A 54,154-nucleotide genomic window follows, 5' to 3' on the forward strand; every position below is an offset into this window, starting at 1 on the left:
CTTTTAATAAGCCACATTCAACTAGAATCCATAAACCACAAATCAGAGAAATGGATGCAACGAACATTTGCGGTGTCGACGGCTCTTGTGCAACAGGGCTAGTCATTGGCGTAGCGATTCGTCCGATAATCAGCGGAATATTCAGTGCTAGCCAATAGATTGATTTGTTGCGGTCATGCCAACGCTTGGTGGTGATCGCCAAATCAGGGATTAACAAAATCACCAAGAAAATAGGGAGAAGTAAATAGGAGAAAGTAGGAAATAGCTTACTGATTCCAGCACCAAAACCTAGAATAGAGACATAGTAAATGACGTTCCAAATCCAGTAGGTTTTACGGTTTATACGTCCTTGAAAAGAAAACAGTAACTCTTTAGTCGACATCAAATTTTACCCCAAAATAGAAAGGTTATAGATTAGCCGAGTCGATATGGTTTGGAAAGTACACCTGCAGTGTAAGCGCCAACAGCGGCGTTACAACAAGCAGAGCGAGGCTAAGCTGAAGCAACGACAAACACTCGATAAGGCCTATTAGCTTTCAGTTTCCTTGTACCTCACGATGCGTAACCCTACTCGTTATTCTCAAGAAACTCTGTTCAACCTAATTCACTACCTTCTGGAAACTGTCTACATCCATGTCTCGGATGTTGACCGTTAAGCTGTGCACGTGACTGGCTTGCTCTTGAAGAGTCGCCATCAAGGCTCGTGACAGTTCTCGCTTCTGCTCTTGGGAACGGCCAGATAACAAATCAAAGTTGATATGGATAAAGTCGAGGCTATCGCCCTCTTCCCCAATTAACCAATTGTGGCACCGGAGCGTTCTAGATTTCACTGACGCGAGTTCAAAAAGACCACTCTCTAACGCCGTTTTATGTAAATCCTCCAGCAATCCCTGAACATTGACGCGTTCTTCCACCGAGTTTGAATACTCTAAAACGAGATTTGGCATTTTGATTCCTTTCTACAACAATTAATTCCAGCGCGTAGTAATACCAATCTCAGCAGCAATTTCCGAGGAATGAACTATCATTCTGTCTACGTGATCACCAATCGATTGCTTTTGACAAAAAGAACAGGATCGCTGCTTGGTCGAATCAGTAAAGAAAGCCGGACAAGACATGACGCCAATCATGATCTGTTCACATTATTCTGTTATATTCCTACGTAGATTTTTTACATTAATTGACTATTTACATTAAAGATAAGGGAGATATTCCTATGCGTCGTCCTGTAGTGATGGGTAACTGGAAACTAAACGGCAGCAAAGCAATGGTAACTGAGCTGCTAACTGGTCTTAACGCTGAGCTTGAAGGCGTTGAAGGTGTTGACGTAGCAGTCGCTCCACCAGCACTTTACATCGACCTAGCAGAGCGCGTAATCGCTGAAGGCGGTAACAAGATCATCCTAGGTGCTCAAAACACTGATCTAAACAACAGCGGTGCGTTCACTGGCGATATGTCTCCAGAAATGCTGAAAGATTTCGGTGCTACTCACATCATCATCGGTCACTCAGAGCGTCGTGAATACCACAACGAATCTGACGAGTTTATCGCTAAGAAATTCAACTTCCTAAAAGAAAACGGCCTAACACCTGTTTTCTGTATCGGTGAATCTGAAGCGCAAAACGAAGCTGGCGAAACTGAAGCTGTATGTGCACGTCAAATCAACGCAGTTATCGACACTTACGGTGTTGAAGCTCTAAACGGCGCAATCATCGCTTACGAACCAATCTGGGCTATCGGTACTGGTAAAGCAGCAACAGCTGAAGATGCACAACGCATCCACGCTTCTATCCGCGCACTAATCGCAGCGAAAGACGAAGCAGTTGCAGCACAAGTAATCATCCAATACGGTGGTTCTGTTAAACCAGAAAACGCTGAAGCTTACTTCTCACAACCAGACATCGACGGTGCTCTAGTTGGCGGCGCTTCTCTAGACGCTAAGAGCTTCGCAGCAATCGCTAAAGCAGCGGCTAAAGCAAAAGCTTAATCTCGTTTTTCCTGAGAGTAGAATAACAAAGGGATGCATCATGCATCCCTTTTTGTTTGCGTGTTATCCACTCGGAGTACACCGATAGGAAGTTCTGAATTATGCTGGCTCAGCAATTTTCACGGTTGGTTTTTTCGCGAGCTCCGCACTGGAATCCTTCTTATAAAGGTTCTCGTAGCAGTAATTTGTTGCTTCAATGTAGCCTTCTACACTACCGCAATCAAAGCGCTGACCTTTAAATTTGTATGCCAAAACACAACCAGATTGAGCTTGTTGCATCAGCGCATCGGTGATTTGAATCTCGCCACCTTTGCCCGGCTCTGTATTTTCAATCAGCTCAAAGATATCAGGGGTCAGAATGTAGCGACCAATAATCGCTAGATTGCTAGGTGCAGTACCTGGCTCTGGCTTTTCAACCATGTTATCAATGCGGAAGATATCATCTTTAATCATCTCGCCAGCAATCACACCGTATTTATGCGTTTCTGATTCCGGCACTTCTTGTACCGCAACGATTGAACAGCGGAACTGTTTGTACAGCTCAACCATTTGCGCTAGAACGCCTTTGTCCTCATTCACACAAAGGTCATCCGCAAGCACTACAGCAAACGGTTCATCACCGACCAATTCACGTCCCGTAAGAATAGCGTGACCTAAGCCTTTCATTTCACGCTGACGGATGTAAGTGTAACTCGCAGAATCAATCAAAGAACGAATATCATCAAGCAGCGCTTCTTTACTTGTACCGCTAATTTGATGCTCTAGCTCGTAGTTTTTATCAAAGTGATCCATTAACGAGTGCTTACCACGACCAGTGACGATGCACATACCGTCCATACCGGCTTCAATAGCTTCTTCAACACCGTATTCAATCAATGGCTTGTTCACCACTGGCATCATTTCTTTCGGCATCGACTTAGTTGCAGGAAGAAAACGTGTACCGTAACCCGCAGCAGGGAATAAACATTTTTTAATCATAAACCATTACCAACTAAAAAAAGGCTCCTCTGAGGGAGCCTGTTATATTATTTTGAATATAAAGACGAATTAATCGCTACCAAACAGGTCACGGGTGTAAACTTTATCAGCCACATCAGCAAGTTCCTCAACCATGCGGTTAGAAACAATGACATCTGACATTTGTTTGAACTCTTCAATATCGCGGATAACGGCAGAGTGGAAGAACTCATCTTCCTTAAGTACTGGCTCATACACCACGACTTCGATACCTTTTGCCTTAATACGCTTCATAATGCCTTGAATAGACGAAGCGCGGAAATTGTCTGAGCCAGCCTTCATAATTAAGCGGTAAATGCCCACAACTTTTGGTTCTCGCTTGAGAATAGACTCTGCGACAAAATCTTTACGAGTGCGGTTCGCATCAACGATTGCACCAATAATGTTATTAGGAACTTCTTGGTAGTTTGCTAACAATTGCTTTGTATCTTTTGGTAAGCAGTAACCACCATAACCGAATGACGGATTGTTGTAGTGATTGCCAATACGAGGGTCTAAGCCTACACCTTCAATAATTTGGCGCGCATCAAGGTTATGTGCTTCAGCATAAGAATCCAGTTCATTGAAGTAAGCCACGCGCATCGCAAGATATGTGTTTGAGAACAACTTAACCGCTTCGGCTTCTGTAGAGTCAGTAAACAAAACCGAGATGTCTTCTTTTACCGCACCTTCAACTAAAAGATTAGCGAACTTCTCTGCACGTTCGCTACGCTCACCAACGATAATGCGAGACGGGTGTAGGTTATCGTAAAGAGCTTTACCTTCACGAAGAAACTCTGGAGAGAACATAACATTCTGACAACCGAGCTCCTCTTTAATACGCGCAGTATAACCCACAGGTACAGTCGACTTAATCACCATAACCGCATCTGGATTAATTGCCATCACATCTTTAATCACTGCTTCAACTGAAGAAGTATTAAAGTAGTTCGTTTGAGGGTCATAATCCGTTGGTGTGGCAATAACAACAAACTCTGCGCCTTTGTAAGCCAGCTCTTTATCTAGCGTCGCGACAAAGTTGAGCTCTTTGTTTGCAAGAAAATGTTCGATTTCCGCATCAACAATTGGAGACTTCTTGTCGTTCAACAAGTCCACTTTTTCTTGGATAATATCAACCGCCACAACCTCATGGTTTTGTGACAATAACATGGCATTGGACAAACCGACGTAGCCCGTGCCTGCTACAGCAATTTTCATTTTTATTTCCTATTATTTAACTGACGCTAGCATATCAAAACACCTGCACTCTCGGTAGAGTACAGTGATTAACTCAAAGCCTAACTAGCAACACAACTTAATTCAATTGAGTACCCAAGTAACGCAAATAAGCGTTGCGGATACGCAGCTTGTTCTGCTCAAAGTACTCTTGACCATAACGGCCTCGGTTAAAGTAGCGACGAAGCATACTATTATCCATTACGAGTTCATCACCCAGGCCTGCCGCTAAATGGTTAGCATCATTACCAACCCGTGTCGTAACGTTGAAATCATAAGCCTCGTTACCACGAACTTGTATCACTCCCGGCGACATATCGCGCCATGGCGTTAATGGCAGTTTTACTGACACAGTGACAAACTGCTCTTCGTCTGTATCATTAAACTTTGTCACCTGATAACTTGCTGATACTTCTATATCTTCAAACCAATGTGAGGTCGTGAATTTTGCGCCGACATCCCCCTTCCAAAACTCGCCAGCAGTTGCATTAAACTGCCAATCCCACTCCGGCATAGAGAATGTATAACGAGTTAAAAAGGTTTGTCGGTCTGGATTCGCATAACCATTTTTGTCTTTTTCGTCTTGATGTTGGAAGTAGCTCATCTCTAGCCCCAACTCATGGTTGCCCGATTGAGAGAACCAAGCTGATTCGCTGCGCGCACCGATATAATCCGACTTAACCAAGCCTAGAGAGACCTGGTTAGCAATATCGACATATGGTAAACGGAAGAACTGATGCACCATTGCACGCTCAATCTCGTTCTCGTACGCGCTGTCTTCGAAATACCCACCTTCTTCAAAATCGTCACTTTCTGCTAAAGGTAAAATATGACGAACATCAATTGCCGCGCCAGACCATAGGTAGGTGTATAAGTTGCTAGACATGGCAAAAGAGTAATCATACACACCGTACTCGGTTGCAAAACCATGCCTTACCATAGGAGAAAGCACGATCTGCGAATCTAAAGTGCCTGAATTAACTCGCTCCGTTTTCCAATCAACCATGTCTAATCTTTCCGGTAAATCGCGCGTGATAAACTGAATGTCATCACAAGCTGCGCTACCATTGACAAAACTTTGGTAACAGTTAGCGTCAGACAAAACGCTGACCACTGGTTTTTGGTTGGCAAGCATCACAAGTTCAAATTGATCCGATGCAGCACCTATATCTTGCGCCGCATTTTGACCTAAATGGCTCGAAACAATACCCAGAGCGACACCTAGTCCGTCAACTTGATTATGGTTGTAGCGACGGTTTTCTAAAGCGACTACAACTTTGTCATTTGATACGCCCACTTGAACATTAACGAAGCCTTCATTTTTTAACGCACTAACCAAAGAGGAAATTGACGCTTGTTGCGCTTTGTTTTGCTCAACGACTAAACGATCCATTAACGTCATATTATTCTTCGCGTAGTCGCGAGAGCGAGAGTATTCCGTTATCAATGGCATCGAGAGTGCAGCACTCCAAACGCTTGAACCATCCGATTCATGACCAGAATAAATCTGGTAGCTTAATGAGGCAGTTATATCATTAGGCAGTAAATTATCGGGAGTAAACACTTTTATAGAAGAGTTGAATTCTACTGAATCGTACTCTCCTACTAGTTGAACAAAGTCAAAAGGTTGGTATTCAAAGCCACCAAAAGGGCCATCTAGAACACCCATCAAACGCTCTTCTGACTGACCGAAACCAGCAGAAACCCTTAAGGGAAGTGCATTAAACGTATAATCAGCGACGGCAAAATTAGTCATGAGCTTAGTTGCAGCACCACCGACATCTTGCATACCTAAAGCAAAATCTAAGTTCTCATTCCCCCAAAAATTGGGAACCTGATACTTCAGTGATAGTGATAAATCTCGAATACCGCCACAGCCTGTTTTAAAACAGTTCGAGTTATAATCATAAGTAACGATACTACCGTGAGCCTCTAACCCTTCAATGAGGCCGAAAGATACTTTGATAGAATCTAAACCTTGCACCTCGTCAAGCCAAGGGCGCCCTTGGGCAAAAGATACACCAAAGTTGCCATACTCTTTCACTTGAGCATTAGGTGTAAAAGTCAAGCCGGTAAAGCTCTGATTGGAGGGGAAGCGCTCTAATTGTTCAGTTGCCTTTGCTATCCCCACATAAAAAGGCAATGAACATGCCACAGCCCTCACAGTTATCATTTTTATCATTGGTCATGCCACTACTGAAGTTTAAAATACTTATTTTTCATTAACTTTACATTTGCATCAAGTTTCATTTTAATTAATGCGCTGTCTAACCAAAGCTAGCAACCAAGCTTGATATAAAAACTTCCACACAAATAGCCTCGAAAGAGACATATTTGCCTAGTAAACATAGCTCTTCCAATACACATATTGCTACATTATTTTATGCTGAGAGCGGCTTTGATGTTCGCTCACAGTGAACTGAGTGCGTTAGATCAGATGATATGGAGCAAACTCAAGTGATATCGATGTCATGCTAACCTATCTTTACTAGATCAGTTAGAATTTCAATTCGGCGCCTCATCACAAATTACGAACTTTCTTCTCACTCCATCTCCATTGAGGATGCTAAATAAGTATGTGAATACCTCATTTTTCGTAACACCGCTTAAGACTTGAAGGTTCAATTTGTTGGGAGCAGCACGGGTTCTAATGCACGGACGACGTTCACATCGTTGCAAATAAAGTAGTTCGAACGTTTCGCCAAAGCCTTGCCCTCTGCGATGAAGATGTATTTCTCACGGCCAGCGTTGGCATCAGTATCTATCCGCACTACGGCGGCAACAAAGAGGCTCTATTAAAAATGCCGATACCGCGATGTAGCAAGCGAAGAAAGCGAGACGGAACCGTTATGAGTTCTATACCTCGTCCCTCAACCAAGCACTGCAACAACGGACACTTTCATCACAACTTCGCTACTCTTTGCGTCGTGATGAGTTTAAGCTGGTTTCCCCCGAGTTCGACGTTAAAACCGAGCGATAGCTCGCATGTGAGGCTCTCCTCGGTTGACACCATCAGAACCTAATCAAGCAATGTCACCCGATATTTTCATCCCGATTGCGGAGCGTTCCGATCTGGTTCGACAAGGCAGTTCTGTTCTCCACCAAGCGTTTACGGACACTGCGTATAGCCTTGAGGTCTTGTTGCTCAACAGACTTAACAGGAACAAAATGAATATCAGGCCTAGAAAATGCTTCGTAAATTGCTCTCGCATCATTAGCATCGTTCTTTTGCCGCCCAACAAATGGCTTTACATGCTGAGCTGGGATAAGAGCTACGCTATGTCCAAGCTCTTGAAATATTCTGCCCCAATGATGCGAAGTTGCGCATGATTCCATCGCAATAGCCGTTTTCTCTGGTAATTGCCGGACTGTATCAAGAAGCTTGTCACGCTTTACCTTTCGGTTTGACAAGATTTGTCCATCAGAACTCAACACGCATACTTGAAAGAGGTTTTTGGCTATATCGATACCGACAACTTTAATAGACATGATGATTACTCCTGCTCTTACTGGTTGCACCATTAGTTTGATACAACGGTGCTAGAAGGGAGGTGCGTCCATCACATCAAAGCCTTAGGTTATCGCCACTGTTCGCTTTACTGTCCCCCTGACGATATTCATTACCATCCTGGGTAAACAGAGGGGGATCTTGACAAGTTGTTGCTACAGTCTTCGTCACGACAAACTTAATTAGCCCGCATTTCCTGTACCGTCGATCGATAGTGAGCGCAATGTGCAGTTCCCATACGCTGATGTTTCAAGGGATATTGGCGCCAAAGTCCGGTTCCCGTATCGCCCCCTTTTCCGAGGATAGAGTTCTCACACGACGTTTTGCCACAGATCGCCAGCAAAAAATACGAGCAAAATATCAACAATGTATACGTTAACCCTAATAAAGAGTGAAATTTGGTAGAGACGAATACCTCTAGAGAGTGAAAGTCCGCCCTATTTTTGGGTTCAGTTTGTCAGACCGCAGAGTCAGGCCTTATTTTGGGTTCGGTTTGCCAAAACGCAAAGTCAGCCCCTATTTTGGGTTCACCTTGCCACCGATGCGATGAGGTCGGCACGTGCTCAGGCTAAGATCAGGGATGGCCTGGGCTCAGAGGCGATGGGCACCGATTGTGCCGTTATTGGGAGTGAACTAAAAAATATCTGCCTTGCTCCTGCGATGAAGTTCAATATCAACGATCTCCTCAGGATCAATTCTGACTCAACACTCAAGCCCCGCCGCGTATTGTGCATACAAAATATCCGCGAAATCCGCTTCGGTTAATACACCAAGCAAAAGATCTCTGACGGCATCAGCAAGTAAGGCGTTGTCGATGACAATTTCAAACTCATTAAGTGATAAGTATTCAAGCGCGACCATCAGCCCCGTGCGTTTATTTGCATCAGGTAGGGCGTGAGCGATGGCAATACTTGCCGCATACTTTGATGCAATATCAAAGACATCTTCCAGACCATCATACGCGATCGCATTGTCAATTCGACCCAATGCACCTTGCAGCTTTGGTATATCCACCTCTCCCTGCATACCTGGCTCAGTCGCTAAAATAAACGAATTTATTTCAATCACTCGCTCGAATGGAAAACAGATGATATCCATCACATATCCGCTAATTTCGTGAATGTCTTACGATGCGTTCTTAGCGCTAACTTGGCTTCAGAACGCACAATTTGACGCCCCTGCATCCCACTCAAGTCTAACTGCTTGGTCGCTTTTACTTTCGGTCTTTTTACCTGTGGCACTCCATAGGCTGACAAGTCTTTGCTCATGAAACCTTCTCTCCATACGACTTCTATCTCTTCATTATACTACCGTTTTTCCTTCGATGCCCTAAGGCTTTTTAACCCTACTTAACCATCGCCAAGATAGCATGGTATAAAAAATCACCTGAGACAGTTGATCGAAAGGATCACGAAAATGAGACGTTTTCGATCAAATTAAAATCTATAGAAACAGGAACTTAAATTAAAATAAAAAGAGTGCCGCCTATTGGGCCAGAAGCCCTGTCATCACTGGGCCGCTACTTCGCGCGGCGCTCAGGCCAGAGCGGCTACCCGCCATGAGACACTCACCGGCCTTCGCCGCGCACATTGAGACAGTATTACCTTGTCGCCACCCAATGCATTCGCTTGTCTCATGCGCCCCGTCTGCCGAGATCGCTTGGCTGGTTTGACGCGTTGGCTTACGCCAGTAGGGCAGCACGGCGGGATCATGGCGAGCCAACCTCTGCTACCTCGGCCCGTCTGCCCTTCCCTCCATTCCTCACGCTAACACAAGAAAACCCCAGCATGGCGGCTGGGGTTTTGACGGTGACGGGAATGACCCTACTTTTTTTTACCACACCTTGACTGAGCTGCTGTGGCGACAATGGCACCCTTTTCTGGTTCCGTTATAAAACCATCCGCGGCAAAACTATTCGCGGTCTGAGCCACGGTTGACACGTATTGGCCATGATTTTTCCATTTATCATCACATTGCACCAATTGCTCAATCGCACATCCATCACCATTCACGACCGAGCCGAGTGGCGTATTGGGACATTGGTCTTGATCATTCAGAATACCATCTGAATCAAAATCGTTCGTCATGGTGATCATAAAGGACGCAAAGTCCAGTTCGCCTGTTTCTGTGTCATTTCCAAGCCACCCCGTAGCGGTAGGAATAAAGTCATGTTGTAGAGAGCGCCCCGCACTCACATAATAAATGCCCGCCTCTGTCGGTGCAAAAGACTCAAAAGTGAAATGCCCAGAAGGAGCGCCTTGCCTTGTAGAAATTGGGCTACCCACTGTCCGCGTCTGACCAGACCACAAGCCTAAATTGACCGGAGTCGCGCCATTTTCTGCGGCTGGATCGTACCACGCTACGTACAGTTGAATGATACAAGCCGGGCAGTATGACGTGTCTGTCACTCCCCCCATTTCATAATCGCCTTCAAACGTTATGGCGCTACAGGTTCAATGATCGCCGTATATCCATCCACAATACCATTGTCAGTCGCCGTCACTTGTGGATTAGTGAAGACAACCGCATTGTGTAATAAAATGTTGTAAGTGACGTCATCAGACACATCAATCGCTTCTGCGACATTTACATCCACTTATCGTCTACAAAGCCATGGCGAATTTGATTTATCCTACACTTACAGCGCCTTAAATTTTTCTACCATATCCTTATCAATCTCCTTGATTAGATTAGGTGACAAGCCCAGATGTTTGGCCTCATGACTAAACGAGCGTGTTGTTTCAAATATTTCCTCAGCCATAACCATAATCGCTTTCTTTGAAGACAACCCCGACTGAGCAGCTAACTGGTCTAGTGCGCTCTTTGGCGTTCGGCCATTACCACCAAATGCCGTCATATGCTCTTTGTAAGGGTTAGGGCTGTAAACAATGTCGTAGAAAGGCGATAGCGTCCAGTTATCGGCGTCACTGGCAAGGAAACTGAAGTTCTTACTGTGATCATCTTGATTAACCGTTAGGTAATTAAATATGCAGCGCTTAATGAGCTTCTGAGACTCAGTGACACTACACATGATGCGCGTAGCTTTAACTAAATCCACATAGTCCAAAGAAGGCTCTCGAAACGGTGCATCTAACAACCCACACGCAGAAATCATATGGATTCGACCGCCTTGCTCGGTGCAATCAAATCGTTCCTGCTCTAGCCAAAATCGTCCATTACCCGCATCAATTAAATCAAAGTCAGGAACCTCAATGCCGACATTACGGGCCATCTGCATGTAGCAATATTCGACTAATGATTCAGAGTGCTTCAAGTCAAACTTTTCAGATGTCAGCTTTACGATAAGCTTTGTTCCTAGTGCGTCATCTAATGTTGAATATTGCCCATTCGATAAACGTGTAACGTTCATCTTGGGCCTAGCACCACCCGATCCTCCAGTATTCATCAAGTACTCGAGCAAAGCAGACTCGGTGCCTTCAAACTCTTCAATCGCAGCTCGGCCAAGGGTAATGATATCAATTGACTCCTTAGGCTCATCAAGTAAATCTAATTCAGGCTCATAACTCAACGCCCCCATACATCTGTCACCTAGGTAAGCCAAACGCTCTAGGGCGGTAACTTCCTTTGGGTTATGATCGTTCTGTCTAAATACACGATCCATGAGATAAAGACCCCAACCATCAGGGAGACTATCTCCAAAAACCCCATGAATGCCGTAATGCGGTTCTCTAGGCGCAACTTGCAGGCTTGTATCAGCCTTTAAATTGAACGGAGCCAGAGAGGTTGAGTGAGCGCCTAAATAAGCCTCATCAAATTGAAAGAAGCTTTGCTTACTATTTTCAACGAGCTTGCCGACAAGTACCTTTTCACCTGTGCTAAGCGTTCGTTTTACGGTTAGGGCTGATTTAAGCACGTCGAAGCACATCCTCTATTGATTTAAATTCAGGCTCAGACGACTTTGTCAGCTCTTTCACTTTTTTCAAGTCACCGACTGTCTCATACAGCATGAGGAACTGACGCAATGAGATGTTGCCAGATGACTCAAACTTTCGGATCGTTGCGTAAGGCACGCCAGAGAGATCGGCCATCTTCTGAACACTGAGTTTATCTTTTTTCCGAGCGGACTTGATAAACTCTTTGAGATCCATTTGCAAATCATAAGCGGTATAAAGAGATAACATACATGCCTCGTAAGTTGCTACCATGATATCGATTATAGCACCAATTATGGTTTTATTGCTATTATTGTAGCAAATATAAGGTAATAATAATCATTGCTTCATTAAAACGAATGACGTAAAAAACCATCACCGTGACGGTGATGTTATTATTACTATAATGACAAATTAACGAGTTTTATGGTATAATTTGCTATCATAATAGCAGATTAAAAAAGCAAGGCTGACATCCTTCATGTATACGCGCTAGGAATGTAACCTTAAGTTAAGTTGAAATGCCGCCTTATAAATTAATCTTTTAACTCACTGTTTTTAATAATAAAATCTACATCTCCCTACGTTTTTTGTAATGAGTTAGGCTTAAGGCATTGATTTTATTGGCAGTAAAAAAGGGGAACCGGCTGAATCAGATCCCCCGTAACTTATCAGCCTACTAAGAGCAGAGTTACACTTTTGGGGATTCATAACATCACAATGTCGGTGAAATCGTCAATCGTAATGCCTTTGTGATCTTATGTTCATCGCGAGAGTACAGCGAAAAAGTTCGCAAGCACATAGGTGTTGATTACGCTTGATACTCTTTCATTGTTTCAACTAAGTTATCCAATGAAAATCCACGATATTCAACGTCATAACCTTTTAGATTTAACTTTTTCAAAAGGCAGTGGGACTTCTCTATTAATTTGACCTCACTGTAACGTTTTTGCTGTCTCTTTACTTCGGCAATGAGTATTTTCTTATCTAAGTCATTAATAGCCACTATATCGATCTCATTGTGACCTTTTGCATCCCAGTATCCACCAATCTTTCCGAATTGCTTTGATTCAACCAATATCGCGACGAACAGGCTCTCTAATTCCAGACCAGAGTAAACGGTGAAATCTCGTTCAATATATCTTCGGATGTATTCGTAGTTCTCCATCTCAACAGCACTTTTGTTGGCATGGATGAATCGAAACCAGAAGTTTAGAAACGGATCGGAAATGGAGTAACGAATATCTCGTGAGTTCTCTTTAGAGCTAATCGGGCGCTTTTTGGTAATAACATCAAAAACTTCATCAAGCTTTTCCAGATGAACACCGACACTCATATCTAAGAAGTTTTCAATTCGAGCACGGCTTGTATTGCCTTTTGATATCGCACCAAGAATATCGAAGTAAACTCGATGTTCTGAGCCAAAATCTTCAACGAGTCGATGAGTTCCTTCTTTTATTAGTGGTGAAAATTCGGAGATTACCCCCTCAAATAGGTCATCGTTCTCAGCAGAGAATCGGGTTAACCACTCAAGGTATTTTGGTATCCCGCCAGATAGGCACCACCATCGAAGCATGTTTTCAGCATCAAATTGATCGTGATCTTTCATTACCTCGGCAAGATAAGAGGGTTGCAAAGGTTGAATTTTAAAGAATCTATCATCACGATTGAATAGAGGTTCGTCTTTGCCTTTGAAAATCTTCGTCATCATGCTGTAGAGGGAGCCACAGCACACTAGGTGCATCATCGAGTCTCTCTTGTTTGCATCCCATAAATTTTGAATATCGGAGAATAGAGCAGGGTTGACGATGTCGATATCTTGAAACTCGTCAATGATGATTGTCAGAGGTTTTTGCTTTGTATAATCCAACAAGAACTCAATGATATCTCGCAGTGATTGGGGCTGGAAAAACTTAACACCGAGCTCACTATTGATGATTTCTGCGAATTCAGCTACTAAGGAGCGTTCACTCTTTCGACTTATGAAAAGGTAAAGGAATTTGGTATTTTCTTGGTGAAAAGCTTCGTTTAAAAGACGGGTTTTACCTACGCGTCTTCTCCCAACCATTACGCTAAGTTGCCCCTTTGTTTCTACTATCTGCTCAGAAACAGTTTGTAGAGCTTTTAATTCCTTCTGACGGTTATAAAATTTTTTCATTGCTTTCTACTTTTGCTTTCACGTATTAGCAATAGAATAGATCATGAGGTATTTAGTGTAAATTGGGTTACTGTAAAAAAAGTTACAGTAAATTTTTTTACAGTAACCAAAAAGCCATGAAGCGGTCTTCAGGCATTAAGGATTGTTGATTTTACTAGCTGTCAATCTGGAATGTTGATTCCGCTAGCTTTGAATCCGATGTTCTACTGCTTGAATCGCCACCGACTCACACGACAAATATAGAACTACACCCTTATTAAATAATAACCATATCCAATCATTAGAAAAAATGGCCAATTATGGCAAGAGAAGTGTGTACTGCATAAATATTAGGCTAACAACTTTTGAGGCAAATCCGAGCTAGCAGACTCTAATGAACACGCCGACGGACAGAAAAAAGCCCCGCATTAGCGAGGCTCGATGATGTTTATCTGTAGTACTGGTGACGCCTTTTTGAATTATGCTTCCAGCACTTCGCAACGTCATATACGCATGCTGGATAATCATCCCAAGGGTCGGCTAGTGCTTTTCCTCTAGCTGCTCTCAGTTTTATTGGGTACCCTCGACACTCGATTTCATGGAGGAAAAAGTAACTCTTTTCCTGCTTGGTTGAAAAGTGCTTATGAGTCCCACTACGTACACGAGGATACACATCCCACAAATAATGCCCATACTCCTTGTCTCGGCTTCGGTACTGTTGCTTTAGTTTTTTCATTTACCCTCCAGGTTTACGTTACCTAGAAGGGATCCTTTGCAAAGTAGTTCATCTTAAAACCTATCAACTTCGTCTGTTGTGACCGATTTCCGTTAACCTTTTCTTGCTTAAAGCATACACAGCGATACGATATTTGGATTACTTCTATACCCGTTCAACTTGAAGATGCAGGTTTCAACAACTGAAAATTATCCGTAATTCCGGACGTCAGTGAAACTGTGTCATAGCCCGCTTAAGTGGTGAGCGACGCTACCACAAACCCTAATTTTTGCACCGTAAACACAAAAGCCAAATCAAGCCAAAACCGCCGAGCGTTGCGAATCCGTCTTAAAGCATTTGATGTGTTAAGCGACATATGTAACTGAATTTTCTTCACACCAATCTTTCAGAGCTTGTTTTGTGGCTAAACTTTGAAACTGATACCACTGCTCTGTTGCGCCAATTTGTTCTAAACGATGCTTAAATTTAGCAAAAGCACCTTTTCGGCTGAAGTAATCAGATATCAAATCGTATTCACTTGGCAACTCTCGGGAAACAAATTCGAGAACGGTTCTTCGACCTAAACCTAAATCACACTTACTCGGAATACAAAGGTAATGATCTGAGTCCTCGATATCGTCAGGTACAACCTCATCTACGCCATCACCAATGTAGTGAATTTGCCCAGACTGCGTATTCAAATACGCCTCAGCACCAAAACTCAAATCCCCAGAAACAAACTCCATTGCCATTTCCAAGTCATTAAGATCTACCGGCATATTGACCTCCATTTCTTCCTGACACATAGACGCGTTAAGTGATGAGATGGTCTCCCCCTACCACTTCACATGGTCATAAGCCATGCTTGGAGTGTTCAGGTCCTGCAGCAAAAGGAGAAGACCATGACTCATGCATAAAATCATCGGCATCGACTTAGCAAAAAAATATTTTCTTCCTTGTTGAAATAAACCATAAAGACAAGAGTCACAACGGTTACGATGCCCACACCCATATAGGCAATGCTCACAAGATGTCGTTCACACCATCCAACGTAGGCAGGCCCCTATTTCCACTATTACTCATACCACTTCCCCTCCTCGCTGACTCTCATCACGTGCAACGGCGACCGATCTCAGCTCCCAAATGGTGGCCTCCTGGTGATCTCTCGATGATTCTAAAGTCCCCACCAAAGAAAAGCGCCAGGCCCACCTTTTTTGCCACAACCTCTCAATATTGAAGCCACTTTTGCTCACATATGAGATCAATCGCACATTACCTGTACAATTATTCTCCATTCCTCCCTTGACGAAAAACCCACCAATGCGCCTATAATAAAACCCAACATATTGGGCACGAAACACAAATGACACACCATATATAGAATTAAACAGTCCTCTAAACATACCAGTGGCCCAAAAGCACCGCGTGACGATGTGAGACGCTTTCTCCTCCTTTTGGACTCTGGACGCAACAGGCTTGGTATTGGACAACAAGAGGCAATCGATGAGAGACTCAGAGCAACGAAGAAAAGCGGAGCGAAAACGAAATGCAGGAGGGGTCGCCCCGAATGCGAAACGTCACGCCTTAAAGCTGCTGGCCGCCATTATACGTCTCAAGCAGCGATTCTCCGTTCAGGTTGCCCCCCACCTTGATGCCAACCTGACCAATACCGAGAAAATCTCTCCGCTGGACAGGGCGCTGCTGCTCTTTCTCTACCTGTGGCTGATCAATCGCTTGCCTCATTGCCACTCGATTGAAGATATCCCCGATCTTCGCTTAGTCAGTGGCCGTGACGATTGCGACGCGTATCGCCTGAGAAAAATACGAAAAACCGCGCCCAGCTGGGTAGAATACGCGATGCCCCATCGCACACCGCAAGGCACCGAATGGCGCTGGCAGCCCATCCCAAACGGTCTCAATCACTGGTTCGTGGGTGCCCTCGCCCACACCAAGGCGAACAGCCAGGCGTGGCACATGAGTGAGGATGAAAAACGCGCGTTCTTGAGATTTCTTCAGACAAAATGGCGCACGCCCGTTGCCTTAAAGGGGTACGACATGATGCGGCGCGATCATTTTTATCACTATATTGACTCAATGCTGCATCGCGATCCGCACGTGTCTGTGTGCACCAAATACAGCGCACTTCAGGACAAGTCGCCGCATCATAATAGCGCGCCCGCTTATCAGAGCAGTAATACCAACGCCGTTCGGTATGAGCTTTTTCATGCCCAAGGTCGCTATCTTTCTCGGCTGCACCAAGCCATGCCGAGTGACTTACTGGCGCTGTTTTGCGCGCCCGAACCCGTCACCGGCAACGATGCGCCGCTGTTCAAAGCCCAGTCATCGGTTCCGGCCTATTTGGCCACGCCCGGAGAGATTGTTGCCTTTCGCTACGCGATCACTGATTCGACGCGCGAGTATCTTCCGATACCGGCTCAGCCGATTGGATCGACTCGACAGCTTTTGGTTAATGACGTTCGCCAATTTTTCGCCCGACTTGCCAACAAAGGCCGAGCACTGGAGAAAAAAAGACACACCACTGCCTCACTGCGTGAGCTTCACAACTTCCGCGCTTATGAACTGGCGCTGCTACTGATCGCGCTCACGGGGACTCGGCCCACCCACGCGATTTCGCTTGAGAAAGCGCTGTGTTTTGATCGGCGTTCAGCGCTGGTGTTCGATAAAGGCATTTATCGAACCTTGTATTTATGCCCCGCCTTTGAACGTACCCTCCGTCGCTATCTCAGCCTGCAGCGCCAGCTGGCCGACATGACAGGGGTTGCGTTAGAGAGCCCCTACCTTTGGTTTACCGTGACCGAGGCGATGAGTATTGCGCACCTCAATGCCCAATCACTTCGCCAGTTTATGAGTTCAACGTGGCAGAGCGTGAACCCGAGCGAGCGTGTCGATCCTTATCAGCTTCGCCATTTTTTTGCCCAGCATGCACTGAACTCGCTTGATCCTGTGTTAACCGCCGGAGACATCGATAGGCTCATGGGGCATGCAAATTTCGGCGAGCAGCTCGGCAGCGATGTGCTGTTTCCCGCCAAGCAGCGCAAGCTGCATCGCTTTCTCGATAAGCTACCCGATTTTTTGCACCTATCTGAGCCGATGGAGGAGTACGATGTCACACACCACGCTGCGCGCTGACGCGATTGCCGAGTTCCATGATAATTTGGGGCTGCCATGCGCCGCAAAAGCGGATCTTTGCTGGGTATGTGAACAGATTGAAGCGTTTGAATTACCCACGCGTGCGCTCAGCGTGCCGCAGCTTAACGCTCTCAATACTCGTATCCGTCAATTTGTCACCGGTCGTCAGCGCCACCTCAAGGCAGCGCTCGATCAAACCCTGCATTATCTCAAAGAGCGTTGTGAGTGGGAGCTACCGGCCGTACAAACGCCCGTCTTTAAGGATACCCAGCAGCAATGGCTGCTCTCCATTCTCAAACAAAGCGCGGCCGCCAGTTCGCTCCTGCACGCCTATCACGCGCAGCGAGCCTCTTTTGTGCGTGAGCGCTGGGAGGAAATGGGCTGGCTTTTGCTGGTGCTTAACATTGAGGTGGCGCCACTGCCCCTACGATATTGGCAGCGCATCTTAACCTCTCCCGAGTCCATTGAATGGTTTGAAGGTCGCATGACACTCACCGTGGAACACACGCAAGCACTGGCCAACTTTACCAGCAAAGAGCAACCGAGCTTTACGCGCTATCCACTGAGCCTCTTTGCCTACAAAGTCTTACAATCCTTTTATCTTCACCCTCCCTGTAAACACCTTACGACGACAAGACTCACGCGTGCACTCAATGCCTGGTGCGAAGGCGTGCCCTATTGCATGCCGCCAAGATTAGACCAAGACTGGCATAAACTCTTTCAGGCCATCTGGTATCACCATCACGCCCTTCCCGTGCCTCTTTTGCGTGATTTTAGCGATCCTGAGCGTCACGTCGCGACACTTGAGTGTGCGCATCAAAGGCAGGCACGTGCGTCCACGAAGTCCTCAACGCTGTCGCCCAGCGCGCGGGTTTCCCTCCTATCAACGCCTTCAGAGGGCAAAGCCAGCTCCCCCGCTTCCGCTTCCCGTTCATGGCCACACAAAACGCTTATTCGTTCCTTAAAGCCGCAAAGCAAGAAAAACCGATTGCCGCCCACACTGGGCAGTGACAATGTCCTACCATGGTTTTTTTATCATTTTGCGGACTCACTGCATCGTGAAGGCGGCGTCATCAAAAAGACGCTTGGGGCCGACACCATCGACCGTTATACCAATTTTTATTCGCAGCTTTCGCCTTTGTCACTCAAAGACGCCAGCGATCCTGAAGCACTGCCTCGCTGGGCTCGTGATCAGTTTGAACGGATAACGGACAAGACGACCCCTTGGCATCTCTTCAATTTTTTGCGTTTCATGACACACATTGAGCTCACCGATCACCTTGATCTATCGCAGTTTGAGCGCCCGACACTGCCAAGCCAAGTCGACCCTTTTCGCCTCAGTGCCCAAGAGGTGCACGACGTGGCTATGGCGCTGCTCCGTGACGATCAAAGCGGCGCTCTTGATGGCCTGTTTTCCGCCACTGCCGTTTTACTGGGTTACTATGCGATGCTGCGACGGGGAGAAATGCTGAGACTTCGCCTTGGTGACATCAGCTATCATGAGCATGACAAACAGCGCTTTGAGCTCATCATAACTCGCACCAAGGAAGGGGCACCCAAAGGCAATAAAACGCGCATCACGCATGCCTACCTACCTGAGGTCTGTGCCAAACTGATACGCGCCGTCATTAAGCTCAAAGCGCAGTGCCCTCCCGACACGCCGCTGCTCGGTTATGTGGGGGAAAGCTTCGCGCAGCGAGATCACTATTACCTTTACCCTGTCAGCCAGAGGCTTAAAGCGCACTTTGGCCCACAGATCCGTTTTCATCATTTAAGGCACAGCGGCGCCGAGCTTCTCTACCTGCAAGGGCTGCATCTTGCCTACCAACGAAGCAGCGAGCACCTTCAAGGCATTCTTGAATCCACCACGCTGAGCCTGCTCACCCCACAGGCATGCCAGGCCCGCTTCGATTTTTGGCTGGAGGGACGCGCCTTTGATGACGTCAATGATGGCATTTTACTGGACGTTATTGGCGATGAAATCGGTCATACTTACTACAGCACGACTCGAAAGCACTACCTGCATGACATGGTCAAGGTGGGGCTGCTCATCTATCCCTACAGGCGAGTGTATCACCGTGATGAACTTCGCTATCTGCTCGGCATGTCACCGAGTTCTAACGATATCTCGCGCGTATTGAATGCGCTCGAGCCCAATTACGCGCTGATGAGCAATGAGCAAAAAAAGCGGTGTTCGCTCTCGCTGCGTGACGCGCAGCTCATTACGCTGGTTTGTGACTCGACGACGCGCCAGGCCAAAGCCCTTAGCCAGGACATCACCACTTATCGCAGGGCGGCGTTACCTAATCCGCCGTGCTGGGATGAGAATACGCTGATCAAAGCGTGGCTCAGCACACTTGATGCGCAATCCCACGCCCTTACCCCGTTTTCACCCTTCACCAAGCGTTCGCTCTCGTTACGTCCAGGACAACCGGTCGCGTTCCTCACGCTCAGTGAGCAATGGCTCGCGATGGCGCGAGGTGACGTGTTTCGATTTGACCGCAAAGCCAGAACGCAGCTTCGTGCTCTGGGCCGCGCCACGGTAGGCGCGACAAAAGTGCAAGATGGTCAAGCGTATTTGACGCTGTCCTTTGACTGTCGCTGCAATGACAAAACGCGCAAAGCCTACCAGGCCTTGTTCCATCACGGCCCACTTCAGCACTGCAACGCCGAGCTCACGCTGTATCAAAATCGCAAACAAAAAGCACGCAGCCCGAAGCTGGACAAGCTCAACGCTGAGTTTGCGCGTCCACACGATCGCGTCAAACGTCTCATCGTGCCGGCCGGCGATACTCGTCTGGTTATTACGGTTCACACACGTGTACCAGCGCAGGACTTACAAGACTCACTGCAAACCTATTTCGATCACCTCACGCATAACAAACAAAAGGATGCCGTCTATGCCTAGTTTATCTATCGACCCAAAGCACCATGATAATCTCCAGCATCTCCTTGCTCCCATAGCCAAAAGCGACTCTACGGCTCTGCTCACGTTTATTATTGATAAAACTCATGCCTATGTGATCGGTGGCCTTCTCGATGCGCTTCAATACATCACCCTGCCGATAGAGCGCGACTGGAAACTCAAACCTGGCCAATGGAGCCTCAATGCCAGCAGCTTTAAAGAATACTGGGCATTGCAAAGTCCGCTACGAGCGCAAAAGCAGACCATTACGATACAGTTAAACTACGATCAATATCGCACCCTGCCGCAAATAGACACCCTGACCGAACGAAAATCGCGGCTGTATATTCAGTCGATTGACGCGTTAGATGCGCACCTTACCTTTTTTGCGCGTCATCACGATACCTTTTTTAAGCCAATTCAAGAGTCCAGCGGTCATCGTGAGCCCACCCGTGAGATATTAAACACGCTCGATGTCGCTGACACTTATCGACCATTTGATGCGTATGAGCTAGAAAAGGGGAAATCCAGCATTCGTATTGAGCGTGGTGGCAACATCCACTCGTATGCGCTGCCCGAGGAATTTGTGCCAAATTGTAACTTACTGCTCAACAAAGAAAGCGTGGATACGCTAAGACACCTGTGCGAAACCACGGACTCTGACGAGATCCAGATCTATACCGATGACGAGTGTGCCCTCTTCTCCGATGGTCAGCGCTGCTTCAGCAGTTCACTCAAGTCGCTACGCGAGTATCAAAAAAAGCAAGAGGTCGCGTATCAAACCGAGTTTCGTCTCGTAGTCGACATCCACCGGTTTAAAGAAGAAATCGATAGCTACCGCGCCATGGCTTTAGTGAAACAAGCCAATGAAGCGCTGCTTCTGGTGAGTCGAGATCGTGTGATGCTCGCCGGCCTGACGCTGGAGACCGGCGAAAATGCCTTTCTCAATGTCAAAGACATCAAACACAAACACGACATGGTGCATCGCATCAATTTAAGTGAGCTGGCGAAAGTGCGGATAACGGACATCACGTCGGCTAAGCAGATCAAACTTGCGCTACTCAAAAATGCGAGCGAAGGCGTGTATAAGCTTGGCTTTTATAATGATGTGAAAGGCGAGCACCCTTACGCGTACGTCGATGATGTCGCCCCCGCGCCCGATAAGCTCTCACTGGCCCTAGACGCCAAAAACAAACTCGAGGCGCAGCTCGAAGGCAAAGTGGATGATGAAACGGCTCAGATTGACATGGTTGGCTATGACGACATTTAACATTTGTCGCAAAAGCACTGGACAAATATCCAGCACCTGATATGGTAGTTGATGAGATTTTCACCAATAGTGGCTAAAAACGCACTACTCGAAAATCAGATAAGCAGTTGGGATAGGAAGGCGGCAACCTCCCTACCCCGTACCGGCTGCGAGGACGTTTAAACCCACCCCAGCCGATGGCACGATTCTAACGAATTCCATCGGTCAGGGACAGATCTATTTATGGATCCCACACTGATGGAGGCCACCATGGCGCACATTCGTATTCGCCCCAACGGGCGTATTCAATTCGATCTGCATATATACGGTCGCCGCTTTCGTGAAGGCACGAAGCTAATGGCGACACCAAAAAACCTCAGTCAAGCCAAAGCCCTTCTCAAGCAGATGAATGCTGAGATTGACCTCAACACCTTCCAGTACCGCGACTATTTCCCCGACAGCAAAAAAGTGCCAATCTTTGAAACGCTGCAGCGAGAGAAACACCCCGACCGTCTCTATCCGTTTTTCGATGATTTTGCCAATCAATGGTTTGACCGCCAAAAAGGCAAATGGAAAAGCAGCTATCAAAATACGGTGCGCAACACCCTAGACCGTTATCTGATTCCCGCCTTTGGTAATACGCTCATTAATGAAGTGACGTTAGCCAATGTGGAATTTTTTCGTGAAACTCTCATCAACCACCTGGACGACAAGGGCAATCGCAAGCTCTCAAATAAACGTATCAACGGCATCTTTTGGCCGCTGGTCTCCATTTTAGGCCTCGCCGCAGATGAGCATCAATTTACCTACCCGCTTCGCCGCTATAAAACGCTCAAAGAAGAAAAAGCCGATTCTCACCCGATGACCATACAGGAGGTTCAGCATTTTCTGGTGACAGTACCTGTAGAATGGCGCGACTATTTTATTGTCCGTTTCTGGACCGGGATCCGCAGCTGTGAAATTCATGGCCTGCACTGGGAGCACATCGACTTTGACCACCGCCTCATTCGTGTTCGTCAGAACCTGGTCAATGGCGAACTGGGCGAAGTCAAAACCCCGAAATCACGCCGAGAGCTTAAAATGTGTGACACCCTATTGGAGGTATTCACCCGTCTAAAAGCGCAAAAAACGGATGACTCCCCCTTTGTGTTCACACACCAAGGAAAACCGCTCGACACCCACTTCGTGAGCAAAAGCCTTTGGTACCCGACGCTCGAAAAAGCCGGGCTTAGACGCCGACGTCCCTATGAAACCAGACATACCGCCGCCGTGCTTCATATCGCCGCACACGAAAACCCGCTTTATATCTCTCACATGCTTGGCCACAGCGATACACGCTTATTATTCAAAGTGTATGCGCCCTATGTCGCCAATGCATCAAGAAGCGATGGCAGTGCGTTTAATGAATTGATGAAGAAGGAGGGTTTTCTATGAATGATGGCCTCTCATTTGAAGCGCAATGGGATAAACTCAATACTTTGCTTGATTTTCAACACGCTCACGACAATACGCTGATCATCATGGCATTAGGTGGGTTATCTCAGGATGTACAGCGGATTTGGTGGCAGTACGAAGCGCCTTTTGATTTACACCCTTCGGCGCTTTTACAAGACAGCCTGTCGCTTTATGCTCAGCGCAGCTGGCAACAATACCGAAACGATACCGCTCTATTTCACGCGCTCAATGACCACGTGACCGCGTGTTTTAGCTCTCAGAGCCATTACTATTTTGATCTTGAGTTACACCACCGCTATCCCGATTTGCCGTTGATTAAGTTTTGGCTTGCGTCGGCGTCATGCTGCTGCCGAGAATATCCAGTCAATCAGGGAGATTTGTGGCTACAACACCTTCGCTTGACTCAAGCCATGAGCCTCGCGATGGAGCAAAAGACATACTGTCCTGAACGACTCGTCGGATATGGCGAACAATGTGTCATCGTCATGGATGTTGAAACTCGGTGGGTGGTGATTTGCAGTGAGAAATCATTTTTACCCTTCAAGGCATTGGGATATCAATTTTGGCATTGTTGGTATCCTTCATAAAACTGAAGTGATATTGATATCCAAAGGTGTATAAATTAAGTACTTACTGGTGAACACTTACCCCTAAATAACCAAAAGCCCCAACCGCTATATCACGGTTGGGGCTCTGTCACTATTGGGGAGAAAACAATAACCTCAGAAAAGTGTCTCTACATTGTCTCACTGCAGAGACAGCATCCAAGGTAACGTTCTGTTAATGAAAGATAAAAAAGGATCACCAACGATCATTACCAAGGGTTTTGACTATTGGGAAAACACTTAAAAAGCCATCCAGACGTCTAAATCAACAGATAAAAAATCCACTTTAAAAATGACCAATCGTGACGTATAACAGTCAAAAAACTGAGTTCGAATGATGCATTTTTGCATCATTTTGAACGATGATTTTGTCGAATTTTTAGCAAAAACAAAGAACGATCGTAGCCAAAAAAACCGACCACACCGCGATGATTGACTCAACGCTTGGTTAAGTCCGTGCGCTTTCAAAACCGCCCTATTGACCAGAGTCAGCCCAAGCTATCGAATCACCGCATGAATAACCATCCAACCACCGCAATTCTGCCAGCAAATCATCGATGCGAAAGGGACCCTCTCAGCTAGCTAAGTGGAAAAGAGAAAAAATGGAAAATAATTGCGCAAACACTGGACAAGTGATCAGTATGCACTATAGTAGTAGAGGATATTTTGACCAATAGGTAAGCTTTTCAAGCCTATTGGCGAAAGACAATACGCAGTTGGGATAGGAAGGGTGCAACCTTCCTACCCCGTACCGGCTGCACCCTGTTTAACGAGACCCAGCCGATGACAAGATTCTAGCGAATTTCATCGGTCAGGGACAGATCTATTTACGATCTGAGAACCGATGGAGGCCATACTATGGCTCATATTCGCATTCGTCCAAATGGACGCATCCAGTTCGATCTTCACCTTTACGGCCAGCGCTTTCGCGAGGGCACCAAGCTTGAAGCCACTCCGAAAAACCTCAAACAAGCCAAAACAAAACTGGCAAAAATCAACGCTGAGATCACCTTAGGCACCTTTCAATATCGCCAGCACTTTCCCCACAGCAAAAAAGTCCCCGTTTTTGAAGCACTCGAACGTGAGCAGCATCCCGATCACCGCTACCCTTTTTTTAACGAGTACGCCAATGAGTGGTTTGAACGCCAAAAAGCCAAATGGAAATCCAGCTACCAACAGACCGTATGGCTTAACCTCAAGCGCTATTTGCTCCCCGAGTTTGGCAATACGCTCCTTGGTGAGCTGACATTAGCGGACGTCGAACACTATCGAAACCGTCTTATCGAACAAACCAAGCCCGACGGTCAGCGTAGGCTGTCGAATCACCGCATCAACAACATCTTATGGCCACTGGTGGCGATCCTAAGCCTTGGCGCGGACGAGTATGAATTCAATTATCCGCTACGCCGCTATAAAGCCCTTCGAGAAACACGAGCCGATTCCAACCCACTGAGCGCCGAAGAGCTCAAACGATTTTTTCAGGCACTCGATCCCGACTGGCACGATTACTTCTTGGTGCGATTTTACACTGGCTTACGCAGCTGTGAACTGCATGGCCTTCACGATGAACACTTGGATTTTGAGCACCGTCTAATACGAGTCAGACAGAACTACGTCAATGGCGAGTTAGGGGATCTCAAAACCACAGGCTCAAGACGCGATCTGAAAATGAATGAAGCGGTATTTGAGGCGCTAAAACGAACCGTCGCTCGTAAGACCATCAATACACCCTTTGTGTTTACCAACCCAGATGGCGCGCCGCTCGATACACATTACGTGAGCAAAAAACTCTGGTACCCGACGTTAGAAAAAGCCCAATTATCTCGCCGTCGTCCCTATGAAACGCGACATACTGCCGCGGTATTGCACATCGCGGCGCATGAAAATCCGCTTTATATCTCTCACATGCTCGGCCACAGCACGACCAAGTTATTATTTGAAGTCTATGCGCCTTATGTAGCCAATGCTTCACGCCAAGATGGCAACGCCTTTAACGCACTAATGAAGGAGAATCTATTATGAATATTTTCACCTTCCGTCAGCCTGAGGACTTTTTCGTCGCGACAGGTGACCAACGCCAACTGGCGGCGTTTGCGTTAGGCGCAGCACACCCAAGCGTTCATGCTGTACTGACTCAATTAGACGCTGTGCAAATCAGTCAAACAGCGAGCCTCGAACAGTTAACGTGGATAGCCCACACCTTGTTCGAGCAGCACCGCTCTAAGCCTGGCATAACAAAGACGCTTGAGGATTATCAAGCCCACTTGCAGAGTGATGACTCTCGTCAACTCAATGACGTCACTCATCATGAACACTACGCCATTTTACCACTCCTCAAATGGTATCAGGCCACACTCGATGAGTCGTATGATGTGGACATCTTATGGTCGCGTCACCTAGCACGCTGCCAAACCCTGTGTTTTGCCTTATATTGGAAACAACATTGTCCTCAAGCCTGCATTGCCTACAATCAGCTTGAACTCAGCCTCTACGATCCCGAACTCAATCAATCTCACTACTACACTGACACCGCCACTGAGTTTGAATTTAATTGTGGCACCTTACATTGTGAAGTAGGCGCATTTCCTTGGTCGAATGTGGTGAACCATGTCGGTTAACTTGCCATACTTCATTCATTGACCTATGAAAAAAAGCCGCTAGATATCCCTCTAGCGGCCTGAAGCAACCCAGTGGCTTTACCCCTTCATTAACGATTCAAGATCCTCTTTAATCGCATCTTGTAGTCCTATGATGTGAACGATTCACAACGAAAGGAGCGAGATTGCGCAAGCATCATGTTCAGACAGATACATTTCACTCCACTAGATTCTGTACAAACACACAATACAGACATACAATATTAAGTACATAATTAAGTACTCGAGGGTATTATGAAAACAAGTACCATTTATGCTGAAAAAGCCGTGTCATCAAGCGAAGCTAGAAAGCACTTTAAAGATTGCTTATCTGGGGATCCTGTCGTGATTTTGTCGAACAATGAACCGGCTGGTTATATGATGAGCGCCTCTTTTTTTGAAGGGCTGATAAAAGCTTTAGAGGATAAGAATGCTGGCTCTGTTTCATCATTTAGACCAATGAGTGCTCGCTTAGAGGTCATTACTCACCTGAACGCTCAAGCGTTAACAGAACTTGATGAGAAGACTTTGGGTGAGTTTCAAGAGTGAGAACGTCATTAGATATTCGAGTTTTTAAGCATAAGATCTTAATTGATGCACTGACTGAAAGTGAGCTTCATTCTTTGACTAAAGATTTTAGGTGCTATAAGGAGACGGGTGAAAAGCCAGATTTCTTTGGTCGTGATGAAGCTTATGATCATCCCAATACATTACCAATCCTAAAGTCAGAAGAAGTAAAGCACATTCACTTGGCTGCTAATGATGCTCCATTCTTAAGTTCTATCCAATTTTACCAAACAAGTGATAAGCACTTAGTGTATTGCCAAGGCTGGAATGAACCTAACTGTTTCCTGTTAATCGCGATTTTGGCACCTGATGCTCATGAGCAAGCTCGCAATAGAACCATCATGCATAATTTGGGCTTGATTGCTGAAAAATTCAGGCAGCATTTCTAAAATATTCTGTCCCAAAATATGACAAAAGGATGGCTGTGACAGGCTGGCGATGAAACCGTCATCGAAGTGGCTCACCTTCAGACTTAGCCAGCAGCACCACATGTCGCCGGCACTGAAGATCAGCGATCAATACTGCCATTCTCTCTGGACACACATACCAATAGACTTCATCACCTAGAGACTCAAGCAGCGTATTAAAACTCCATAAGCTTAATGACATCGGGAAAGATAAGGGATAAAAAGACGTATCCAATTCCAAATCCAGATCCGCTGAAACGCGATCTTGGTTAACACTAAAATGATACCCAGACTCATTAGGTTGCCTTGCCACAACTAGGCGCGCGCGCTTTTCATCATTCGCAATATTAAGCTGACGAACCAATCGAGACAGCTTCTCTGTTTTGAGTGGGTAGCATTGCGCTTTGGGTAAATTTAACCAGTTCGACATAAACGTTTGTCCATCCCATGAGGGTGAAGCCGCGAGAGTGAACGAGCATTGCCAACCACGCTTTTGAAAAATGAGGTGAGTATGGGTCAGCGTCACGATCACCTGCTCGGCAATCACACTCAATAAGCCAGCAAGGTGACTGGCATGACGGATACTCAGTCGTGCTTCGTAAAAACCGACCGGTTCAGGGCGTTCGATCAACACAGGCACTTCAAGGGCGCAAGACCACGTATGCTTCATCGCGTACACGGTCAAAACGGGCGGCGCCGACTCTCGAAGCTCAAGGATCAGGATCACCTCTTTGGAAGCGTTCGCATTGTTCTCCTGAGTCAGTTGATTTATGAGCTTAAACAATTGTGCCAGCTCTATCGCCACCACCTGAAAAGAGATGATCGGCGCCACAGCAGGAAGATGGTATTGCGAGAAAGGCGCATCCGCTTTCACTTGCATGCCATACGTGATCTCATGGGATCGCTCAAACATCGGCTCACTGTGTGCATCGTCAAAAAACTCAAGTTGCGGTGTAGCCTCTTCTTGATACGCCGCCCAGTGCACTTCTCTATCACTTTCAATGACAAGCCAAACCGGATCATGACGGTCGAAACGCATTAATATATTCACCAACCCCTGCGCGGGTAATGTGAGGCAACAAGGAGCCGTCAGGTTCGTATGGCGAATTGGCCACTCATAATAGGCAACGATACCGCTATGGGCCGCGACATGACTCCGAATCGTCAACCGCTTCGTCGCAATATCGATATCCACCAAAAAATCACTGTGCTCATGATCACTCGCGATCCCAACCTTGACGATAAATTGAAGAAAGTTCAGTCGAACATTCGCCTCAAGTAACACACTCTTAAATCTCTTATCGCTCATTCACTATCCATCTTTGATGCACAATCCGCGGCTTGTGACTCTGCCCACTGATACCAGTCCAAATAATCGCTCAAAAGCGCGATAATCGACCCAATTTGTGACCACAACGTCCACTGTAAGCGGTAAGGCCTAGTGAAAGCCTCTGTTTTACTCATACTTGCTTCTCTCACACAGTGCGCACCGGTTCGCTCAATCAGCTGTTGCCAATGCGCTGCACTGCTCGAGTCGTCACGTGCTTGAACCTTTATCGTTAGAGGCTGCAAGTTAAAATAACCATACACAGACAATAGGCATTGCAAGTCACGATAACGAGTGATGCTTTTACGTGTCAGTAACGCCTGTGCTTTTTTCAAGTGCGCATGCATTCTACGCAACCTTTTGCGCGGATACGTGCGCCACTTATCAGCCTGCAAGCATAATCTAAGCCAGGCATGCTCTTGATTTGGCTCGATACGAAAACGCAAAGGCGCCGCTTTCGATTGCGCTAGCCACTGAACCAACTCGGCAGAGCATGACGTCTCCCCCCCTCCTACCATCAATTTTTCTAGCTCAACCACAAAACGCGAAAAGCTGAGAGGTGACAAGTCCACCGCCGATTTGTCTTCATCGAGGCGAGAGCGTTTGCGATTCTGGGTGTCAACATGATGATGCTGAGCGAGTTTCCAGTCACGAATGATCCAGTCGCGCAGCGCCCAAGTAGCTAAGCTCCCGGCTTGCGAGCGGTCATTGGGCTTTTGAAAAAGCTGCTTTTGACGCTCAAAACCATAGTTGGACTCCGATGTCCAAAATCGAACCTGTGATTTTTTTACCTCATAAGAATGATAAGTCACTATCAATGACACCCAGTCGACCCAATGCCAATAGGTGCTCCACGCAGTCGCAGGCGAAGCATGACCAAGCTTTTCTGCGACCCAATCTAAAATAAAAAAGTGCGGTGTCAGATGCTGACCATGTAAATCGAACGCAGCGCTGAGTGCCTCTAACTGAGCTTTCGAAAATAACACGTGCTGCATAAAATACACCGCAGGCCACGCCCTACCTCGGAAGGCTAACATCGCAAGCAAACAGACCCAATTGTTCGCGGCGCAGTGACGAAAGGAGTGAGTCACGATGGCACCGTCTTTTAAGTAGCGTCGAGCAAAGTCAATAAACTGTGACTCTAGGGCTGAAAATGCCCAATGAGAAAACAGCGGCCGTTGCTCATAGGCGGTACCCCCCAATAAGGCGTGCTGCTCATCAATGTACCCTACCCACTGCGTGACGATGAATGTCGGCACCAACGTCAGAGGAATTTTTCGCACCGCATGGGCTGTCTTGCGCTTTTTGTCGTTGGTGATATACAAAAAGCCGGTATTAAAATCGATATCGCGCAGCTTCAGTGACAGCGCTTCATCTTCACGCAGTCCCATGTAATAGCAAAGCTGCATAAACACGATAATTTTCCGCTCATAAGCGCCCCCTTGCTCACCAAACTTCTCACAAATCTCATCAAACATCGCGGGTGGGACATAATGCGCTCGCACCACACCTTGTGAAGACACTACATCAAAGATATCTAAGTCTATCAAAGGAAAATGGGAGTACTGCTGACAAAATCGCAAAAATCGCGCAACCGTATATTGCTCCTCAGCATTCTCAAATTGATCCAACCCCACCTGGCAGCACGCTTCAAATTCATGCTCTGACACGGTCATAATATCGATACCCTGCCACGCCGCGGCAACAAAACGCTGCACAGTCGAGTGATACGTCAGCAGCGTCCCCACGGCTAATTTCTCTTTCCAAGCGGAGCCATAGATAAAAAGAGAGGCAATCCACTGGTTGCACAATGCCACGGCCCACGCAGTCGGCTCTTGCAGTATCATGTCAAATGCATGCTTAGCCTGCTGATAGGCGCAGCCGGAGCGATGCTCTTTTTTATCTTCTAATTGGTAATGAGATAAGATCTGCCTGACATAACGCGATACCGCCTTTGCTTGTTGTATCGTCTCTACAGATTGCGTATTCGATTGCCACACAATGGACTGCCCATTTTTGGCGGTGCGATTTCGCGCAGAGACGGGGGTGCCTGAATCGATGCAAGTGCCAATAAAGCTTCGTATAAACGTCGCATGATCGAGGGCGCTATTTTGTGACCATAAGTGTTCAACGCCTACGCTATTATCCAAAAAACCGATATATCGCAGCAGCTCGGAAGCAGACAATGAGGCAATGGCCTGACGCAGATGACCACTCACTTCAGTGCTCCAATGATCTCGCCACGCCAACACGGCCAACCTTACCTGCTTTTGACGCTGGCGAGGTGGCCACGCTTGCACTTGCGCCCGAGCTCGATGCAGAGCCAGTATCGCCTCCTGCCTCAGATACACGCGGCGATGCAGCGCCGGTAAATAAGCAGTCACCCAAAATTCATCAGAAGGTCGGCTATCGGTGGATGTACAACGTTGAAATGAACCATATTGAACAGGCGCCTCTTCAAATGAGTGACTCTCACACGACAGCGTCACCCACTCGCTTTCGTCTACATTCAATAGCGCCAGCAGCTCTGTCATACGAGTTAACCCCGCACGAAACCCTATCAGTAAGACGGCCTGACCTATCGCGGCCAGATACCGTGCATCCGTCTCGTGCTTGGTCCCTTGACTATAAGGACAAGCCGCATAGAGGCCACACCGTAAAGACTCAATAATACCTAACGAAGGCGTCGCATCATCGATCAATGGCCGCTCTGGCTGCAGAGGCAAAATAGACGTTGGGGCAATCAGCTCAGAATTGAGATCGTAATGGTAGTCATAAATCAGCTCAAAAGCGCTCGCGGTGACAGTAAGCTCCGCTTGGGTTTGCGCCAACAACGAAATGGGTTTGACCGCTTTACTGATCGCGTTTTTGGAGCTGAGCTTGGATGAGCCAAGCAGCGCTGGCACCTCCGTTTGGAGACGAAAAAACACCGGCTCTATCGCCTCTCGGATCGCCTTGGGTTGGAGTGCAAGCCGCTGTTCACACTCAACTATCCAGTCATCAAGCGTTTTAGTCATTGCCCCACTCCTTTTAACGACCATGATTGAAGCAGCGTTTCAACTTTCGCATCCCAATGCGCAATCGATCGCCAAAGCGATGACACACAAGGATGATAAGCCGACTGACCAATCCTTTCTTGAAGCGATTGTTGAACCTCAGCCATCTGACGGATAGAGCATAAGGCATACTGCGACAGTGGGTTCTGCCCCCGTTTAAAGTGATTCATCCGCATATTTAACTCACTTTGAACAAAGCTAGGATGGGCTTTAAAAGCCTCAAGCAACACTTGGTGCGCAGCGTTATGACGAAAACAGCCGACTTCCAATCGGTCTAGGTAGCGCGCCAGTAAATCTTTAATCATCGCTGGCGATAAGGGCTGCCAATCTTGGCCATCAAATACACTTAATACAGGTCTCGATTGAACAAAATATTGCGGGCTCATGGTGCAGGCATAAGCTTGATAGCGCTGTAATAATGACGCTAACTCATAAGACGGTGTCACCAATCTGCGCGCTTCTTTATGATGAACGCGCTTGTCTTGCAGCGACCAAACTCCCGCTTCCCACGCACAATCTTGATCGGCTGGATAAGGCGAAGACACGGGCCGCAACCCCAACTCAACAGCCGTTCGTATATGCAGGTAAAGCGCTAAACGCTCACTGCTTTCAACAGATAAAGAAGCAGCCAGACCGATATCTTGGTGAAATAAAGGCTTTAATAGCGCCTCAAAGGCGCCTGGCAATAGTGACTCTCTTAACGTAATGGCACTGCCACATTGCTCATGATAAGTTTCCCCACTGATGGACGCACTCGTGGTTTCGCTATACCAACCTTGCTGAGGTTGGATATTCATCGCCGATAAAAAGGCATTCCAATGTTGGTGTGTTGATGCCGTCATCGCGGCGCCTTCTAAATTCGCATAGTGCATCTGCACGCTGCCTTTACCTGCAAGGAAATCGGCACTCACCGACGGCATTCGCTGCGAGCTGTAACGATGAAATACCTGCGTTAATCGCGCGGGTGTCACTTTGAAAGAAAAATGATGACGACTTTGCGCGATTTTCTCTGTTAGCCACGTTTGATGCTCGCGAGAAGTAAGAAGCAGACCTTGTTCAAGACTCACCAAATGACGCTGATGCGCAGGCACCGCTCTTAAAATGAGATTCAAAAGTGACTGCATTGGCCAAGGAAGCGTCACTTCAGTGCTTTTTTGTGAGGTGAAGTACTGCTTACTTCCCTGTGGGGGCTTCGCGCCTTTAAATAAATCCGTATCTAATATCAACGTTGCATGGCATGCATCTCGGCGATCGAGCTCATACACAAGACACGGAGCGGGCGGCGATTTTGCCCTGCGACTACCGAGGTTAAGCAGAGGCTGCTGAAGATTAAGGGTGCCACAAAACATTCGCAAAAACAGTAAAAACCAATGGCTCCGCTCCTTCGCGGGGATGCCCAATAAATCTTGCTCTGCTAGAGCCGGACAATGGAACTGGAACCAGATCGCAAGCTCAGAAGGCGATAAGACGTCGTTACTCATTGGATGCGCTCGATTGGCCCTAGCAATGGCTTGAGACATACCGACTTTTTGCCGTAAAAATTTTTGCCGAGCCTGCTGATGAGTGAGCTCAGGCTGACGAAGCAAACCGTATGTGGAATCGGGCTGATCGGCGCGGGGACGCTCTTCGTTTGAGGTGAGTAACGGCTCAACGACATTATCGGCTTCAAGCACCGGCATAAAGGCTTCCATAAAAGAAGACTGCGTTTCACCTTCACGATCCGTCGGCGTGATAAGGTTGACCTTCAACTCATCACCAATAAACATCGTCTCCTGGTGTGCATTATCACTTTTAAACGGGTAGGTCTTCAGCCGTGAAGATCTCTGAGCTCTTTTTGCCGAACTGAAATAAGGGGCGAGAGGGGCCAAACCAACCTGCTGCTGGCATAAAAGATAGAGCTCCGTCAGCGTGGCATCTTTTAAAGTCGTCAAGCAAATTGGGCAATGTCCATAGTCACGCCGGACTCGGTCAAAGCTCAAGCAAACCTCATACGTTAGCGTCCCCACCGCCTCTTGCAGTCGTGCAAAAAACCACAGCCAGTGATTAGCGTGTATCTTATCGACTATCGATTCAATAAAAAGCAGCGTGACATAGGTGGGATAAAAAGTCAGCATTGAACGAAGCTTGAAGCGATCCAACTCCTCAGGGATCCGCAGCTCATCGCTTTGCGATGCATTGAGAGCGATCGCCTTGATGGCTAACTCTAGATGATTCAACGCATTGCGTTGCCATTGATTAACAGGCGCGGTTAACGCTTGGTGAACCTCAAGCCATTGCTGCAATATGTGGATGGTTGATTGTGGATAAACAATGTCAGGGGGCAAAGCGCAGAGTTGCCATAAATGGCGACAAGTTTGTTGTCGCTGAGGCAAAGATAAGTCAAAAAAAGACGGCTCGGAGACGGGATCATTAGTGAAAATTTGAGTAGGCTCATCGCCAAGTAAGAACGCATAAATTCCGCGTTCAAGAACATCTTCAGGAGCTAGGGAAAGTGAATCACTTAAAAACCACATAACACCCCCTAGTCATCGCTGCTAATATCAGACGATTGAACAGAAGGTAGCTCACCGGGCATTAAAGAAGGGATATGCTCGGTGTGTTGTTCCCATGAAAAATGGCGGTTTGTACTATCGGGTATAGAGACAGTACATTGTTTTGGCGATGTCTCTTGAGAGGAGAGTAACGAGGAATAGTGGCGATTTAGTGAAGAACGATTGCAGCCAAGCATGGCTGTATAATCTTTTTGGGAAAGCAAAGGGGAATAAGAAGACGTCGATTGCCAGATTTGTTCAAGCCCATACAAATCTTTGGATGAGACATCATCAAGGCATCGCAGATATTGCCGTTGATAGAGCGCCTTTTTGACAACGTCAACGTTGTTCGTCGATTGAAGGATGATAACATCAACGTCCAACTCCGGGCAGCACTCCTGTAGCCACATAATTTCATCAACCCATTCAATAGGATAGAGCTTTTTTCTACACCGAATGGTTTTTATCGGTATCAGGCTATCCAATAATAAAGGAATAAACGGAGAGGAAGCCTGCTCGGCAAGGTAGTACAGCCGCTTGTGTAGACGTGCGTTATTTGGCACTAGAGGAAAGCAATGAAGCTTGGAGATAGAAATAATACTATGCTCGATAACGAACTCCCATTCGCTTTAATAAAAAGAAGCTAACCGAAAAATAATAAAATCATACCGTCAAATGATGATGTAATAAGTGCTTCATTTCACAATGTATAAAAATACAACCACTGAACACTCTAGAAATTACAGGCACTCATTGACGCTTTACCTGATACCCAAGCCCTTTTGGTGTGTAGCGCATAACTTTCCAGTTCTTTAGCAGACCCAACAGCACAGCGAAATTTGCCCCCAAAGCTTTCTGAAAGCTTCAGCCACTCTTCGGCATTCATATTTAGCCGTTCAAGAATCGTATTATCACATGGCGGAATATAACCACGCTTGTTTGGCCGAACCACTTGGCCTAATGCTTCTACTAGCGCTAAATAATCCAACAACGAAAACTCTATTCCACTTATTTGGGAACAAGCCGATGGCTGCATTTGTCGTTCATTTCCTAAAAAACCAGCCAAGCCTTTTGCTGGCAAAGAGGCAATCTCACCATTGCCTTTATCTTGCCGACTCGCTACTGAATGAATACGTTCATAGATAGAAGTAAACTCGGAAGCTTCAAGCGATTGAGCCATGTCAGCCCGAACGGGATTTAAATCCACATATGCCATACAGCTAAGTAGAGCCTTTTCATCGAGTAAGGCTTGAGATTTAAACCGCCCTTCCCAGAAGCGACCTTTGCAGCCCTCTTCTTTATTGGCTTCACGGGCAACATACTCATTGAGGTTACGCATAAACCAAGAGATATTGGTTAAGCGCTCACGCCATTCGTCAATAAGCGCCAGAGTGTTGTTGATTTCTGCCTTAGATTTTAAATCACCATCAAGCCAACGGCTGACCAACAAAGGTGCTTTGTATAACGTCGTCCAACGCTGCGCAACCTCTTGGTGACTCCAAGACTCGGCGGTAGCCGTATTCACATGCAGCACTAAGTGGTAATGATTGGACATAATGGCATACGCGCACACATCAATGGCAAACACCTGACTTAGCAAGCGCATGCGTTCGACCAACCAAACTCGGCGGTGCTCAAAGTTTTGCCCTGAATAATGGTCTTCACCACACAAAAAAGCACGGCGCACACACCGTGAAATACAGTGATAATGCGCCGTGTCTTGAAGGGATACTTGAGTTGAGCGAGCTTGAGTCATCCTAACCACCAAGGTGAACAAAATCTAAACAGATAAAGTAAGCCTAGTTGGGGATTGCGAGAGTGTCAAATATATGGGTGTCCTGTTTATAACCCCGAGATCAAATAGCAGGTGAATCATCGTCATTTCACCAAGTTATTTAAGTTACTTGCTGCTGGTTATTTATTTAATGGTTATTGAGCAGCAGACTGCTTCCACTGTCTTACGACCTTCGCCATCTTAAACGAATGTGTCATCGCGTAAGTGTGGAATAAGAAACACGCCACGATGGTGTAGAACATAATGTATTCCGGCACTTGGAAGTATTCACCCAATAAACCTAGCGTTGAATACACTAACTGCACCAAACAAATCACGACTAAAGATTCACGCGGCGTGAAACCAATGCGTTGCATAATGTGGTGAAAATGCTCTCGGTCAGGTTTGAATGGAGAGTGCCCTTTACGAATACGGCGGATCATGATCGCCATCATATCAATCAAAGGCACTGCAATTAACCACAAGGCTGTCACAGGTTGAATCACATAGTGGCCGTATGCCGGCTGAGTCCCTCGAATTAAAATCCAAATAACCAAAAAGCCGATCATCATGCTACCGGCATCGCCCATAAACACCTTACGCAGCTTACGCAGCTTACCAAAGTACCCTAAATTAAACAGTACAAAGGGCAACAAGATCACTACCATCACGGCCATAAAAAAGGTATAAAACTCGAGTTCATAGGCGAAGAACACCACACCTAACGATGCAAACACCACCATGCTCAAGCCACCCAACAGCCCATCAATACCATCCACCATGTTAAAAGCGTTAATGGCAGCAATGACGGCAATCACAGTAACAATACTATCGACCACGACAGGGAAATCCAATACACCCAACCCAAACACATTACCCACATGAGAAAGGGTCAACCCCGTATAGTTCATGATGACCAGGGCTAAAATAGCTTGTACGCCCATTCTGAGCTTAAAGCTGATGTCAAAGCGGTCGTCGGCCACCCCAATCAGTACCAGTATCGTTAAGCACGCTGCCTCTACCTCAACTCTATTGAACTTATCTGCATTCACGTAAAGGAAGTACAACAAGGTAATGCAGAGAGAGATCCCGCCCACCAGGGGAACAACACCTTCATGATGTTTTCTGGCATTCGGTTTATCGACTAAGCCAATGGCATAGCCCACTTTACGCATGCAATACAACACTGAAAAGGAGAGAAAGAAGAACATAGAGAGTTCGATAAGGTAATCAAACAGAGACATTGATTTAAGCCCTTTGGGATTATTAAATAAAAGTGATTCCGAGGGTGATGAAGCGACGACAATAAAAAGCTGCCATCGCGATTCACCGAATTTGGATAGGCTACACTTTCTCGGTTGCTGTTTTATCCATTTCGGCTTTGTTGCCTTTGAGGTAGACATTTTGATAACAGTAGTTTGTCGCCTCGATGTAACCATCGACGCTGCCACAATCAAAACGTTTACCTTTAAACTTATACGCAATCACACAGCCATTTTTAGCTTGTTCTAAAAGCGCGTCTGTAATTTGGATTTCACCGCCTTTACCCGGCTGTGTTTCTTCCAAAATATCGAAGATGTCCGGCGTTAAGATATAACGACCAATAATCGCAAGATTACTTGGTGCAGTACCTTGTTCAGGCTTTTCAACCATATCGGTAATGCGAATCAGGTCATCACTTAAGTGCTCACCGGCAATCACACCGTACTTATGCGTTTCAGATTCTGGTACTTCTTCTACCGCGACAATAGAGCAGCGGAACTGACGATACAAAGCGGCCATTTGTGCTAACACGCCTTTGTCATCATTAATGCAAAGGTCATCAGCCAGAACAACCGCAAATGGGTTATCACCCACTAATTCTTTGCCCGTTAATATGGCATGCCCTAGCCCCTTCATTTCGCGTTGGCGAATAAACGTATACTGAGCAGAATCAATCAGAGAGCGTATATCATCGAGCAAAGGCTCTTTATTCGTGCCTTGAATTTGATGCTCAAGCTCATAGTTCTTATCAAAGTGGTCCATTAACGAGCTTTTACCACGGCCAGTAACAACGGCCATGCTGGTCATGCCCGCTTGAATCGCCTCGTCAACGCCATATTCAATAAGCGGCTTGTTAACGATAGGCATCATCTCTTTTGGCATGGATTTAGTAGCAGGTAAAAAGCGCGTGCCATAACCGGCTGCGGGGAATAAGCAGTGTTTAATCATTATTTATTTCTTATGTTTTATTAACTGACGAATATGAAGATTCCCCCGGGCATGCCCGGGGTACTTACCGCGACAACGCTAAAGCGTTGACCAAAATTACAAACAGCTTACGCTGTAATTTTGGAATTGGCATTCATCCACGGGTAAACCCATGGTTTTCTGTATTCACAGAATAAAAATATTGCGGATGATATTGAAGCATTTTCGCCCCAAATAGTGCCTCGAAAACAAGTTAAACTGAGGCACAATAATAATTAGAGTCTGGGACTAATTGAAACTATGGACGGTCTAAAGTAATTCATATTTGAGGCACTACTGGAAAGAGCAGAACTAATCGTTTCCGAATAAGTCTCGGGTGTACACCTTATCAGCAACATTTTGAAGTTCTTCAACCATCCGGTTTGAAACAATCACATCCGACATCGCTTTAAAATCGGTAAGATCTTTAATAACAGCAGAATGGAAGAACTCTTCGTCTTCCAGTACAGGTTCATACACAATCACTTCAATGCCTTTCGCTTTGAGGCGCTTCATGATGCCTTGGATGGAAGATGCGCGGAAATTGTCGGAGCCTGACTTCATGATCAAACGATAAATACCCACGCGCTGCGGGTTACGCTTGATGATAGAATCTGCGACGAAGTCTTTACGGGTAGTATTGGCATCAACAATCGCGCCAATGATGCTGTTAGGCACATCCGCGTAGTTCGCGCGCAGTTGCTTAGTATCTTTTGGTAAGCAGTAGCCACCGTAACCAAATGACGGGTTGTTATAGTGCGAACCGATACGTGGGTCTAAGCCAACACCTTCAATAATCTGACGTGCGTCTAGGTTATGAGATTCAGCGTAAGAGTCCAACTCATTAAAGTAGGCAACGCGCATCGCTAGGTAAGTGTTCGAGAACAGCTTAACCGCTTCCGCTTCCGTTGAATCGGTAAAAAAGACTTCAATATCTTGTTTAATTGCCCCCTCAACAAGAAGGTTAGCAAACACTTCAGCACGCTCACTTTTCTCACCAACAATAATACGAGATGGGTGTAAGTTGTCGTATAGTGCACGGCCTTCTCGTAAAAATTCAGGTGAGAACAATAAATTTTCACAACCCAACTCTTGTTTAATACGCGCGGTATAGCCAACAGGCACGGTTGATTTTATCACCATCACTGCATTTGGGTTAATCGCCATCACGTCTTTAATTACTGCTTCAACTGAAGAGGTATTAAAGTAGTTCGTCTCTACGTCATAATCGGTAGGGGTAGCAATAATCACATAATCGGCATTTGAATACGCCAACTCTTTATCGAGTGTCGCGGTGAAGTTTAATGGCTTGTTCGCCAAGAAGTCTTCAATTTCAGCATCAACGATTGGAGATAATTTATTGTTCAGTAATCTTACTTTCTCTTCGATAATATCGACCGCGATAACATCATGATGCTGTGACAATAGCATCGCATTAGATAAACCAACATAGCCTGTACCGGCAATTGCAATTTTCATAAATTAACCATAGTAAAAATTAGTGAGTTCTATTTATTAGTATCGTTTACATACGTGATGAAGTGAACGGCATATTCAGAATGGGGGGGACGTAAATAATTTAAGATAATTACAGTTTAAAACAATGCCCTTCAAAATAGCTTTAGTAAGTAAGGGCAATCGTCATTCAATTGACCTATAAATAGTTAAAGCTAGTTATAAGCTCTCGCGATTTGGCCTTTTCCTTTATACTTATATTCAGCAACGCAATAAGGCACGAATATGGAATCGCCAGCTCTAAGCGTAATTAATTTTGAGCCCGATATAATGTCAACGACACCTTCGATGCAAAACACTATTTCGGCACTCCGTACATATAATTTTTTTTCGGAGCCTGTAACTTCAACAACATCAAACTTGAAGTCATCCACTGGTACTGGAAAATGTGAAGTACCTTCTTTTTTTAGAGGCGACAATAATAGCGCATCAGGCGAGATAGGCTCAAATCGAGTATTGACAACCAACTCTTCCACATCGATGTGTTTAGGCGTTAGCCCTGCTCTTAACACATTATCTGAGCTTGCCATAACCTCAAGAGCTGTGCCTTGCACATATGCATGAGGCGTTTCTGCGTGTAAGAACATCGCTTGCCCTGGTTTAAGTTCTACAATGTTCAAAAACAAAGGGGCGAATAACCCATTGTCACCCGGATAGTGCTTGGCAAATTCTTGGCTATACCGAAGCGCTTGTTTCGTACTTGCAGAAAGACTCGTCAGTACATAACATTGTTCAAGATCTGCAAGAGCTTGTTTTTGCTTGCTTCCCGAGAGTTTCAGCATAACTGTGAAGAAGGTTTTTAACCCTTCGGCATCCTGATTTTTTTTAAGCGCTGCGACATCATCGCTAAGCGCATTGATGCCGACTTCTTCAAACATGACAATAATGTCTTCAATTGGCCTAAAGCCATTCATCGCTTTATACGAAGTAATTGCGTATACAAGCTCAGGCTTATGGTTCGAATCTTTATAATTACGATTGCCTGCAGTGAGTTCAATCCCTAACTGGTTCTCTCGCTCAAAGCCAAGCTCAGAGTTACGCTTGTTGGGATGCACTTGAATAGAAAGCGGGGTGCGGGCAGCAAGCACCTTAAACAGATAAGGCAGCTGACCATAACGATCAGCAGTGTACTGCCCTAACGCACTCTCACGGTGTTCATTCAAGTAATCGGATAAAAACACATTCTGGTCTTCCAACTGAGAGCATCCATTCGGATGTGCCCCCATCCAAAGCTCAGCTTGAGGTTCATTGTCAGGGTTGTCGACACCAAATAAAGTACTCAGTGAATCGGTACTTCCCCACGCATAGTTTTGAATGACGTTGTTAAGTTTATATATCATTGTATTTATTATTTGAAATTAGGAACCTGACTAAAAGGCCAAGGTTTGCACTTTAGACAGTACTGAATCCACAATCGTTTGTGCTTGTGGCATTGTGTCAGACTCAGCATAACAACGAAGCTCAGGTGCATTACCTGAAGGACGCAAATGAACAATGTCACCACCATTGAGCGTAATACGCAAGCCATCTGTTGTATCCACTGCTTTCACCGTATTAGTAAACTCTAGTTCATCAATGAGAGCCTGAGGGGTCTTTGTGCCTTTTGCTAAAATGGCCAAACTGTTTTCTGTTGCAAAGTTTTGGATGCGGTCGCTATGACTAAAGCGCTGTGGTAGATCGCTTACAAGTTTTGCGATACTGGTATTTTTAGCCGCTGACAACAACATTAGTGCTGGCAGTACTGCATCACGTGTAGGCAGTGCTTTTAATACTTGACCGTTAATCATGGCGTCGCTACCAATCAGGAAACCACCATTGGCCTCAAAACCGGCAATACAGGTATATTGTTTAGATAAAGTATCGAACTCAGCAATGACATATGGCGAACCAATTTTGGTTTTCGAGACAGTTTTGAATGCACTTGATTGTTCAATAATCGTATTACAACTAACAGGAATCGCTAACGCTTCAATGCCCATCTCTTGCGCACAAAGCAGACCTAGAATATCACCGCGAAGCCAGTCGCCATTTTCATCTGCAACAAGCGGTCTATCACCATCGCCATCGGTGGAAAAAATGAAATCTAGGTTGTACTCTGCCGACCAAGTTTTTGCTTTGGCTTTATCAACCTCAGCCACGGCTTCTGTATCAATAGGAACAAACTCGTCAGTGCGTTCTAGTGAAACAACTTCTGCACCCAAAACCTCAAACAGCCCTTGATATAAATCACGACCAGCGCTCGAGTGCTCATAAATACCAATACGCTTGCCGGCAAGTAAATCTTTTTCAAAAAGTTCCGTGTACCTTGCCACATATTGTTCAGCGGCTTTGTTTAAAGGTTGCAATACTTGCAACTCCGGCATTTCAAATTCGACTTCAGCACTTAAAATAGCTTGTTCATCTACCTTGGTAATTTCACCATCGGGACGATAAAACTTAATGCCATTACGATCAAAAGGAATGTGACTACCGGTGATCATAATACAAGGAATATTATCTTGCATTGCGCAGTAGGCTAATGCTGGCGTTGGAATTACCCCATAATAGATAGCCTCTAACCCCATAGATTGGATAGCGCTAATCGTTGCTTGTGCCATCACAGGGCTACTTGGGCGATTATCGATCGCCACTGCGACCGTGTCGAACTCAAACTGCGTTTTTATGCCGTTAATGAACGCATAAGCAAAGGCTGCACATACCTCTGGTGTGAACTGCTCTACCAAACCGCGAGCACCGCTGGTACCAAACTGAATACCAGATTCAGCAATAATGTTATTAGATACTAACATTGACTACCTCTTAAAAAACTGTGGGATCTTTGAAAAATTCTTAATCAACAAAGCTGATGGCCAGAAGAGTCGATTATTTTTTAATGCTTGAACGTCTTCTTTTGTCTTTTCAATGATGTTGGCTAAGCTACGATTACTCGCTCCGCCGACACGCATTTTGGTGACGACTTTTGGTAAGTAACTCGCTGTAATGTTATTGCTCCACAAATAGCGAAGTAATGAATCATAGTCAGCTGCGATCTTAAGGTCTAAATCAAACATCCCATGTTTAATGTATAAGTCTCGCTTCATGAAAAAAGTAGGATGGGGTGGCATCCAACCACTACGCAGCTTTTGTTTCTCAAATGCCCCGGATGTCCATTTCCGAATAATCTTCGAAGTATTATCCTTTGATACGTACTCCAAATCAGCATAGACGGCTTGAGTCTTTTCACGTTGCAGTGTTTCAACTAATTCCTTGATAGCATCTGGGTAAGCCAATAAATCATCGGAATGTAAAAAGCCCACAATATCACCGGTTGCAGCACTAATTCCCTTATTCAACGCATCATAAATACCTTTATCGGGTTCAGACACTATACTCGCAACTTTAGGGCAATGCTCTTTAATGACCGATACGGTATTATCGGACGATCCACCGTCAATGATAATGTATTCGATATCAGTGTAGGTTTGTTCATTTAAAGACTTAAGTGTGTCTAATACTGTCTTACTGCTATTGTATGTCGCAGTAATTACTGAGACTTTCATCAATAACCCACCCCATACTCTTCCAAACGAACAATATCATCTTCCTCTAAATAACTGCCCGAACGCACCTCAATTAAGTGAAGATCAACTTTACCTGGGTTTTCGATGCGGTGTGGCGCACCAAGAGGAATATAAGTAGATTCATTTTCACTTAGCAAATAACTTTTCTCACCATTGGTGACCTTTGCGGTCCCTTGCACGACCACCCAGTGTTCTGCTCGGTGATGATGAAGCTGTAGCGCGGTTTTTTCACCGGATTTTACACGCAAGTGTTTTACATGATAACGACTACCTTGAGCGATTTCATCATGAGAGCCCCATGGGCGATACACTTCTCGATGTTGCAAAGCCTCGTTTCTGCCTTTATCTTTTAGAGCATTAACAATGCTTTTGACATCCTGAACTTTGTCTTTGTCTGCTACCAAAATAGCATCTTTAGTCTCAACTACGACAAGGTTACTCACCCCAACTGTGGACACTAATTTATTTTGCGAATAAATATAGCTATCCGTTGTTTGCTCCATCAAAACATCACCTTTAGTGACATTGCCATCAGAGTTCTTATCTGAGACTTCCCACAATGCGCTAAACGAACCTACATCGCTCCACCCAGCATCCATTGGCACAACCAATGCGCTGTTAGTTTGTTCCATCACGGCGTAATCAACCGACTCATCCGGACAGGCACAAAATGCATCTTCATCTAAACGAATAAAATCCAAATCATTACGAGCACCATGCATCGCAGCCTCACAAGCTTCAAGAATATCAGGGCGAAACGCTTTTAATTCTTCAAGGTAGCGCGAAGCTTTAAACAAAAACATACCACTGTTCCAATAATACTCACCGCTAGCTAAGTATAACTTCGCTGTTTCTAAATTGGGTTTTTCGACAAACTGATCAACGTGATAAGCGCTACCACAAGGATGGCCTTGCTTAATGTAACCATAGCCAGTTTCAGGCTTGCTTGGCACGATCCCAAAAGTGACTAAGTTATTATCTTTAGCTGGCTCCACTGCTTGTTGTACCGAATCGATGAAAGCATTGGAGTCTTGAATTACGTGATCAGCCGCCAACACCAATAATAATGGATCATCTCCGTGTTGCACTGCTTTAAGAGCTGCAAGCGCGATAGCAGGAGCGGTATTGCGACCTACCGGTTCTAATATGATTCCACTACAATCAACCGCCTGCTGCCGAAGTTGTTCTGCAACTAAAAAGCGGTGCTCATCATTGCAAATAAGCATTGGGCTTGAGTGTTCTATTCCATCAAGGCGCTTTAGTGTCTCTTGCAGCATCGTTAGGTCACTGGCTAAGCTAATAAATTGTTTGGGAAATAGGCCACGAGAAAGAGGCCAAAGACGGCTTCCCGAGCCGCCAGCCATAATTACTGGAAGTATCATATTGTTACCTTTAAGGATATAAGCCGAGCACACTAATCGTGCACGTTTACTGACATTGACAGCGGTGGTGCCGCCGTGATGGGAAGATTTAGAATTGGTTATATTGGATTAGTGATACTTGTTGTAGATACCGATACAAATATTAGTACCTACAACTAGAATTCAGGAATACAGCAAACCGTAAAGGTTTAGCGAAAATAGGCCTTCGTATTATCATGCACTTGACTTGCGTCAAGCAGATCTTCAATATTCCACCAACGATAATCGCAATGCTGTTCAGAAGGTAAATCTGAAAGCTCACCGTTCCAGGTGATCTTATAACCGAGAACCACATAGTGCGTAGTGAAAGCTGCACCGCTGAAATTATCCGGGTATAAGTGTTCGTAAGGTCCCAGAAATTCAGCTTGAGACAGCGTATAACGCTCACCCAGTTCGATATCTGACAGACGTTCGAAGGCCATTTCAAATCGCTCATCTTTGAGAACTCGACCTCCCGGTACAAACCAAAAGCCCTGAGCGGGGCGATTGTTACGATAACCAAGCAGCACTTGCCCAGCATTATTTTGTACAATCAAATCCATTGAAATTAACGGAGTAGACGCCACAACCGTCTTAAAAACTTCAGTATCTAACTTCATATTCTCTCAGCTCTATTCCTAGGCCTGTTACTTTAAATCTACTTCTACTTACGGAAGTTAGCTTGGTTTGCCAAGAACCATTCGTACGTCGTTGTAAGACCTTGCTCAAGGCTGACACCGTAGTTCCAACCGAGACTCGCCAGTCTAGACACATCCATTAACTTACGCGGCGTACCATCTGGCTTAGTCGTATCAAAGGTAATATCACCCTCAAAACCCACAACCTTTGCCATCGTCTCTGCCATCTCACGGATGGTGCAATCCACACCTGTACCCACATTGATATGCGAAAGCATTGGTTCCGTATTCACCTCGTAAATGGTCTTATCCAGTTCCATAACATGAATACTGGCCGCAGCCATATCATCCACGTATAAGAACTCACGCATTGGAGTGCCTGTGCCCCAAACCAAGACTTCTTTATCACCATTAAGTTTTGCTTCATTGAAGCGGCGCATAATCGCTGGGATAACGTGAGAGTTTTGTGGGTGGAAGTTGTCATTTAGACCATAAAGGTTGGTAGGCATCACTGAACGGTAATCACGACCGTATTGGCGGTTGTAAGATTCACACAGTTTAATGCCCGCAATCTTAGCAATCGCGTAAGGCTCATTAGTTTCTTCCAAAATACCCGTCAGCAATGCTTTTTCAGTCATTGGCTGCTCGGCGAACTTTGGATAGATGCAAGAAGAGCCTAAAAACAGTAAATGTTGCACATCATTAGTGTGAGCAGCATGAATTATATTGCTTTCTATCATCAGATTTTGATAGATGAACTCAGCCGGGTAAGTGTTGTTAGCATGAATACCACCCACTTTTGCTGCCGCTAAGTACACTTCATCAATGCTTTCTTGTTTAAAGAAAGCATCAACTGCCGCTTGATTCGTTAAATCCAGCTCAGTCGAAGTGCGAGTGATAAGCTCAACATCATCACGGACTTCAAGCTGACGCACTATTGCAGAGCCGACCATCCCGCGATGACCGGCTACAAATACTCGTTTTTTCATTACTTGAGTCATACTGATTAGCTTTCCAAAGAAATAGAAACGTCAAAACCATGTTGCTTTAAGATTACATGCTGTTTAGATTTAGCCATATCTGCTTGAACCATTTCAGCACACATCTCTTCAACGGTAATTTCAGGAACCCAGCCTAGCTTCTCTTTTGCTTTTGTTGGATCGCCTAGCAGTGTTTCTACTTCTGCAGGGCGGAAGTACTTAGGGTTCACTTTAACAATCACATCACCGACAGATACGGCTGGTGCTTTATCTTCATCCACAGCTGTAACCGTAGCAATTTCATCAATACCAACACCTGTAAACTCAAGTTCAATGCCCGCCTCTTTTGCTGACATGCGAACGAATTCACGCACTGAGATTTGCTTGCCCGTAGCAATAACAAAATCGTCAGCAACGTCTTGCTGCAGCATCATCCATTGCATGCGAACGTAATCTTTTGCATGACCCCAGTCGCGAAGTGCATCCATGTTTCCAAGCTGCAGAACAGACTCTAGACCTTGAGAGATATTGGCAATAGAACGCGTAATCTTACGCGTTACAAAGGTTTCACCACGGCGTGGAGACTCGTGATTGAAGAGAATACCGTTACACGCATACATGCCGTAAGATTCACGGTAGTTCACCGTTATCCAGTATGCGTACATTTTCGCAACCGCGTAAGGTGAGCGAGGGTGGAACGGAGTAGTTTCACGCTGTGGAATTTCTTGTACTTCACCGTAAAGCTCAGAAGTAGACGCTTGATAAAAACGCGTTTTCTTTTCAAGGCCGTTAATACGAATAGCCTCAAGAAGACGGATGGTACCCATCGCATCAACATCTGCTGCGTACTCCGGGGACTCAAACGATACTGCAACGTGAGACATTGCGCCTAGGTTATAGATTTCATCTGGCTGAATCTCTTTCACTAGACGAATTAGATTCGAAGAATCAGTTAAGTCACCATAGTGAAGGTGAATATGGTTACTATCCTTAATAGCGCTATCGATACGCTCGGTGTTGAATGAAGATGCGCGACGAATAATGCCGTGAACTTCATATCCTTTTTCTACTAATAGCTCAGCAAGGTATGACCCATCTTGGCCCGTAATTCCTGTTATAAATGCTTTTTTCATGATAGTTATCTCTGTAAATCTATATGTCAGGGTGTGTTTCTAACACTATTGATATGTCTTTAACATACCTTTCTAATGAATAATATTTTTTTGCGTAGCTTTTATTATAACGGCAAACTTGGTTTAATTTATCAGGGTGATCAATCAAACTTAAAAGAGAAAGCTCAATTTCTTTTGTAGAACGCGTCCCTATTACACAACCAATATTAGATGTAACCATATCTGCTAAATAATTATGATTAGTAGTGATAATTGCCGAACCAGCAAGCATTGCCTCGATAATCGATATTGGTTGAGCTTCTGTTTTATAGAATGAAGGTAGAACAAATACATCCGAATCAATCAATAATTGATCTTTTTTTGTTCCAGTAACCGTCCCCATATATTCAACGTAAGGCTTATTTCTAATTGCCCTTTCAAATTCAATTTGAACATCATCTTTGTCTTTATATTCATCACCCATTGGTTCTCCAGCGATAGACAATTGAACCTTAGCGCCGGATTTTATTAAACTATCAACCGCTTCAATTAAAAGAAATATTCCTTTAGAGTACATAATGTTAGATAAGTATAACACTTTTAAATAATCTGTTCTTTTTCTTGGTAAATCAGAAATAGGCAAGGCACAGTTACTAATACTGACTACGTTCATTTGTCTATATATATCATATTGATCTTTCATTCTGGGTAAAAGCACAATAGATGTATCTATTTGCTCATAAACATAGTCAACAAACTTTCTAAACCATGGTCTTTTTCGAGAACGAAAATCTTTAAAATCCGCACCATGGAGATGATTAACGACTTTAATTGAAAATAGTTTTGCAGTAAGTACAAATAACAGGTCACGGCAAAAACCAAGAGTTGTTCTACTAGTCGTCAAATACAGGGTTTTTATACTGCGATGGGTAATTAAAAACCAGAAGAAACTAAAAAAGACACAAAGTGTCCCCCAGGAAATTAACAACAAATTCTGCGAACTTACCCCGTAATAAAAAACCTTCTTATCTTTATTATAATAACCACTAATAATATCAAATGCCAATGATTGCCCAGTTATTGGCTTCGGTGATGGGCCCACAAACACTATCATAGTTTAAGCTCCTCGATCATAGTGCTGAACCTTAATACCATGTCGTTAATATTATAAGAATTTTCAACTGTATCAAAAGCCTTTTTTGACATTGCTGCGTAAGTTACGCCGTCTAATGAGGACAACTCATTTACTTTATCCACAAGATCAACTAAGCAATCTTTTTGAAAACTAATGCCATTGATACCATTTTCAAAAGCGGAAAATTCAGGCATATGGTAAATTTCATTCGAGTGAACTATTGCTGGTAAACCATAATTAAATGCATGAATTAGGCTTAAACCGACAGAACCAGCATAAATAAATGCATGGGATGACAGCATAATTTTAGCAGTGTCCATTTCATTAAAGATCGCGCCATGCCAATGCACTCTGTCACTTATACCAAGTTCATCAGCCATCGAAGTGTAAAAATCAACCTTGTCTCCTGAACCGATTACATTTAAATGTATATTTTTATTAAGCTTAGTCATTGACTTTAATAAGAGTTCGAAGTTAGCCTTTTCAGTAATCCTACCAACAAAAACCAATTGAAATTCAAGAGGTTTCGTCAACCTTTCTATAGAAATCTTCTTAATACACTCTTTTATTTCAGACGAGTCCAATCCATTATTTAACGCGTAACAATTAGGTTTAGAAAGCAACTCCCTTTCTTTATCAGTATACACTAAAATAGCAGTCGCCAATTCCATCAACTTAATACGTATGCTTGCCATCAAACCAAAACTTCCAGCAGACCAACCGTGCCCCCACCAAATAGTTTTGATACCACGTACACGTAATAATACGAAAAGTAGCATATAATTTAATATTCTTGGATTACCATTAATTACAACAATATCATCCTTTTTGTAAGTAGAAAGAAGAGGTAAATTTCTATGCCAAAAAAAAACACCATGTAATGATCTAAAGCCGTGCGATAGAGTTTGGTCAAACTTATTATCGATGGAGGTAGACTTAACACCCAAGAAATCGCACTTTGTAGAAAATACATGTATCTTGTACTTTTCATTTAAACCATTAAACAGAGGCACTCTATATTTTGGTATAGCTGGTTGTAATATATATATTTTTTTCAAATTAGGCCCTTTACTTAACCCAATACTTACACATTATTGTCTCTAATTCTAAACCAAACTCATTGGACAATCCACCACCGGGGGTGAAAGTTAACTCGCCGAAATAAGGCCTACCATTACTCACATACCAATCGATTCGCACATAGTTAAAGTCCGACATCAATATTTCATTCAGTTTGATTATCTTCTTTAAAGCGTCAACATCTTCAGTTTCTATATTATGCTTACCTGCGCCATGACTAAAAAAACAGTTATCTAATGTATTGAGGAAGTACCCTCTTGATTCAACACCAAACCTACCATCAACAACTTGTAGAACATATTTAACAGACCCATCCAATTGATTAAAACAATGAAATTTATAATCTTTAGGTACTTTACCATCTATACAAAGCGATTCCTCAATCAATATTTTCTTTTCAATTCCTTTATATTGTGTTTCATTACTTCCGATATCATAATCTGTACTAATCCAGAGGTTAAACTTTTCAATTAAATAATTAATTCTCTCGTCAGAAGGTTTTGAATGAAAAATCTCTACCATCCCAGCACCATGATTAGACTTTGCAACAAACTTATCAAGTGATTTAATTTCAGTTATGTTTGGTACTTTTTCATAGCAAGAGATGAGTTTAACAAGATACTGCTCACCAATTTTATCCTTTATATATTCTCTAACTAAATATTTATCAGAGCATTTTGTATACATAAAGTTTTTATCATTATATTTCCTAAGGAACACTTTTTCATTAAAAATAAGAGGCGACGATGAAGAGGGGTATCGCTTAAAAATCACAATAAAACATAAATAATCAAACGCTTTTGAAGGCAAAGTTTTTTGCAATATTCTCTTAATTATTTTTTTAACCATCTTTATCTTCCAATTTTTTTTCCAAGTGTTCAATTTGGCTAAATCGATGAGTTTCAAACTTTATATTGTGCAAATGAAAATCATACTTTCGATTACTTTTACCTTTAAACAGGCCAAATGACCTCAGTATTTTAGAACCCAAAAGGTTCAAAAATACCCTTTTAATATCCATGTTTTGTCGGTGCACGTAATTTCGTGTTAAATTTAAAGGCTCATTGAATTTCATTGCTAGAATTTTATCTGTTTGAATTTTCTCTTCATCATCTAATAATGATAAAGTATTATTCTCGTAGCGAGTGTAATAATATTCAACTTCGATACTTTCGTTCAACGAAATCGATACAAATTTAGAAGTGTTATGCCACTTATTTTCAGTTTTAGATTGAAAGACAAAATTACCCAAACTATAAAATATATACTTCCCGTTATATATTTCATGATGTTGTGGAACATGAGGGTGATGAGCAATGACTAGCTCAACACCTAAATCGACAAATGCTCTGTAATAATTCTTCCAACTATTCAATGGCGTTAAGCTATTTTCTAGACCCGCATGGATAATAAGAATAATTTGTATATCCCTTTTTATGAAATCATTAAGATAAACAAAAAGGAATGGATCGGAAACAGAGATAAAACCTTTGCCTAAAATAGACTTTCGACAACCATTCTCCGACTCGGCTACATTTACAATTACTGTTTTATCATTTAGGAATTGAAAATCTTTAGAATAGTTATTTTTATCTACACCATGAACTCTAATATTATTCCTAATTAAAAGCATAGTGCTTTTTTTTGCAGCATCAAAACCATAATCGAAGTAATGATTATTTGCCAAACACACGTCAGTAATATTTAACAACTTTAAATTATCTAAAACAGATGGAGTGTGCCTTAAAGAAGCGCCTACTTTTTGAATAGGAACACATGGTTTTTGTAACACAGGAGCTTCCAAGTTAAGGATGTTAGCTTCAGCATTAGCAAGCTTGTCTGTTAACTGCTTGGTTGTTTGGATAGTTTTATCAGCATAAAAATCACCAAATATATTAACTTTCATCAACATCTCCCAAAATTGACAACCATTTTAATTTAACTTCCTTTTCGGTGAATTTATCTAATGATGCTACTGAATTTTTTGAAAGTAGACTCTGTAAGTCTGGTTTACTCAACAATAAATCAATCGCATCAGCTAATTCATTAACATCCCCTGTTTTCACTAATAGTCCGTTGACACCATTTTTTATAATAGTTTTAGGTCCCGCAGGACAATCAAAGCTAATACAGGGCAGCTTATGTGATAGAGCTTCAAGTAATACCATTCCTAACCCTTCATATCTAGAAGATAAGACAAATACTCTTGAAACAGAATAAACCTCATCTATTTGGTTAGAAAAAGGATATATGTTAGTTCTTGCAGAAACATTCCTAGCCTCAATTAGCTTTATTAGATTTTCTTTTTCTTCACCTTCTCCGTATATATCTAAAGACCAGTCATTATACTTCTCATAAATAAGTGACCATGCGGATATAAGCAAATCGAACCCTTTTTGATTTGTCAGTCGCCCTACACCAATGATACTATTTCTTTTTACTCTATCGACACTTTCCGGTTTTTTTAACTCAATAATATTTGGAATTATGTTTATTTTTGATTCATTTAAAATGTTTTTATATTTAAAGTAATCTTCATCCGTTTGGATTACCACACAGTGAACCCATCGATATAGAAACTTACGCAGCATTTTCAGAAATTTATTTGGGACATCAAATTCAAAATGCTCAATAACTATAACTTTAGTTTTTGTGCATAATGAAGCAAGAAGACAGAGTGCTGTCATTTTTATATCACAAGATACAATATAATTTAAATTGGTTTCTCTTATATGCTTCTTTAATTCCCTCGACTTTAACAACAAATACCACAAGTCAAAAAGATATGCAGTAACTCCTTTGTATTTACGATTGTAAAATGTAGTTTCCGCATGCTCTGTCAAATATCTAATTACAAAATCACCACTATTAAATAACTCTCTTTCTCTTGACTTACATAAACTTAAAACTTCAACATGAACATTATTTTTTAATGATTTTGCTAACTGAAAACTAACTCTCTCAATTCCACCAGTCGCTGTAGTGTCACCAAGAATTATGCCCACATTTTTGTTATTTCTCATATATCCCCTTTAAAGAGTCTAAAGAATGTTTTTTTCTACTAAAGGTCTTAGTTAGTGGTAAGGGTTCTTTGGTAATGCTTCTTATAAAAACGTCCACGTCAGATACGGTAGTTAAATCATCCATTGCAAAATGAATGACACCTTCTTCTAAGCAAATTAAATGTAAGTAGGAATCCTTTCTAACAAAAACCGGTTTCCCTAATTGTAGAGCTCGACCAAAAATACCAGAGGCCTGGTCATAGTCAGCATGATAACAGCACCAGACAACGTCAGATAAAAAATATGAAAACATGATTTCTTTATCGGTGATAAACCTATCAACACCTGTTAACAAATCGTTACAGTGCTCAGCGATACATTTTTTTGACTCGCTGTCAAGCTTTCCTGAATAAATAAATCTTATATCATTCTTATGGTAATTGTAAGATAACTTAATAAATTCAGGCGTTCCCTTTTTAAAACTTTGCTCTCCGATACTAACGACTTTCTTATCATTAACCTCATTTAAATCAAATTTCAAACTTTCTATATACTTAACAACATTACAATCTAAGTTATACCTTGATAAATTTTCAAAGAAAGTTAGTTCATCCTTTCCCAGATCCCAGAATTGAGGATCATATATATAATCAGTACAGATTTTTTTTATACGTGAATCAACATAGAAAGGAACAATAGAAACACTACTTATTCCAGGGATAAATTTAATCAATCTCAACGCATAATATTTTGCTCTGTACCTTTTATTGATGTGATTTAGAACTGGTTTAACGCTAAATACTAGGCCTAATGTCTTAAGCCCAAGTAAGGAACGTATTATTGCAGTTAACACATATATAAAAAACGAATCTTCTACCATTAAAAAAAACATGGGCTTGGGTGAGAATAGACAAGCTTTGAAATTCAAGTTTTTAGCATGCAACTCTTCTTCAAAAACTTTTGTATAAGAATTTCTATGACCATTTAAATTTCGAGAATAAATATTTATTTTAGTGTCCAAGTTAGTCTCCAAGTTAGTCTCCAAGTTAGTCTCCAAGTCACGGAAAACGCATGAACATCATCGTCATGTAAGGCTTTCCCAGAGCTCCCGCATGAGTTATAAAAACATTAAGAACACTTAAGTGCCAAACAAAACTCTCACTCGGAACTCTGTATTTAATGCGTATTTCAATTGCCGGCCACGGAAAAAGCATGAACATCCCCGTAAATAAAGGCTTGCCACAGGGTTCCCGCATGAGTTGCAAATTTGTTAAAACACCTTAAACCCCAAACAAAACTCTCTCTCGGAACTCAGTATTTAACGCGCATTTCAATTGTCGCCGTTTTAAGGTCCCTTTCATCTCTACAA

General features: G+C 44.2%; 46 protein-coding genes and 1 pseudogene (1 of these 47 running past the window's edge). 10 read left to right on the top strand and 37 right to left on the bottom strand.

The genetic code is table 11. From position 1 onward, the window contains the following. Together L3V30_RS17820 and L3V30_RS17825 are read right to left on the bottom strand one after the other, a co-directional pair. Positions 1-382 carry the 5' portion of a DUF805 domain-containing protein gene (locus L3V30_RS17820; RefSeq protein WP_005397959.1) on the bottom strand. 41 nt of this gene lie to the left of the window's left edge, so the window shows 382 of its 423 coding nt (coding positions 1-382); it begins with the start codon at positions 380-382; its stop codon lies off the left edge, out of view. Between the two features lie 217 nt (positions 383-599). Beyond that, positions 600-947, bottom strand: a complete 348-nt coding sequence (locus tag L3V30_RS17825; protein WP_005397960.1) for a 5-carboxymethyl-2-hydroxymuconate Delta-isomerase — start codon at positions 945-947, stop codon at positions 600-602. Between the two features lie 269 nt (positions 948-1,216). On the opposite strand from L3V30_RS17825, the gene tpiA reads away from it, so the two are divergent. Next, complete coding sequence (tpiA, locus tag L3V30_RS17830) at positions 1,217-1,987, top strand: triose-phosphate isomerase (RefSeq protein ID WP_005384863.1); 771 nt, start codon at positions 1,217-1,219, stop codon at positions 1,985-1,987. A 99-nt stretch (positions 1,988-2,086) separates the two neighbouring features. Here the strand turns inward: tpiA and galU (L3V30_RS17835) are convergent, their stop codons facing one another. The 14 genes and pseudogenes from galU (L3V30_RS17835) to L3V30_RS17900 form a co-directional block, all read right to left on the bottom strand. After that, positions 2,087-2,965: a UTP--glucose-1-phosphate uridylyltransferase GalU gene (galU, locus tag L3V30_RS17835; RefSeq protein WP_005397961.1), complete on the bottom strand. Its 879-nt coding sequence runs from the start codon at positions 2,963-2,965 to the stop codon at positions 2,087-2,089. Between the two features lie 69 nt (positions 2,966-3,034). After that, positions 3,035-4,201 (bottom strand): nucleotide sugar dehydrogenase, encoded by a 1,167-nt coding sequence (locus L3V30_RS17840; protein WP_005397963.1) that lies wholly within the window; start codon positions 4,199-4,201, stop codon positions 3,035-3,037. A 97-nt stretch (positions 4,202-4,298) separates the two neighbouring features. Continuing rightward, positions 4,299-6,401 (bottom strand): YjbH domain-containing protein, encoded by a 2,103-nt coding sequence (locus L3V30_RS17845; RefSeq protein ID WP_031780673.1) that lies wholly within the window; start codon positions 6,399-6,401, stop codon positions 4,299-4,301. An 887-nt stretch (positions 6,402-7,288) separates the two neighbouring features. Next, positions 7,289-7,708: pseudogene (locus L3V30_RS17850) on the bottom strand (IS110 family transposase); the annotation flags it as partial. Positions 7,709-8,429: 721 nt separating this feature from the next. Next, the gene (locus tag L3V30_RS17855) at positions 8,430-8,825 is read right to left on the bottom strand and encodes a Fic family protein (protein WP_213916540.1); all 396 of its coding nucleotides are present in this window, start codon (positions 8,823-8,825) and stop codon (positions 8,430-8,432) included. Then, positions 8,825-8,995 (bottom strand): hypothetical protein, encoded by a 171-nt coding sequence (locus L3V30_RS17860; protein WP_005397970.1) that lies wholly within the window; start codon positions 8,993-8,995, stop codon positions 8,825-8,827. Before L3V30_RS17860 ends, L3V30_RS17855 begins: the two co-directional genes overlap by 1 nt. 217 nt (positions 8,996-9,212) lie before the next feature. Beyond that, positions 9,213-9,428 (bottom strand): hypothetical protein, encoded by a 216-nt coding sequence (locus L3V30_RS17865; RefSeq protein ID WP_213896861.1) that lies wholly within the window; start codon positions 9,426-9,428, stop codon positions 9,213-9,215. A 122-nt stretch (positions 9,429-9,550) separates the two neighbouring features. After that, positions 9,551-10,144, bottom strand: a complete 594-nt coding sequence (locus L3V30_RS17870; protein ID WP_213896860.1) for a thrombospondin type 3 repeat-containing protein — start codon at positions 10,142-10,144, stop codon at positions 9,551-9,553. Between the two features lie 20 nt (positions 10,145-10,164). Further along, positions 10,165-10,323, bottom strand: a complete 159-nt coding sequence (locus L3V30_RS17875; protein WP_213896859.1) for a hypothetical protein — start codon at positions 10,321-10,323, stop codon at positions 10,165-10,167. Between the two features lie 42 nt (positions 10,324-10,365). After that, the gene (locus L3V30_RS17880) at positions 10,366-11,601 is read right to left on the bottom strand and encodes a type II toxin-antitoxin system HipA family toxin (protein WP_237309405.1); all 1,236 of its coding nucleotides are present in this window, start codon (positions 11,599-11,601) and stop codon (positions 10,366-10,368) included. After that, positions 11,594-11,869, bottom strand: a complete 276-nt coding sequence (locus L3V30_RS17885) for a helix-turn-helix transcriptional regulator (protein WP_065274105.1) — start codon at positions 11,867-11,869, stop codon at positions 11,594-11,596. Before L3V30_RS17885 ends, L3V30_RS17880 begins: the two co-directional genes overlap by 8 nt. 562 nt (positions 11,870-12,431) lie before the next feature. Further along, positions 12,432-13,778: an ATP-binding protein gene (locus L3V30_RS17890; RefSeq protein WP_005397606.1), complete on the bottom strand. Its 1,347-nt coding sequence runs from the start codon at positions 13,776-13,778 to the stop codon at positions 12,432-12,434. Between the two features lie 427 nt (positions 13,779-14,205). Beyond that, on the bottom strand, positions 14,206-14,493 hold the full coding sequence (locus tag L3V30_RS17895) for a hypothetical protein (protein ID WP_031780640.1): 288 nt from the start codon (positions 14,491-14,493) through the stop codon (positions 14,206-14,208). Positions 14,494-14,837: 344 nt separating this feature from the next. Further along, the gene (locus L3V30_RS17900; protein WP_005397605.1) at positions 14,838-15,251 is read right to left on the bottom strand and encodes a UPF0158 family protein; all 414 of its coding nucleotides are present in this window, start codon (positions 15,249-15,251) and stop codon (positions 14,838-14,840) included. A gap of 724 nt (positions 15,252-15,975) precedes the next feature. On the opposite strand from L3V30_RS17900, the gene L3V30_RS17905 reads away from it, so the two are divergent. From L3V30_RS17905 to L3V30_RS17945, 9 genes are all read left to right on the top strand, one after another. Next, the gene (locus tag L3V30_RS17905; protein ID WP_237309407.1) at positions 15,976-17,622 is read left to right on the top strand and encodes a site-specific integrase; all 1,647 of its coding nucleotides are present in this window, start codon (positions 15,976-15,978) and stop codon (positions 17,620-17,622) included. Next, positions 17,597-20,530, top strand: a complete 2,934-nt coding sequence (locus L3V30_RS17910) for a site-specific integrase (RefSeq protein WP_237309408.1) — start codon at positions 17,597-17,599, stop codon at positions 20,528-20,530. Before L3V30_RS17905 ends, L3V30_RS17910 begins: the two co-directional genes overlap by 26 nt. Then, positions 20,523-21,797 carry a hypothetical protein gene (locus L3V30_RS17915; protein WP_237309409.1) on the top strand — a complete coding sequence of 425 codons (1,275 nt, stop codon included), beginning with the start codon at positions 20,523-20,525 and terminating at the stop codon, positions 21,795-21,797. The genes L3V30_RS17910 and L3V30_RS17915 overlap by 8 nt, the downstream gene beginning before the upstream one ends. Before the next feature lie 249 nt (positions 21,798-22,046). Next, positions 22,047-23,210: a DUF3596 domain-containing protein gene (locus L3V30_RS17920; RefSeq protein WP_237309444.1), complete on the top strand. Its 1,164-nt coding sequence runs from the start codon at positions 22,047-22,049 to the stop codon at positions 23,208-23,210. Continuing rightward, complete coding sequence (locus tag L3V30_RS17925) at positions 23,207-23,818, top strand: hypothetical protein (protein WP_237309410.1); 612 nt, start codon at positions 23,207-23,209, stop codon at positions 23,816-23,818. Before L3V30_RS17920 ends, L3V30_RS17925 begins: the two co-directional genes overlap by 4 nt. 876 nt (positions 23,819-24,694) lie before the next feature. Beyond that, positions 24,695-25,858 (top strand): DUF3596 domain-containing protein, encoded by a 1,164-nt coding sequence (locus tag L3V30_RS17930; RefSeq protein WP_237309411.1) that lies wholly within the window; start codon positions 24,695-24,697, stop codon positions 25,856-25,858. After that, the gene (locus L3V30_RS17935) at positions 25,855-26,454 is read left to right on the top strand and encodes a hypothetical protein (RefSeq protein WP_237309412.1); all 600 of its coding nucleotides are present in this window, start codon (positions 25,855-25,857) and stop codon (positions 26,452-26,454) included. Before L3V30_RS17930 ends, L3V30_RS17935 begins: the two co-directional genes overlap by 4 nt. A 273-nt stretch (positions 26,455-26,727) precedes the next feature. Then, the gene (locus L3V30_RS17940; RefSeq protein WP_237309413.1) at positions 26,728-27,021 is read left to right on the top strand and encodes a hypothetical protein; all 294 of its coding nucleotides are present in this window, start codon (positions 26,728-26,730) and stop codon (positions 27,019-27,021) included. Beyond that, on the top strand, positions 27,018-27,428 hold the full coding sequence (locus L3V30_RS17945) for a type II toxin-antitoxin system YafO family toxin (protein ID WP_237309414.1): 411 nt from the start codon (positions 27,018-27,020) through the stop codon (positions 27,426-27,428). Before L3V30_RS17940 ends, L3V30_RS17945 begins: the two co-directional genes overlap by 4 nt. A 58-nt stretch (positions 27,429-27,486) precedes the next feature. Here the strand turns inward: L3V30_RS17945 and L3V30_RS17950 are convergent, their stop codons facing one another. The 21 genes from L3V30_RS17950 to L3V30_RS18050 form a co-directional block, all read right to left on the bottom strand. After that, positions 27,487-28,755, bottom strand: coding sequence for a hypothetical protein (locus tag L3V30_RS17950; RefSeq protein ID WP_237309416.1), 1,269 nt, complete (start codon positions 28,753-28,755; stop codon positions 27,487-27,489). Beyond that, positions 28,752-31,790: a site-specific integrase gene (locus tag L3V30_RS17955; protein WP_237309417.1), complete on the bottom strand. Its 3,039-nt coding sequence runs from the start codon at positions 31,788-31,790 to the stop codon at positions 28,752-28,754. Before L3V30_RS17955 ends, L3V30_RS17950 begins: the two co-directional genes overlap by 4 nt. Then, complete coding sequence (locus tag L3V30_RS17960) at positions 31,787-34,342, bottom strand: hypothetical protein (RefSeq protein ID WP_237309418.1); 2,556 nt, start codon at positions 34,340-34,342, stop codon at positions 31,787-31,789. The genes L3V30_RS17955 and L3V30_RS17960 overlap by 4 nt, the downstream gene beginning before the upstream one ends. 8 nt (positions 34,343-34,350) lie before the next feature. Next, on the bottom strand, positions 34,351-34,923 hold the full coding sequence (locus L3V30_RS17965; protein ID WP_237309419.1) for a hypothetical protein: 573 nt from the start codon (positions 34,921-34,923) through the stop codon (positions 34,351-34,353). Positions 34,924-35,093: 170 nt separating this feature from the next. Then, positions 35,094-36,116, bottom strand: coding sequence for a transposase (locus tag L3V30_RS17970; RefSeq protein WP_237309420.1), 1,023 nt, complete (start codon positions 36,114-36,116; stop codon positions 35,094-35,096). Between the two features lie 173 nt (positions 36,117-36,289). After that, positions 36,290-37,378 carry a UDP-N-acetylglucosamine--undecaprenyl-phosphate N-acetylglucosaminephosphotransferase gene (gene wecA / locus L3V30_RS17975; RefSeq protein WP_237309421.1) on the bottom strand — a complete coding sequence of 363 codons (1,089 nt, stop codon included), beginning with the start codon at positions 37,376-37,378 and terminating at the stop codon, positions 36,290-36,292. A 100-nt stretch (positions 37,379-37,478) separates the two neighbouring features. Next, positions 37,479-38,345: a UTP--glucose-1-phosphate uridylyltransferase GalU gene (galU, locus tag L3V30_RS17980; protein WP_102298291.1), complete on the bottom strand. Its 867-nt coding sequence runs from the start codon at positions 38,343-38,345 to the stop codon at positions 37,479-37,481. Between the two features lie 330 nt (positions 38,346-38,675). Beyond that, positions 38,676-39,842: a nucleotide sugar dehydrogenase gene (locus tag L3V30_RS17985; protein WP_237309422.1), complete on the bottom strand. Its 1,167-nt coding sequence runs from the start codon at positions 39,840-39,842 to the stop codon at positions 38,676-38,678. Positions 39,843-40,033: 191 nt separating this feature from the next. Then, positions 40,034-41,218, bottom strand: a complete 1,185-nt coding sequence (gene manA / locus L3V30_RS17990) for a mannose-6-phosphate isomerase, class I (protein ID WP_237309423.1) — start codon at positions 41,216-41,218, stop codon at positions 40,034-40,036. Between the two features lie 30 nt (positions 41,219-41,248). Beyond that, on the bottom strand, positions 41,249-42,667 hold the full coding sequence (locus tag L3V30_RS17995; RefSeq protein WP_237309424.1) for a phosphomannomutase: 1,419 nt from the start codon (positions 42,665-42,667) through the stop codon (positions 41,249-41,251). 3 nt (positions 42,668-42,670) lie between these two features. Beyond that, positions 42,671-43,417 (bottom strand): glycosyltransferase family 2 protein, encoded by a 747-nt coding sequence (locus L3V30_RS18000; RefSeq protein WP_237309426.1) that lies wholly within the window; start codon positions 43,415-43,417, stop codon positions 42,671-42,673. Beyond that, the gene (locus tag L3V30_RS18005; RefSeq protein ID WP_136999120.1) at positions 43,417-44,820 is read right to left on the bottom strand and encodes a mannose-1-phosphate guanylyltransferase/mannose-6-phosphate isomerase; all 1,404 of its coding nucleotides are present in this window, start codon (positions 44,818-44,820) and stop codon (positions 43,417-43,419) included. Before L3V30_RS18005 ends, L3V30_RS18000 begins: the two co-directional genes overlap by 1 nt. A 188-nt stretch (positions 44,821-45,008) precedes the next feature. Continuing rightward, positions 45,009-45,458, bottom strand: a complete 450-nt coding sequence (locus tag L3V30_RS18010) for a GDP-mannose mannosyl hydrolase (RefSeq protein ID WP_237309428.1) — start codon at positions 45,456-45,458, stop codon at positions 45,009-45,011. A gap of 44 nt (positions 45,459-45,502) precedes the next feature. Next, entirely contained in the window at positions 45,503-46,465 is a 963-nt protein-coding gene (locus tag L3V30_RS18015; protein ID WP_275949756.1) for a GDP-L-fucose synthase, read from the bottom strand. Between the two features lie 17 nt (positions 46,466-46,482). Further along, the gene (gene gmd, locus L3V30_RS18020) at positions 46,483-47,589 is read right to left on the bottom strand and encodes a GDP-mannose 4,6-dehydratase (RefSeq protein ID WP_237309432.1); all 1,107 of its coding nucleotides are present in this window, start codon (positions 47,587-47,589) and stop codon (positions 46,483-46,485) included. Positions 47,590-47,608: 19 nt separating this feature from the next. Further along, positions 47,609-48,682 (bottom strand): glycosyltransferase family 4 protein, encoded by a 1,074-nt coding sequence (locus tag L3V30_RS18025; protein WP_237309434.1) that lies wholly within the window; start codon positions 48,680-48,682, stop codon positions 47,609-47,611. Beyond that, on the bottom strand, positions 48,679-49,761 hold the full coding sequence (locus L3V30_RS18030; RefSeq protein WP_237309436.1) for a glycosyltransferase family 4 protein: 1,083 nt from the start codon (positions 49,759-49,761) through the stop codon (positions 48,679-48,681). Before L3V30_RS18030 ends, L3V30_RS18025 begins: the two co-directional genes overlap by 4 nt. A gap of 10 nt (positions 49,762-49,771) precedes the next feature. Continuing rightward, positions 49,772-50,632 (bottom strand): ATP-grasp fold amidoligase family protein, encoded by an 861-nt coding sequence (locus L3V30_RS18035; RefSeq protein WP_237309438.1) that lies wholly within the window; start codon positions 50,630-50,632, stop codon positions 49,772-49,774. Next, the gene (locus L3V30_RS18040) at positions 50,625-51,689 is read right to left on the bottom strand and encodes a CapA family protein (RefSeq protein WP_237309440.1); all 1,065 of its coding nucleotides are present in this window, start codon (positions 51,687-51,689) and stop codon (positions 50,625-50,627) included. The genes L3V30_RS18035 and L3V30_RS18040 overlap by 8 nt, the downstream gene beginning before the upstream one ends. Continuing rightward, positions 51,679-52,806 carry a glycosyltransferase family 4 protein gene (locus tag L3V30_RS18045; RefSeq protein WP_237309442.1) on the bottom strand — a complete coding sequence of 376 codons (1,128 nt, stop codon included), beginning with the start codon at positions 52,804-52,806 and terminating at the stop codon, positions 51,679-51,681. The genes L3V30_RS18040 and L3V30_RS18045 overlap by 11 nt, the downstream gene beginning before the upstream one ends. After that, the gene (locus L3V30_RS18050; RefSeq protein WP_237309443.1) at positions 52,796-53,806 is read right to left on the bottom strand and encodes a hypothetical protein; all 1,011 of its coding nucleotides are present in this window, start codon (positions 53,804-53,806) and stop codon (positions 52,796-52,798) included. The genes L3V30_RS18045 and L3V30_RS18050 overlap by 11 nt, the downstream gene beginning before the upstream one ends. Positions 53,807-54,154: the final 348 nt, after the last annotated feature.

This window comes from Vibrio sp. A1-1 (assembly GCF_021728175.1).
GTDB lineage: Bacteria > Pseudomonadota > Gammaproteobacteria > Enterobacterales > Vibrionaceae > Vibrio > Vibrio diabolicus.

Coding starts and splice junctions, on each gene's coding strand:
- L3V30_RS18000 (WP_237309426.1), bottom strand. CDS start 43,417: ATGAAAGTCTCAGTAATTACTGCGACATACAATAGCAGTAAGACAGTA.
- galU (WP_005397961.1), bottom strand. CDS start 2,965: ATGATTAAAAAATGTTTATTCCCTGCTGCGGGTTACGGTACACGTTTT.
- L3V30_RS17895 (WP_031780640.1), bottom strand. CDS start 14,493: ATGAAAAAACTAAAGCAACAGTACCGAAGCCGAGACAAGGAGTATGGG.
- manA (WP_237309423.1), bottom strand. CDS start 41,218: ATGATATATAAACTTAACAACGTCATTCAAAACTATGCGTGGGGAAGT.
- L3V30_RS17860 (WP_005397970.1), bottom strand. CDS start 8,995: ATGAGCAAAGACTTGTCAGCCTATGGAGTGCCACAGGTAAAAAGACCG.
- L3V30_RS18035 (WP_237309438.1), bottom strand. CDS start 50,632: ATGGTTAAAAAAATAATTAAGAGAATATTGCAAAAAACTTTGCCTTCA.
- L3V30_RS17925 (WP_237309410.1), top strand. CDS start 23,207: ATGAATGATGGCCTCTCATTTGAAGCGCAATGGGATAAACTCAATACT.
- L3V30_RS17885 (WP_065274105.1), bottom strand. CDS start 11,869: ATGTTATCTCTTTATACCGCTTATGATTTGCAAATGGATCTCAAAGAG.
- tpiA (WP_005384863.1), top strand. CDS start 1,217: ATGCGTCGTCCTGTAGTGATGGGTAACTGGAAACTAAACGGCAGCAAA.
- L3V30_RS18045 (WP_237309442.1), bottom strand. CDS start 52,806: ATGAGAAATAACAAAAATGTGGGCATAATTCTTGGTGACACTACAGCG.
- L3V30_RS17940 (WP_237309413.1), top strand. CDS start 26,728: ATGAAAACAAGTACCATTTATGCTGAAAAAGCCGTGTCATCAAGCGAA.
- L3V30_RS17955 (WP_237309417.1), bottom strand. CDS start 31,790: ATGACTAAAACGCTTGATGACTGGATAGTTGAGTGTGAACAGCGGCTT.
- L3V30_RS18010 (WP_237309428.1), bottom strand. CDS start 45,458: ATGAAGTTAGATACTGAAGTTTTTAAGACGGTTGTGGCGTCTACTCCG.
- L3V30_RS17935 (WP_237309412.1), top strand. CDS start 25,855: ATGAATATTTTCACCTTCCGTCAGCCTGAGGACTTTTTCGTCGCGACA.
- L3V30_RS17840 (WP_005397963.1), bottom strand. CDS start 4,201: ATGAAAATTGCTGTAGCAGGCACGGGCTACGTCGGTTTGTCCAATGCC.
- L3V30_RS17970 (WP_237309420.1), bottom strand. CDS start 36,116: ATGACTCAAGCTCGCTCAACTCAAGTATCCCTTCAAGACACGGCGCAT.
- L3V30_RS17920 (WP_237309444.1), top strand. CDS start 22,047: ATGGCGCACATTCGTATTCGCCCCAACGGGCGTATTCAATTCGATCTG.
- L3V30_RS17910 (WP_237309408.1), top strand. CDS start 17,597: ATGTCACACACCACGCTGCGCGCTGACGCGATTGCCGAGTTCCATGAT.
- L3V30_RS17855 (WP_213916540.1), bottom strand. CDS start 8,825: ATGGATATCATCTGTTTTCCATTCGAGCGAGTGATTGAAATAAATTCG.
- L3V30_RS17825 (WP_005397960.1), bottom strand. CDS start 947: ATGCCAAATCTCGTTTTAGAGTATTCAAACTCGGTGGAAGAACGCGTC.
- L3V30_RS17950 (WP_237309416.1), bottom strand. CDS start 28,755: ATGAGCGATAAGAGATTTAAGAGTGTGTTACTTGAGGCGAATGTTCGA.
- wecA (WP_237309421.1), bottom strand. CDS start 37,378: ATGTCTCTGTTTGATTACCTTATCGAACTCTCTATGTTCTTCTTTCTC.
- L3V30_RS17870 (WP_213896860.1), bottom strand. CDS start 10,144: ATGGGGGGAGTGACAGACACGTCATACTGCCCGGCTTGTATCATTCAA.
- L3V30_RS18040 (WP_237309440.1), bottom strand. CDS start 51,689: ATGAAAGTTAATATATTTGGTGATTTTTATGCTGATAAAACTATCCAA.
- L3V30_RS18005 (WP_136999120.1), bottom strand. CDS start 44,820: ATGATACTTCCAGTAATTATGGCTGGCGGCTCGGGAAGCCGTCTTTGG.
- L3V30_RS18015 (WP_275949756.1), bottom strand. CDS start 46,465: ATGAAAAAACGAGTATTTGTAGCCGGTCATCGCGGGATGGTCGGCTCT.
- L3V30_RS17905 (WP_237309407.1), top strand. CDS start 15,976: ATGAGAGACTCAGAGCAACGAAGAAAAGCGGAGCGAAAACGAAATGCA.
- L3V30_RS17915 (WP_237309409.1), top strand. CDS start 20,523: ATGCCTAGTTTATCTATCGACCCAAAGCACCATGATAATCTCCAGCAT.
- L3V30_RS18025 (WP_237309434.1), bottom strand. CDS start 48,682: ATGATAGTGTTTGTGGGCCCATCACCGAAGCCAATAACTGGGCAATCA.
- L3V30_RS17995 (WP_237309424.1), bottom strand. CDS start 42,667: ATGTTAGTATCTAATAACATTATTGCTGAATCTGGTATTCAGTTTGGT.
- L3V30_RS17845 (WP_031780673.1), bottom strand. CDS start 6,401: ATGATAAAAATGATAACTGTGAGGGCTGTGGCATGTTCATTGCCTTTT.
- galU (WP_102298291.1), bottom strand. CDS start 38,345: ATGATTAAACACTGCTTATTCCCCGCAGCCGGTTATGGCACGCGCTTT.
- gmd (WP_237309432.1), bottom strand. CDS start 47,589: ATGAAAAAAGCATTTATAACAGGAATTACGGGCCAAGATGGGTCATAC.
- L3V30_RS17900 (WP_005397605.1), bottom strand. CDS start 15,251: ATGCCGGTAGATCTTAATGACTTGGAAATGGCAATGGAGTTTGTTTCT.
- L3V30_RS17930 (WP_237309411.1), top strand. CDS start 24,695: ATGGCTCATATTCGCATTCGTCCAAATGGACGCATCCAGTTCGATCTT.
- L3V30_RS17960 (WP_237309418.1), bottom strand. CDS start 34,342: ATGTGGTTTTTAAGTGATTCACTTTCCCTAGCTCCTGAAGATGTTCTT.
- L3V30_RS17890 (WP_005397606.1), bottom strand. CDS start 13,778: ATGAAAAAATTTTATAACCGTCAGAAGGAATTAAAAGCTCTACAAACT.
- L3V30_RS17985 (WP_237309422.1), bottom strand. CDS start 39,842: ATGAAAATTGCAATTGCCGGTACAGGCTATGTTGGTTTATCTAATGCG.